Annotated in this window: 52 protein-coding genes, 1 pseudogene and 1 riboswitch (2 of these 54 only partly in view); of the genes and pseudogenes, 20 read left to right on the forward strand and 33 right to left on the reverse strand. The window is 42.4% G+C overall.

What is annotated here, in order from left to right; translation table 11 throughout:
• The 4 genes from NSQ76_RS19320 to NSQ76_RS19335 form a co-directional block, all read right to left on the reverse strand.
• Window positions 1-334, reverse strand: partial view of an ECF transporter S component gene (locus tag NSQ76_RS19320; RefSeq protein WP_224426976.1) — the 5' portion only. Its footprint begins 266 nt before the window's first position; the window shows 334 of its 600 coding nt (coding positions 1-334); the start codon lies at window positions 332-334; its stop codon lies beyond the left edge, outside the window.
• Entirely contained in the window at window positions 331-1,017 is a 687-nt protein-coding gene (gene tenA / locus NSQ76_RS19325) for a thiaminase II (protein ID WP_341055581.1), read from the reverse strand. The genes NSQ76_RS19320 and tenA overlap by 4 nt, the downstream gene beginning before the upstream one ends.
• A gap of 87 nt (window positions 1,018-1,104) precedes the next feature.
• A riboswitch (TPP riboswitch) is annotated at window positions 1,105-1,208 on the reverse strand.
• A 56-nt stretch (window positions 1,209-1,264) separates the two neighbouring features.
• A complete protein-coding gene (locus NSQ76_RS19330; protein ID WP_025093766.1) occupies window positions 1,265-2,392 on the reverse strand; it encodes a hypothetical protein in 1,128 nt (375 codons plus the stop codon).
• Window positions 2,393-2,532: 140 nt separating this feature from the next.
• Window positions 2,533-3,189: a type 1 glutamine amidotransferase domain-containing protein gene (locus tag NSQ76_RS19335; protein WP_111926985.1), complete on the reverse strand. Its 657-nt coding sequence runs from the start codon at window positions 3,187-3,189 to the stop codon at window positions 2,533-2,535.
• 255 nt (window positions 3,190-3,444) lie between these two features.
• Between NSQ76_RS19335 and NSQ76_RS19340 the strand changes: the two genes are divergently transcribed.
• A complete protein-coding gene (locus NSQ76_RS19340; RefSeq protein WP_003214630.1) occupies window positions 3,445-3,609 on the forward strand; it encodes a hypothetical protein in 165 nt (54 codons plus the stop codon).
• Window positions 3,610-3,643: 34 nt separating this feature from the next.
• On the opposite strand, the gene NSQ76_RS19345 is transcribed toward NSQ76_RS19340, so the two are convergent.
• From NSQ76_RS19345 to NSQ76_RS19395, 11 genes and pseudogenes are all read right to left on the reverse strand, one after another.
• On the reverse strand, window positions 3,644-4,015 hold the full coding sequence (locus tag NSQ76_RS19345; RefSeq protein ID WP_034624120.1) for a DUF1304 domain-containing protein: 372 nt from the start codon (window positions 4,013-4,015) through the stop codon (window positions 3,644-3,646).
• 5 nt (window positions 4,016-4,020) lie between these two features.
• Window positions 4,021-4,275: an ORF6C domain-containing protein gene (locus tag NSQ76_RS19350; RefSeq protein ID WP_024427548.1), complete on the reverse strand. Its 255-nt coding sequence runs from the start codon at window positions 4,273-4,275 to the stop codon at window positions 4,021-4,023.
• Between the two features lie 206 nt (window positions 4,276-4,481).
• Entirely contained in the window at window positions 4,482-6,863 is a 2,382-nt protein-coding gene (locus NSQ76_RS19355; protein WP_034624119.1) for an immune inhibitor A domain-containing protein, read from the reverse strand.
• A 189-nt stretch (window positions 6,864-7,052) separates the two neighbouring features.
• A complete protein-coding gene (locus NSQ76_RS19360; protein WP_034624118.1) occupies window positions 7,053-7,346 on the reverse strand; it encodes a putative quinol monooxygenase in 294 nt (97 codons plus the stop codon).
• Between the two features lie 25 nt (window positions 7,347-7,371).
• Window positions 7,372-8,010 (reverse strand): nitroreductase family protein, encoded by a 639-nt coding sequence (locus NSQ76_RS19365; protein WP_024427550.1) that lies wholly within the window; start codon window positions 8,008-8,010, stop codon window positions 7,372-7,374.
• Window positions 8,011-8,023: 13 nt separating this feature from the next.
• A pseudogene (locus NSQ76_RS19370) lies at window positions 8,024-8,508 on the reverse strand (MarR family winged helix-turn-helix transcriptional regulator).
• 151 nt (window positions 8,509-8,659) lie between these two features.
• The gene (locus tag NSQ76_RS19375) at window positions 8,660-9,961 is read right to left on the reverse strand and encodes a pyrimidine-nucleoside phosphorylase (RefSeq protein WP_041087525.1); all 1,302 of its coding nucleotides are present in this window, start codon (window positions 9,959-9,961) and stop codon (window positions 8,660-8,662) included.
• A gap of 25 nt (window positions 9,962-9,986) precedes the next feature.
• Window positions 9,987-11,168: a NupC/NupG family nucleoside CNT transporter gene (locus NSQ76_RS19380; protein ID WP_034624116.1), complete on the reverse strand. Its 1,182-nt coding sequence runs from the start codon at window positions 11,166-11,168 to the stop codon at window positions 9,987-9,989.
• 166 nt (window positions 11,169-11,334) lie between these two features.
• On the reverse strand, window positions 11,335-12,006 hold the full coding sequence (gene deoC / locus NSQ76_RS19385; RefSeq protein ID WP_341055600.1) for a deoxyribose-phosphate aldolase: 672 nt from the start codon (window positions 12,004-12,006) through the stop codon (window positions 11,335-11,337).
• An 84-nt stretch (window positions 12,007-12,090) separates the two neighbouring features.
• On the reverse strand, window positions 12,091-13,035 hold the full coding sequence (locus tag NSQ76_RS19390) for a sugar-binding transcriptional regulator (protein ID WP_034624115.1): 945 nt from the start codon (window positions 13,033-13,035) through the stop codon (window positions 12,091-12,093).
• A 60-nt stretch (window positions 13,036-13,095) separates the two neighbouring features.
• On the reverse strand, window positions 13,096-13,971 hold the full coding sequence (locus NSQ76_RS19395) for an aldose 1-epimerase family protein (RefSeq protein WP_034624114.1): 876 nt from the start codon (window positions 13,969-13,971) through the stop codon (window positions 13,096-13,098).
• Between the two features lie 225 nt (window positions 13,972-14,196).
• Between NSQ76_RS19395 and NSQ76_RS19400 the strand changes: the two genes are divergently transcribed.
• Complete coding sequence (locus NSQ76_RS19400; protein WP_135031532.1) at window positions 14,197-16,020, forward strand: acyltransferase family protein; 1,824 nt, start codon at window positions 14,197-14,199, stop codon at window positions 16,018-16,020.
• 152 nt (window positions 16,021-16,172) lie between these two features.
• Here the strand turns inward: NSQ76_RS19400 and NSQ76_RS19405 are convergent, their stop codons facing one another.
• Window positions 16,173-17,270, reverse strand: a complete 1,098-nt coding sequence (locus tag NSQ76_RS19405) for a saccharopine dehydrogenase family protein (protein ID WP_024427556.1) — start codon at window positions 17,268-17,270, stop codon at window positions 16,173-16,175.
• Window positions 17,267-17,974 (reverse strand): class I SAM-dependent methyltransferase, encoded by a 708-nt coding sequence (locus NSQ76_RS19410; protein ID WP_034624112.1) that lies wholly within the window; start codon window positions 17,972-17,974, stop codon window positions 17,267-17,269. The genes NSQ76_RS19405 and NSQ76_RS19410 overlap by 4 nt, the downstream gene beginning before the upstream one ends.
• Before the next feature lie 129 nt (window positions 17,975-18,103).
• Here NSQ76_RS19410 and NSQ76_RS19415 point away from each other — a divergent pair, with 129 nt between their 5' ends.
• The gene (locus NSQ76_RS19415; RefSeq protein ID WP_034624111.1) at window positions 18,104-19,111 is read left to right on the forward strand and encodes a helix-turn-helix transcriptional regulator; all 1,008 of its coding nucleotides are present in this window, start codon (window positions 18,104-18,106) and stop codon (window positions 19,109-19,111) included.
• A gap of 35 nt (window positions 19,112-19,146) precedes the next feature.
• Here NSQ76_RS19415 and yidA read toward each other — a convergent pair whose 3' ends face one another.
• Window positions 19,147-19,959 carry a sugar-phosphatase gene (gene yidA / locus NSQ76_RS19420; RefSeq protein WP_103131807.1) on the reverse strand — a complete coding sequence of 271 codons (813 nt, stop codon included), beginning with the start codon at window positions 19,957-19,959 and terminating at the stop codon, window positions 19,147-19,149.
• A gap of 300 nt (window positions 19,960-20,259) precedes the next feature.
• Between yidA and NSQ76_RS19425 the strand changes: the two genes are divergently transcribed.
• Window positions 20,260-20,619 (forward strand): MerR family transcriptional regulator, encoded by a 360-nt coding sequence (locus NSQ76_RS19425; protein ID WP_024423948.1) that lies wholly within the window; start codon window positions 20,260-20,262, stop codon window positions 20,617-20,619.
• A 129-nt stretch (window positions 20,620-20,748) separates the two neighbouring features.
• Complete coding sequence (locus tag NSQ76_RS19430; protein WP_025093756.1) at window positions 20,749-21,732, forward strand: Gfo/Idh/MocA family protein; 984 nt, start codon at window positions 20,749-20,751, stop codon at window positions 21,730-21,732.
• Between the two features lie 40 nt (window positions 21,733-21,772).
• Here the strand turns inward: NSQ76_RS19430 and NSQ76_RS19435 are convergent, their stop codons facing one another.
• On the reverse strand, window positions 21,773-23,287 hold the full coding sequence (locus tag NSQ76_RS19435; RefSeq protein WP_025093755.1) for a methyl-accepting chemotaxis protein: 1,515 nt from the start codon (window positions 23,285-23,287) through the stop codon (window positions 21,773-21,775).
• A 314-nt stretch (window positions 23,288-23,601) separates the two neighbouring features.
• Here NSQ76_RS19435 and NSQ76_RS19440 point away from each other — a divergent pair, with 314 nt between their 5' ends.
• Complete coding sequence (locus NSQ76_RS19440) at window positions 23,602-24,939, forward strand: amino acid permease (RefSeq protein ID WP_025093754.1); 1,338 nt, start codon at window positions 23,602-23,604, stop codon at window positions 24,937-24,939.
• Between the two features lie 31 nt (window positions 24,940-24,970).
• Here the strand turns inward: NSQ76_RS19440 and NSQ76_RS19445 are convergent, their stop codons facing one another.
• From NSQ76_RS19445 to NSQ76_RS19470, 6 genes are all read right to left on the reverse strand, one after another.
• A complete protein-coding gene (locus tag NSQ76_RS19445; protein WP_375153292.1) occupies window positions 24,971-26,059 on the reverse strand; it encodes a hypothetical protein in 1,089 nt (362 codons plus the stop codon).
• A 110-nt stretch (window positions 26,060-26,169) separates the two neighbouring features.
• Window positions 26,170-27,498: a GntP family permease gene (locus tag NSQ76_RS19450; protein WP_024427563.1), complete on the reverse strand. Its 1,329-nt coding sequence runs from the start codon at window positions 27,496-27,498 to the stop codon at window positions 26,170-26,172.
• A gap of 24 nt (window positions 27,499-27,522) precedes the next feature.
• Window positions 27,523-29,067: a gluconokinase gene (gntK, locus tag NSQ76_RS19455; protein ID WP_056765317.1), complete on the reverse strand. Its 1,545-nt coding sequence runs from the start codon at window positions 29,065-29,067 to the stop codon at window positions 27,523-27,525.
• A 185-nt stretch (window positions 29,068-29,252) separates the two neighbouring features.
• Complete coding sequence (locus NSQ76_RS19460) at window positions 29,253-30,110, reverse strand: MurR/RpiR family transcriptional regulator (RefSeq protein WP_024423955.1); 858 nt, start codon at window positions 30,108-30,110, stop codon at window positions 29,253-29,255.
• 94 nt (window positions 30,111-30,204) lie between these two features.
• The gene (locus NSQ76_RS19465; RefSeq protein WP_341055618.1) at window positions 30,205-31,140 is read right to left on the reverse strand and encodes a nucleoside hydrolase; all 936 of its coding nucleotides are present in this window, start codon (window positions 31,138-31,140) and stop codon (window positions 30,205-30,207) included.
• Window positions 31,141-31,230: 90 nt separating this feature from the next.
• Window positions 31,231-31,731, reverse strand: coding sequence for a DUF1433 domain-containing protein (locus tag NSQ76_RS19470; RefSeq protein WP_135031548.1), 501 nt, complete (start codon window positions 31,729-31,731; stop codon window positions 31,231-31,233).
• Window positions 31,732-31,858: 127 nt separating this feature from the next.
• On the opposite strand from NSQ76_RS19470, the gene NSQ76_RS19475 reads away from it, so the two are divergent.
• The 3 genes from NSQ76_RS19475 to NSQ76_RS19485 all read left to right on the forward strand — a co-directional run bounded on the left by NSQ76_RS19475 (window position 31,859) and on the right by NSQ76_RS19485 (window position 35,525).
• Window positions 31,859-33,343 carry a lipase family protein gene (locus tag NSQ76_RS19475; RefSeq protein WP_135031550.1) on the forward strand — a complete coding sequence of 495 codons (1,485 nt, stop codon included), beginning with the start codon at window positions 31,859-31,861 and terminating at the stop codon, window positions 33,341-33,343.
• A 12-nt stretch (window positions 33,344-33,355) separates the two neighbouring features.
• Window positions 33,356-33,766, forward strand: a complete 411-nt coding sequence (locus NSQ76_RS19480; RefSeq protein ID WP_025093748.1) for a hypothetical protein — start codon at window positions 33,356-33,358, stop codon at window positions 33,764-33,766.
• Between the two features lie 82 nt (window positions 33,767-33,848).
• Entirely contained in the window at window positions 33,849-35,525 is a 1,677-nt protein-coding gene (locus NSQ76_RS19485; protein ID WP_024423958.1) for a hypothetical protein, read from the forward strand.
• Between the two features lie 15 nt (window positions 35,526-35,540).
• On the opposite strand, the gene NSQ76_RS19490 is transcribed toward NSQ76_RS19485, so the two are convergent.
• The gene (locus tag NSQ76_RS19490) at window positions 35,541-36,440 is read right to left on the reverse strand and encodes a LysR family transcriptional regulator (RefSeq protein WP_034281399.1); all 900 of its coding nucleotides are present in this window, start codon (window positions 36,438-36,440) and stop codon (window positions 35,541-35,543) included.
• A 172-nt stretch (window positions 36,441-36,612) separates the two neighbouring features.
• Here NSQ76_RS19490 and NSQ76_RS19495 point away from each other — a divergent pair, with 172 nt between their 5' ends.
• The 7 genes from NSQ76_RS19495 to NSQ76_RS19525 all read left to right on the forward strand — a co-directional run bounded on the left by NSQ76_RS19495 (window position 36,613) and on the right by NSQ76_RS19525 (window position 46,196).
• Complete coding sequence (locus NSQ76_RS19495; protein WP_024423959.1) at window positions 36,613-37,608, forward strand: LacI family DNA-binding transcriptional regulator; 996 nt, start codon at window positions 36,613-36,615, stop codon at window positions 37,606-37,608.
• Window positions 37,609-37,780: 172 nt separating this feature from the next.
• Window positions 37,781-39,046: an extracellular solute-binding protein gene (locus NSQ76_RS19500; protein ID WP_135031554.1), complete on the forward strand. Its 1,266-nt coding sequence runs from the start codon at window positions 37,781-37,783 to the stop codon at window positions 39,044-39,046.
• A gap of 167 nt (window positions 39,047-39,213) precedes the next feature.
• Window positions 39,214-40,431: a carbohydrate ABC transporter permease gene (locus NSQ76_RS19505; RefSeq protein WP_282102253.1), complete on the forward strand. Its 1,218-nt coding sequence runs from the start codon at window positions 39,214-39,216 to the stop codon at window positions 40,429-40,431.
• A 1-nt stretch (window position 40,432) separates the two neighbouring features.
• Window positions 40,433-41,275, forward strand: coding sequence for a sugar ABC transporter permease (locus NSQ76_RS19510; protein WP_024423962.1), 843 nt, complete (start codon window positions 40,433-40,435; stop codon window positions 41,273-41,275).
• A gap of 11 nt (window positions 41,276-41,286) precedes the next feature.
• On the forward strand, window positions 41,287-42,495 hold the full coding sequence (locus tag NSQ76_RS19515; RefSeq protein ID WP_335343490.1) for a glycoside hydrolase family 53 protein: 1,209 nt from the start codon (window positions 41,287-41,289) through the stop codon (window positions 42,493-42,495).
• 23 nt (window positions 42,496-42,518) lie between these two features.
• A complete protein-coding gene (locus tag NSQ76_RS19520; RefSeq protein WP_341055632.1) occupies window positions 42,519-44,588 on the forward strand; it encodes a beta-galactosidase in 2,070 nt (689 codons plus the stop codon).
• A gap of 279 nt (window positions 44,589-44,867) precedes the next feature.
• Complete coding sequence (locus NSQ76_RS19525) at window positions 44,868-46,196, forward strand: CitMHS family transporter (protein ID WP_024427570.1); 1,329 nt, start codon at window positions 44,868-44,870, stop codon at window positions 46,194-46,196.
• Window positions 46,197-46,237: 41 nt separating this feature from the next.
• Here the strand turns inward: NSQ76_RS19525 and NSQ76_RS19530 are convergent, their stop codons facing one another.
• From NSQ76_RS19530 to NSQ76_RS19560, 7 genes are all read right to left on the reverse strand, one after another.
• A complete protein-coding gene (locus NSQ76_RS19530; RefSeq protein WP_024427571.1) occupies window positions 46,238-46,666 on the reverse strand; it encodes a DUF4064 domain-containing protein in 429 nt (142 codons plus the stop codon).
• 24 nt (window positions 46,667-46,690) lie between these two features.
• Complete coding sequence (locus NSQ76_RS19535; RefSeq protein WP_025093741.1) at window positions 46,691-47,641, reverse strand: ABC transporter permease; 951 nt, start codon at window positions 47,639-47,641, stop codon at window positions 46,691-46,693.
• A complete protein-coding gene (locus NSQ76_RS19540; protein WP_025093740.1) occupies window positions 47,638-48,567 on the reverse strand; it encodes an ABC transporter ATP-binding protein in 930 nt (309 codons plus the stop codon). The genes NSQ76_RS19535 and NSQ76_RS19540 overlap by 4 nt, the downstream gene beginning before the upstream one ends.
• A gap of 319 nt (window positions 48,568-48,886) precedes the next feature.
• The gene (locus NSQ76_RS19545) at window positions 48,887-49,225 is read right to left on the reverse strand and encodes a zinc ribbon domain-containing protein YjdM (RefSeq protein ID WP_327822746.1); all 339 of its coding nucleotides are present in this window, start codon (window positions 49,223-49,225) and stop codon (window positions 48,887-48,889) included.
• A 93-nt stretch (window positions 49,226-49,318) separates the two neighbouring features.
• Complete coding sequence (locus tag NSQ76_RS19550) at window positions 49,319-50,458, reverse strand: glycerate kinase (RefSeq protein ID WP_024427575.1); 1,140 nt, start codon at window positions 50,456-50,458, stop codon at window positions 49,319-49,321.
• Between the two features lie 29 nt (window positions 50,459-50,487).
• Window positions 50,488-51,759 carry a GntP family permease gene (locus NSQ76_RS19555; RefSeq protein ID WP_025093737.1) on the reverse strand — a complete coding sequence of 424 codons (1,272 nt, stop codon included), beginning with the start codon at window positions 51,757-51,759 and terminating at the stop codon, window positions 50,488-50,490.
• 118 nt (window positions 51,760-51,877) lie between these two features.
• The gene (locus NSQ76_RS19560; protein WP_327822747.1) at window positions 51,878-52,990 is read right to left on the reverse strand and encodes a CdaR family transcriptional regulator; all 1,113 of its coding nucleotides are present in this window, start codon (window positions 52,988-52,990) and stop codon (window positions 51,878-51,880) included.
• Between the two features lie 161 nt (window positions 52,991-53,151).
• Here NSQ76_RS19560 and NSQ76_RS19565 point away from each other — a divergent pair, with 161 nt between their 5' ends.
• The 4 genes from NSQ76_RS19565 to NSQ76_RS19580 form a co-directional block, all read left to right on the forward strand.
• Window positions 53,152-53,802, forward strand: coding sequence for a TetR/AcrR family transcriptional regulator (locus NSQ76_RS19565; protein WP_044334868.1), 651 nt, complete (start codon window positions 53,152-53,154; stop codon window positions 53,800-53,802).
• 69 nt (window positions 53,803-53,871) lie between these two features.
• Window positions 53,872-55,125, forward strand: a complete 1,254-nt coding sequence (locus tag NSQ76_RS19570) for an MFS transporter (RefSeq protein ID WP_341055642.1) — start codon at window positions 53,872-53,874, stop codon at window positions 55,123-55,125.
• The gene (locus NSQ76_RS19575) at window positions 55,122-57,449 is read left to right on the forward strand and encodes an ABC transporter permease (protein WP_341055643.1); all 2,328 of its coding nucleotides are present in this window, start codon (window positions 55,122-55,124) and stop codon (window positions 57,447-57,449) included. The genes NSQ76_RS19570 and NSQ76_RS19575 overlap by 4 nt, the downstream gene beginning before the upstream one ends.
• Window positions 57,450-57,462: 13 nt before the next feature.
• Window positions 57,463-57,671, forward strand: the 5' portion of a protein-coding gene (locus NSQ76_RS19580) for an ABC transporter ATP-binding protein (RefSeq protein ID WP_149126113.1). Its footprint extends 553 nt past the window's final position; the window shows 209 of its 762 coding nt (coding positions 1-209); the start codon lies at window positions 57,463-57,465; the stop codon falls past the right edge of the window.

The raw sequence follows: 57,671 nt of genomic DNA on the forward strand, positions 1-57,671 counted from the left end.
TTCGATATCGTTTATAACCAAAAAGAGCGAAGGCGATTTCTGCCCCAAGCCCTTGGCATACACCAATTAACAGAGCTGAAAGTCCGAAGTGGCTGCCTGTCAATAATTCCACAGCAGCGGCGGCTGTTTCTGCAATCAGGGCAGCCCCCGGCTTTTGAATGATATATGCAACGATTGGACTGGCAATGACCCATATTCCAAACATGATGTTGCCTCCTGCTGGGCCAACAAGTGCTGTAATCGGTAAGTATAGCGTGGACCATCCTAAATAGATCACACCACACGCAACGGATAAAATCACCGCAAGGACGACTTCTTTCATCTTCCATGTCATGATGAATGCACCTCCAGTTGAACTGGCCACTCTTCAACAGTAAAGGCCATTTCCCAAAACTTGTACTCGAGCTGGCAGCTTAAGATAAAGTGCTGTTTCATTTTTTCCTTTTCCTTCTCACTTGCTGCTTCCGCCAACTGATCGAGCCGCTTGCAAAGCTCACCTGTAACAGAATCAGTTAATCCTCCATAAAACGTGATCCACTCATAAAACGGATGTGACGGGTCTGGCTGCACATCTGTAAGCATTCGTTTCCCTATTTCCCAATATGTCCAAGGACATGGAAGCAGGACAGAGATGATTTCACCAAGCGTGCCTTCTTGCGCAACTTGCAGCATGTGATGAATATAGTGGTGAGCACTCGGAGCCAAAGAAGCACCTTGGAGCTCATCATATGCGACTCCTGCCACTCGGCAAAGGTTTTGATGAGGGTGCGTCTCACTATCTAGTACAAACGCAATCTGCTGATGAAAAAACGTAATATCCTCTCTGTCTGTACATCTGCTGAGCGCTGCTGCATAAATTTTAATGAATGCTTGTAAGTATTCTGCATCTTGTTTGACGTAATGAATGATTTGTTCCTTTTTCAGCTTTCCTGCTGCCAAGCCTCTGACGAACGGATGCTGATAAATGGCTTCAAATAACGGTTCTGCTTCTTTCCTTAATTGCGTAGAAAATGTCATAAAAAAAGCCTCCTCTTCTTCAGTTGAATAAATGAAAAAGCCACCCCAAATGGAGCGGCCTTCTTATCGATTCAATCATGAATAAGACAAGGTCCAGCTCCACTTCCCTCCGCTAGTACGAACTAGATCAGGTTCAAAGGGTCCAAGATTTTCTCTTGTCTCAGTCATACATGACTCCCCTAGTGGACTTTTGTCATTTAATTATCTTTACTCTACACATGTGGCGATTTGATGTCAACCGCCTTTCTTAATTCAACGTTCTGATTGTTGGCAGCTTCTCGATCCCTGCAGCATAGTAGAAATTCAGCACACTGAAGAAATCAATCGGCTTTCCTGTTTTTAAATCTACAGCTAAAATATGATCACCGTAATTTGTCATATCATCAATATCTAAGCGTCTTGGTGTTGTCTTCCCGAGTGTATCAACAAAGCTACTATGGTAGTACTGCCCGCTAGCAAACGATGATTCATGATACATAAATAAAGTCTCCACATCTAAGTAGACGAGAATGGCCTCAGAGGAACTTGCATATGGAGCGGAGTACGACACTGGTGCCGAAATACTTTTCACTTTCACACTGTCAACAGAATGAGTTCTCTGTTCATATTTTCCATCATATGAGAAGTAAAACACACGCTCCCATTTATAATCGGCGGTCTTTGTTTGCTTATTGTATACTTTTGTACCATTTGCGAAAACATCACCGTTTGCATACTCAGCTACAAAATATTGCAAGGTGGACGAAAGGGATACAGCCCCCGTGAAATTGGGCGGGTTTTTTGCATTCACTTGTATCGTGTAAGAGTCTCCAAATTCTCCGCCGCTTGTAATACCGAATGCATAATCACCTGCTGGTAAATTGGTCAATCCAAGCAGGCTGCCTGCCGGTTGAATTAAATCTGTCGGGTAGGCTTGTCCTGTTTCATAATCAACAACAAATAATTGAACAAAATAATCAGGGTTTGAAGAGGTAATCCGGCTGATGAGTGCCTGAGGTGAAGATGTGCTTAAAAACCATAAATCAACTGGGTCGTCCTCTGTTAAGACAGCCGATTGATTAATAGCTAGTCCATCAATGGAGCGAACGGCAGACGTGCGCATTTTGCCTTCTTTAGCAGCTTTTCGTTTGATACTGATTCCTTTCTTCTTATTCACTTTAAATGATTTTTTCACTTGCTTCTGTTGAATAGCGGTTCCTTCATCCTGCTTCAAAAACGATTCTTGCACTTGCTGAATCGCTTTTTCTGTCAGTGGTGATATTTTCCCTTCTGATTTCGGTGCTTCTTCTGCTTTTAATGCTGGTGAAAACAAACCTGTTGCGACGAGTAAAACAGACAGTAAAGCAGCGGTGATTTTGACATAAAATGCTCTCACAGGAACATCCCCTTTTTCCTCATTTGGGTTTTTTACCCTGTAATTATTTTACCATTATTCTAATTATTGTTTTGGTCTTTTTTAGGACATTTTTATAACAAAAAAACCAGCCCATGAGTTACGACTGGTTTTTGATCGTTTTATGCAATGGTTTTGACAAACAAGCGTGCTGTTTCTGCACTTGATCCCGGGTTTTGTCCAGTGATGATTTGTCCGTCAACGACAGCAAATGGCGCAAAGGCATCTCCTTTTTCAAACGCTGCCCCCTGCTCACGAAGTTTTGTTTCCAATAAAAATGGAACTTTTGATGTCAGCTGCACGGCTTCCTCTTCTTCGTTTGTGAAGCCTGTGATTTTTTTGCCTTCGATAAATGATTTGCCATTTTGGTCCTTCACATCAACGAATGCTGAAACACCATGACAAACGGCTCCGATCGCACCCTTTTTATCTGAAACTGCTAAGATCGCATCCGCTACCAGTTGATTAGACGCAAAGTCGATCATAGGGCCGTGCCCTCCAGCAAAGAAAATTCCGTCATAATCTGCGGGATTCACATCTGTAAGCGCCTTTGTGTCTTGAAGTAATTCATATACATCTTGATATTGCGCTGGGACACCTTCTGGAATTGAATTTTTGTCAATTGGTACAGTGCCACCTTGAATAGAGACAATTTGTACTTCTAGTTCATTTTCTTTAAAAATATGAAATGGCTCTGCTAACTCTTCTAGCCATAAGCCTGTTGGATGTCCATTCATTTCCGGGCTGCTTGTTGATACTAATAACACTTTCTTACTCATCTTGATCATCCTTTCGATTTATCCTGTGGCTATTTTATATTTTGCACAATTAAATATCAAGCAATATGACTTTAGGCCAGCTCATTATGTTATACCCGATTTTCTAAAAAATATGGTATGACTCCAAATCTAATCAATATGTCACATTCTATTGGTAGGGAATTTCATGTAAAATTGTCATTGAGTGATATAATATGAGGAAAGATTGACAGTTCTCTCGTCACATGAGGGGATTTTTAAAGGAGTGGAAAAGAGATGAAAACCTATTCGATTGTGATGATCATCATCACGCTCTGTATTATATTGGCCGTCTTTTTGATGAACCTAACGGGGGTCATGTACGGAAAAATCATTTTGGCCGTTGCCGTAGCCCTTTGTCTAACATCCATTATTCGTTTGATGGGTCTTCGAAAAAGATAAAAGCCGCCCTCGCTAGGGGCGGCTTTATTTAAGATTAGATCGCCAGCATCAGTGCAATGAGTGCAAGCAGTGCTGGTACTCCTTGTTTGATGATAATTGATTTATTGGATGTTACACCGCCAAATACTGCGGCGATGAGCACACAAAGAATGAAAAACAGCTGAATCATATATCCAACGGTATTCGATCCAAGAATGAGCCCCCAAATGAGTCCTGCAGCTAAAAACCCGTTATAAAGCCCCTGATTGGCAAACATTACTTTGACATTTGGATCTTTTTGCAAGTGTTCTGGCAGTTTAAAAGACCGCTTCGCCATCTTTGATTCCATAAAAAACATTTCTAATAACATGATGACAATGTGTTCTAATGCGACAATTCCTACTAAAATGATTGCTAAAATATTCAATTTAGTTAATTCCTTTCTGATAGACGTTCACGAATCTCTATTTTGTCCGTGTATAAATCAAAGTCTTGTATCAATTCTAGCGCTTCTGTAAAGCGACTTTGTGGAATGTCTTTCATTTTTCTCACGCCGAATTCCTTTTTAATAAAAGCCATGATGGTATTGATATGAAGCTTACCGTGGCCAGCATACTCCAAATGGCTGCAAAAAGTCTGCATCGTCCCTCGAATCACCTTTAATTGCTTGGCAGTGACACAACTCATTGGTAACGCTCATCCTTTCCTTTGTTTTAACAGCTAAAAAGAATCATGGTTGAAAGAAAAACCTTCCAGTGTCTATTATATAATGGTTTCATTCGGATATCAAAATAAAAAAGAACATACATTCGATTTAAAAAACAATCGTGCCCTCACAATCCTTTTCTCACATATCAAAAAGCCGGATTCAATGGTAGAATCCGGCTTTCTATTTAGTTACTTTTCGAAATTAACACCTTTCCAACAGAACGATCCTTACTTTGTCCAACGACTTTAAAGGATAACCCATATGTCGGTACATCGCGTCCTGCATCTGGGTTGTTTGGATTCACATAGTTCTTTTTATCACTAAATGTACGAGCCGGGCGAATGTAGCGATCTTGCAAAGTTAAGCCCGTTGTTGCTGTATAATCTATATTCAGCTTCGTACTTGGATTCAAAGAGAATGCTGCATCATGTACTTGGAACCCTGTTGCGGCAATGGAACCGTCACTCCATTTTAATACTTGCTGATCTGCATCTACTACGCCAAGGAAGCCGTTCCCCGGATGTTTTCCTACCCAGTTATCACTGTATGATTGATCGACATACCAAACGACCAACCCGTTATTATAGCTCATCAGACTTGCCCCGCGTTTAATATGCTTTAAGCCTTTATCGACATCAGCATAGGAGCGCCACTCTAGTAAATAGTATTGTGCTGCATATTGTTTTCCATTAGATTTTGAGAATCCATTAAAGGTAAAAGTAGACGTGTCCTCGGCATCATCTGACCATACTTTCGTTCCATCTGCCGTGATGTTCAGGTCATCTACGAATAAGCCTGGAAGTGAATAGCCTGCATCAGTTGTGTAACGGAATTGCAGGTCGATTTTCTTCCCTGCATAAGCAGACAGGTCAAAGGCTGCATCTACCCAGCCGTCTGATTTTCCGTCGATGCCATTGCCTTCGTTTGCACCTGCTTCATTTCGATCATTCGTGATGTTACCCGCGATGGTCTCCCATTGATCAGTCCCTGTTTCACGCACTTCGACATACGCATAATCATAATCTTCTTCAATATCGTACCATGCTTTAAATGTCAGCTCTGCTTTGCTTCCTTTTGACAAATCAATACCTGTTGTCGTCATGGTTGCATTCAAATTGTCACCCGTTCCGCTGAAGTACGAATATTTCCCTTGAGCAGGTGTCGTGACGACAATCTCTTTATCTGGTAAATCGACTCGAACGGCATCATGGTTCGTTCCTTTTGTTGCTGCTTCATCAATTAATACTGTTTTGCTTTTCTTTAATGTTTTACCATCGATGGTTTGTCCAGAAAGCCAGTTGCCTCCATGCAAATTTTGAAGCATTTCTTTCGCATATGGGCTAAAGCCTGTTGGTTCCGTACCAGGAACTTTACCTGCCCAGCTTCCGCTTGACATGATCGACCAGTAAGAAACGGGCTCTCCTCTGCCTGTGTACTGTGTATCGTACTCGTCAGGAAGACCAAGATCATGTCCGAATTCATGTGTGAACACACCTGCTGCGCCATCTTCAGGCTCGATGGTGTAATCCAACGCGCCTAATTTCCCGCCTTGACCAACTTCAGATTCGGTATCCGGAATTTCAAATACATCACCAAGTGACCAGCGGTGTGACCAAATCGCATCAGCGCCAAGTTGTCCGCCGCCTGCTTCTTCACCTACGCCGGCGTGAACGACCATCAGATGGTCAATGATGCCGTCTGGCTCGTTATAAACACCGTCGCCATCAATATCATAGCGGTCCCATTGATCATACTCGCTTAGATCAATATTCGGATCTTTTGCTGCTGCTTCGAGTGCTTCTTTCACCAATTCGCGCGGTCTGCCGTCACTGCCTGAATCGTCAGGTACGTTCCCGCCGTAATAAGCTGCTTCATGCTTCGCTGTATACCATCCTGCAACTGTTCCACTAACTGTGTAACTGCCGCCGGACTGCTTTTCATAATATTGCTTCATGGATACTTTCCGTTTCCCATCAGGACCGATGTAGCCATTTTTTCCGAAAAGCATATCTTGATAGTGCTGTTGATCGTACTTGTCATAGTACATATCAGTCTCTTCTTTTTTAATACTATTATGCTTATAATCTTTAAAATCTACTAATAAAACCAATACTTTATCATTGCGGACGTCACCTTTATACTTTTCCTTTTTGACCGGTTTTACTTGATTGCTTTCTTTTCCTTTATGCTTCTTTAATTTTTTCTTTTTGGCAAGTTTGTTATGTACCTCTTGTTTGTATTCTTTCAGGAATTCAGGCTCTTCTGTTAAGGTGCTGGCACTTTGTTTCATTGCTGATTCTTCTTTTTTCTTTAGATAGTTCTTTAATGCTTTTTGGGTTTCTGCCTCATTGGCATTCTTTTTGATCTTTCCTTGTTTTTTCAAGGCTTTGACAAGACGGTCTTCATTCACGACACTTGAGTCAAATGGAATACCTGAATAATGACCGCCATCAGAGGATGTTGATTTTTCTGTGGTGTGGGCAGATAGAGGGGTGCTGAAAGCTGTCAATGTGCCTAAACTTAGGACAGCGGTTAGTGCAATTTTCGTCCATTTCCCTTTTTTCATATTGGTTCCTCCCTATTTTGGTAATAAATAATATCTAATTCTAGCATATTCCAATATAGTTAAGTCGAAAAACATTTTATTTTCAGAAATTTTGTGGAAAATGCACAATACGTGAATGAAATGGGTGGAACCATATGTCGAAAATAAAAGAACCCTAGGCGTTAACCGCCTAGGGTGTTTGTTGTTTTTCTATGAAAGCTGCTGGCCTTGAAAGGCAACCACGTCAAGTGGAGCGGCTAAGAATTCTTTTGCCTTCGCTACGAAAGCCTGGAAATGAGCACTTGCATTATGGCTCTGAACCGCAGCGTCATCTTTCCACACTTCTACCATTAAAAAGGTATTTTCCTTTTCTGTATCCTTGAACAGCTTGTAGGAAACATTGCCTTCTTCAGCCTGTGAAGCTTTCATTAACTCATTAATTTCTTCTAAAAATACGTTTTCTTTTTCTGGACGAATGGTCATCCCTGCATGAATAATAATCATTTGATCGTCTCCTTTTGAAAAGATATTATTTCCACTCAGCAATACGATCAACCGGTAAACGGTAAGATGCATAGCCTTCGTCTGCTGCTTTCCCAATTGATAGCAGCATGACTGGTACATAACGTTCTTTATCCCATCCAAATGTTTCAGCGATGACTTCTTTATCATATCCGCCAATTGGATTTGTATCATAACCGTGTGCACGTGCAGCAAGCATAAGCTGCATAGACACAATCCCACCGTCAATTAAGATGGTTTCGCGGTTCACTTGCTCTGGAAGAACCTCAAAGTGTGCAGTTAATGCAGCAATTTGTCTTTCTTTCACTTCTTGCGGCATGTAGCCATGCTCTACTGCTTTTGAATAAATTTCTTCTAAGTATTCATTGCTTTTCATATCTGCAAATACTGCAATGACAGCTGCTGATGTTGACACTTGAGTTTGGTTGAATTTTGCAAGTGGTGCAAGCTTTTCTTTTCCTTCTGGGCTGTCAATAACCATGAAGCGCCAAGGCTGTGCATTTACTGATGATGGTGCAGTTGTTGCTTCTTCTAAAATCTCTGTCATTTCTTCTTTGCTGATTTTCACAGATGGATCATAGTTACGAATAGAGCGGCGCCCTTTCATAATTTCCATAAAATCGTTTGTTTTTAATGTTGTAGCCATGTGTAACACTCCTTTAGGTTGTTTGAATCTTTTCGATGTTTTGTTGTATACGGATGAGCACATCAGTGAGAAGCCTTCGTTCTTCTTCACTTACGTTTTCAAGCATTTCTGAGATAAATCGTTCTTTTTCTATTTTAGAAGCTTCGATTCTCGTTCTGCCTTCTTCTGTTAAGCGGACAAGTGTGACTCGATTATCTTCTGGTTTTCTTCTGCGTGTGACCATTCCTTTTGTTTCTAGCTGTTTTAAATGACGCGTCACAGCTGCACTATCAATATTTACTTTTTTCTGCAAATCTGATTGGCTGATTTCATCGGCTTGGAATAACAGCGATAGCAACTCAAGTCTTGATTGGCTGATGCCCGTGCATGCTTCGAACTTCACGCCCATCATACGGTTCACGCACTGCAAACGATATAATACCTCTGCCTCTTCAGAGCAAAATGCAGTCAATGCCATCCCCTCTTTCCTATTCAGAAATCAATTACTTGATATATCAATCATTGACTCGTCAATTAATATACACCCATTGTTTGATGATTGCAAGAGGTTTGTTTCATAAAGTGAATTTTTTTATTTCAATAGAAAAAGACGAGCCTAAAATGACCATAAAAAAAGACAAAAGCGACGAATCACTTTTGTCCTTTTTCTTTATTCAGTAATGACTGTGTGGATCAATGTTGGTGCATCGGCATGATCAGCAATGCGGATGTTGTCATAAATTTTCTCCATGACATTTGCAACATCTTCACGATTCGCATGCAGAGTCACAAGTGAATCTCCTTTTTCAACACGATCGCCCACTTTTTTGTTCAGCATGATGCCGACAGATAGGTCAATATCGTCCTCTTTTGTTGCGCGTCCTGCTCCAAGGATCATCGCTGCAACACCGATTTCGTCCGCGACGATTTCAGCTACGACACCTGATTCTTTTGCAGGTACTTCGATTTTGTAAGGTGCTTGCGGCAGTTTTTCAGGCTGATCCACAATTGAGCTGTCTCCACCTTGGTTTTCTAAGAATTCCTTGAATTTCTCAAGTGCTTTGCCGTTTTTCATCACTTCAATCAGCTTTTCTCTTGCTTCATCAAGTGTGTCTGCTTTTTTCGCAAGAACGACCATTTGACTTCCTAATGTGAGCACAAGCTCGTTTAAATCTTCAGGACCTTCGCCTCGGAGTGTGTCAATCGCTTCTTTCACTTCAAGGGAATTTCCAATCGCTAATCCTAGCGGCTGAGACATGTCAGAGATGACCGCCATCGTTTGTCTGCCAACGTTGTTTCCGATGCGAACCATTGCTTTTGCAAGCTTTTCTGAGTCTTCTGGTGTTTTCATGAAAGCACCTGCGCCTGTTTTCACATCAAGTACAATCGCATCTGCACCAGCAGCAATTTTCTTACTCATAATGGAGCTTGCAATAAGCGGAATTGAGTTAACAGTTCCTGTTACATCACGAAGAGCATACAGCTTTTTATCAGCTGGTGTCAGGTTGCCTGATTGGCCAATAACGGCTACTTTATGACGGTTCACGAGCTCGATGAATTCGTCTTTTGTAATTTCTACGTGGAAGCCTTTGACCGCTTCAAGCTTGTCCACTGTACCGCCTGTATGCCCAAGACCGCGCCCTGACATTTTCGCAACAGGTACATCTAGTGCCGCAACAAGAGGAGCGAGTACAAGCGTTGTTGTATCGCCTACACCGCCTGTTGAGTGCTTGTCTACTTTAATACCGTCAATGGCAGACAGGTCAATTGTATCTCCTGAGTTCGCCATAGCGAGTGTTAAGTCTGCACGTTCTTGATCCGTCATATCTTGGAAGAAAATCGCCATAGCCAAGGCACTTGCTTGGTAGTCAGGAATTGTTCCGTCCGTATAACCTTTGACAAAGAAAGAAATTTCCTCTGAAGATAATTCTTTTCCGTCACGTTTTTTCGCAATGATATCTACCATTCTCATTGTTTTCACCATTCCTTTTTTTAAATTAGTAAATCAAACCGACAACGCCTGCTGTTAAGAAGCTGACAAGAGTTGCACCGAATAACAGCTTTAATCCAAAGCGTGCGACTACGTTCCCTTGCTTTTCGTTTAAGCCTTTGACTGCTCCAGCAATGATGCCGATAGAAGAGAAGTTCGCAAATGATACAAGGAATACAGAAATAATCGCTTCTGTACGAGCAGTGAATTGGAAAGCATCACCGGATAGAATTTGCATTGCCACAAATTCGTTAGATACCATTTTGGTTGCCATAATGCTTCCTGCTTGTACTGCTTCGCTCCAAGGAACACCAACAATGAACGCAAATGGAGCAAAGACATATCCAAGTACATCTTGGAAAGAAACACCGATGGCAGCTGTAAAGATACCGTTAATCATCGCAATTAATGCAACGAATCCAATCAACATTGCAGCAACAACAATCGCTACTTTGAAACCATCCATAATGTATTCGCCAAGCATTTCGAAGAAGGATTGTCTTTCTTCCTCGACGACTTCAAGCATGTCTTCGTCCTTAGACACTTCATATGGATTGATGATCGATGCGATAATAAATCCACCAAATAGGTTCAGCACAAGTGCTGTAACCACGTACTCTGGTTTAATCATTTGCATGTATGCACCGACAATCGACATCGATACCGTCGACATTGCAGATGCACATAATGTATAAAGACGCTGCTGAGGTAATAATCCAAGCTGTTTCTTAATAGAAATAAAGACCTCTGATTGACCTAAAATCGCAGACGCTACTGCATTGTAAGATTCTAGTTTCCCCATACCGTTTACTTTACTAAGCAAATATCCGATTCCGCGTACGATAAGCGGAAGAATACGCCAATGTTGTAGGATACCGATTAACGCCGAGATAAAGACGATCGGCAGTAAGACGTTGATGAAAAAAGTTGACGCTTTATCATTCATTAACCCGCCAAATACAAAGTTGATTCCTTCGCCGGCATAGCCTAGAAGCATTTGGAATCCTTTTGCAAAGCCTCCGACTAGGAAGTTTCCAACACCTGTATTGAGCAGAATATAACCTAAAATAAATTGCAGTACAATCATGACAATTACTGGACGGAATTTCACTCGTTTTTTCCCATTACTAGCCAGCCATGCAATGGCGAGAATCACTAGCAAGCCGATGATACCAATCACGTATTTCATGTTTTTCCTCCTTGAATGAATTCGTTTACATTAATGCGCTTGTATGGAACAAACCCTATTTCGCAAACAAAACGCGGAAGAAATTCCCAGAAGTGAGTTCCTTCCGCATATGACTTTTTCATCATTTATGAGTCATGAATGTTATCCTACCATAGGATCGTATGAATTAATAGTCTTTCGAAGGAGCTGATTGATCCCCTTTGATAATGGAAACGCCTGCACTTGCGCCAATACGGGTAGCACCTGCAGCTGTCATTGCCTCAACGTCTTCGTTTGTTCTCACGCCGCCTGATGCTTTCACACCGATGTCAGGTCCTACTGTTTTACGCATTAATGCAATGTCCTCAGCCGTTGCACCGCCTGTACTAAATCCAGTCGATGTTTTCACAAAATCTGCGCCCGCTTTCACTGAAAGCTCACAAGCTTTGACTTTTTCTTCATCAGTAAGTAAACATGTTTCAATAATGACTTTCACTAATGCTTTGCCTTTTGCTGCGTCTACAACTGCACGAATATCTTGTTCAACCACATCATATTCGCCGTCTTTCAATGCCGCAACATTGATGACCATGTCCACTTCTGTTGCACCGTTTTCAATGGCATCCTTTGTTTCGAATGCTTTCACTGCTGTTGTGTTTGCGCCTAACGGGAAACCGATGACTGTACATACATCAACACCTGTTCCGGCTAGTTCTTTCGACGCTAGAGATACCCAAGTTGGGTTTACGCAAACAGATGCAAATTGATGAGTCTTTGCTTCTTCAAGTAACTGCATAATTGCAGCTCTAGTTGTATCTGGTTTTAGTGCTGTATGATCAATGAGCTTTGCTATCGTCATGCTTCACACTTCCTTTTAATTATGATACTTTCATCATATATGACAGATGAACAATTGTAAACATGGTTATGAAATTTTGTTCATCTATTTTGTGACATTTAAAAGAGCCCTCGCTGTGTGCTGATCGATGATCAATACATTGGCATATTTCCCTCTTAGTGCACCGTGTATAGAAGCCACCTTTCGATGACCGCCAGCGACAAGAATGGATCGTTCTTTTGTCCTTAAATCATCTAGCTCTACGCCAATTGTGCGATTGTTAATGGCTTCACTGCAAATGCGTCCATCTTGATCATAAAAACGCGAGCAAATGTCTCCAACACTGGATTCCTTGAGGAGCGCTTTTTCTTCTTCACGGAAATAACCTAGTCTAAACAAAAGTGCTTCATCTCTTACCGTTCCAACAGTAAACACAGCGATATTCGCCTGCTTGCCCATTTCAATAATTCGCTGAATATGTCTGTCCTGCTCAACCATCTCCTTGACGGCAGCACTATCAAATACAACAGGAAGCGGCAAATAGCGCGGTGCTGTTTGAAAGGCCTCAGCAAACAGCTGGATGGTTTCCGCCGAATATGTATTCACATGAGAGTGGCTGATTCCGCCCTTGAGCTGGACAACCTCTACACCTTTTACCTGTTTAGGTTGCATCTTTTGTGCAATTTGATACATAGTCGTTCCCCAGCTCACGCCAACAATATCGCCGTCTTTCACTGTCTCTTGCAAGTAATCTGCACCAAATCGGCTCAAATAATCGGTGATGGTTGGATAGTCGTCCTTTGGCGAAAACACCACATGTGCTTCGAGAAGGTCATATTTTTCCTTGAGCAATGAAGAAAGCTCGTTTAAATCCTCAAACGGATCCATCACCGTAATCTGGACGTATCCCTTCTCTTTCGCATATTGAAGCAGCCGAGATACGGTCGGTCTCGACAAGTTGAGCTGTTTGGCAATTTCCTGCTGGCTGTAATCAGACAAATAGTAAAGCCTTGCCGCTTCAATACTCAGCTGTTGTTTCTCTCGATCCATTCATACGCCCCCTTTTTTAATCTATCATAACAAATTGTTCACCTCATCATGCACAAATGTTCATTTAAAGAAAATTGTATAAGCGGCATGAAATGTCTCATTCTTTTCTAATGTTTGAATGCCAAACTTCTCTTTGTACTGTCCATTCGTCCCTTCCCTATCGGCGATGCCATACCACGGCTCAATACAAACAAAAGGAGCCATCGTTCCTTTTTCTTGATCATAAGGCGACCAAATGCCAACGAACGGAAAACCAGTGAGATCGACCTCAACTCCGTGACCTGCCCCTGAAGTCAATGACACTCGATTGATATGGCTAAAGATCATCGCATCATGCTGAAAAAGCTCTGGGCGAAGCTGGATCGGTTCAAGCTGAATGCCTTTTTCTTTCTCCCTGACAAGTGAATTCCGCAGTTCATATTGCACAGGGAGATGTTCAGTGGAAGGTGTCAATGTGAGTGAATAATCTGCTGTTTGCTCTCCTTCAACAAGCGGAATACGAAATGCTGGGTGTCCTCCAATGGAGAAATACATCGTATCCTCTCCGTCATGATCAATTTCCCAGGAAATCTTCAGTCCATTTTCCAATAGTTCATAACGAATTCGCGCTGTAAATTCATACGGGTATTGCTTCACGTGCCGGCCTCTTGATTCATATTGAAAGGTCACCGTATGCTTCGTTTCTTCATATAAATCAAAATTGACATCACGTAAAAACCCATGCTGCGTGAGCTCAAAGGTTTGATCGTCAATCTTGTATTGATCATTCATTAATCGCCCAACAATCGGAAACAAGACAGGCGACACCCTGCCCCAATAAGCTGGATCACCAGACCACATATAGTGACGTCCGCTTTCCTTGTCAAGCACCTCCCTGACTTCCGCTCCTTTTTCATGAATCTGAACCAATAACTGATCATTTTCAATCGTTTTCATTCAATACATCCCCTTTCCTTCTTCTTTTATTATGACAGGGATTTTGGTTTTGAGTATCAAATTCGACATCTCTTACTCACCAATTAAAAAAATTTTAAAAAAGACAGAAATTCGCCAACAAAATGTAATGCTGATTCGTCTAATCTTATATAAAATAAAAGAATCGTTGCTCTTTTGAATGAACAACAAAAAGAAGCGTTTGACATTGATGGGGGATTCATTTTCATGAACAGCAAGGAAAATCGTTTTCGTTATATTTTAGGATTAGATGGACTAAGAGCCGTTGCTGTATTGGCAGTCATTGCTTATCACTTACATATCGGACCCGCAAGCGGCGGGTTTCTTGGCGTTGATTTATTTTTTGTCATTTCTGGTTACTTGATTACAACGATCTTGTTACATAAGCAGGATTTAGGCTATCAAGAGCTTTTGCCATTTTGGATGGGACGGATCAGGAGGCTTCTTCCAGCCGCTTACATCATGATTTTTATAACCGTCAGCTGGTGCGCGATTGCTGGATCAAACGCATTATTGTCCATTCGTGGCGATGCCATATCGTCCTTTTTTTATGTCAGTAACTGGTGGTACATTTTTCATCAGCTTTCATATTTTGATAGCTTCAATGCCCTATCTCCACTGAAAAATTTATGGTCTCTGGCGATAGAAGAGCAATTTTATATCATTTGGCCGGTACTGTTAATTGCAGGGTTGAAATGGGTAAAAAACAGATCGCATCTGCCTATGATCACCTTTGGACTTGCTCTTGTCTCTGCCTTATGGATGGCGATTCTTTATTCACCAGATACCGATCCAAGCAGGGTTTATTATGGAACAGATACTCGTGCATTTGCGCTCCTGATTGGATGCAGCCTGGCATTTGTGTGGCCTATGCAAAGACTATCCAGCAAAAAATTGCTTCCTGTTGGCAGACGTATTTTACATATTGCCGGGTTCGGTTCGTTTGCGATTTTCCTTCTTTGTGTTTATTCAGTGGACGATTTCGATGCCTTTCTCTATCAGGGCGGCATGCTTTTATTCTGTCTGAATGCGGCCATCTTAATTGCGTGCGTCTGCCATCCTGCAAGTCTTATAGGGAAATGGCTGTCCTTTCAGCCGCTCGTCTGGCTAGGTAAGCGGTCTTATGGTATTTATTTGTGGCATTATCCCATTATCGTACTGACCACACCGGTCATTGAAATTGGACAGCCTTCCATAGCGCGTGTCACATTGCAGCTCATCGCCATTTTACTAGTTGCTGAGGCTTCCTATCGCTTCATCGAACAACCGATCCGCCAGCATGGCTTCAGACAATATTTTTCCTCTTGGTCTATTTGGAAAAAAGGAATCAAACAGTGGTCTACATCTAATAAGGTGTTCCTTGGAATCACCGCAGCTCTTTTGATCTTATTTATCATTGGCATGTCTAACTCGTCCACTTCCTCCCCATATGTGAAGGAAGTGACGCAAATTAAGACAGCACCGAAAAAAACAGCCGAACCATCGGAATCAAAAGCGAAGAAAAAGAAAGAAAAGCACGAGAAAAAAGCAGCTGATCAAAAACAATTTCACCAAGTTCTTGCCATTGGTGATTCTGTCATGCTAGACATTGCGCCGAATCTTGAAAAAGCATATAAACAAATCACCATCGATGGGAAAGTTGGCAGACAGATGAACGAAGCCATCAGCATCGCCCCTCAATACAAATCATTTAATCAATCTGATGCTGCTGTTATCATTGAACTTGGCACAAATGGTTATTTTACTGAGGACACGCTGAAAGCATTCATTCAAAACTTTTCAAAGGCACATATTTTCCTAGTGAATACGAGGGTTCCAAGGTCATGGGAAAATGATGTGAATGCGGTCATTCAGCGAGTGGCTGATCAAGATCAAAACGTCACCTTAGTCGATTGGCATTCAGCCGCTACTGGACAGCCATCCTATTTTCAGTCCGATGGTGTCCACCTTTCAAAAAAAGGTTCTGACACATTGACACAGCTCATCACAGCAAGCATTAAGAAAAAAGGAGATGTGTCGACGTCATCATAAAAAGACTAGCAGAATGCTAGTCTTTTTTTCAGCGTGATAGAAAACCTTTGCAGTCGAGGAAGGGCGAGTACCGGCGCGGAGCGAATTTGACATTCGTGAGCACCGGCACGCAGACCTGACACCGAATGCGAGGGTTTGTCTGCACGCTGCTTTTATGCCGTCAAAAGGCTGGCCCTTATCGCTAATGTCTGCTCTTCCTTTGTTTTTTGATCCACCAAAGCAAAAAGCCCGTTCTCATATGCTAGTGAAAATAATTGTTCAATATGAAAAACTCCTGACTGAAACCGCCTGTTCAATAAATGCAGGGCCGCAGCACAGGCGACTTGAGCTGTTGCTTGAGACTCGTCGTGTCCTTTTATACCAAGCGCTGCATGATGAACCTTTTTCCCATCCGTCCCTGCCGCTTCCACTTTGACTGCATATTGATCTGTACCCGCTTGAGAAGATTGAATCATTGAAATGGCTCTGTCCTTCATCTTCGGCAGTGTAAGAAACGACGTCAGTCCAAGGCTCCTTGTGAAGGCCAATGCACCCGTCGCGAGACGTGAATCAAAACAAAGCCTTGTCGTCACAGATGGCACATGAAGTGTGGAAGGCAATGTCTGTTGATCAGAGAAGGGGAATCGATAGGCATACCGCTTTCCAAGCTGTTCACCAAAGTTGACCTGTCTGCCTCCAGTAAAGCTTTTCACTCTTTTCCGCTGATCATGCTCAGTAAGTTCATATTCAGTATGGACATGATCAATCGTCCATTCAATCGCGGCTTTTCCATGCTGATCCCCCAACCCAAGCATAATCCCAATATCTATTTGATCCACTGATGAAAGCATAGATGCCGTTTTTGCAGCTAATAAATTTGTAAGACCGGGCGCGAGACCTACACTGAGCAAAGCCGTTGCACTGATTTGCTGCTGATCCAGCTGTGCCATTTGCTCCATATACGCCCCCTTTGCAGAAATATCGATATAATCAATGCCTGCCCGCAGAACGGTTTCAGCAAATGACGTGTCATCTTGGTCGAGACACATGATCACCAGCTTTGTTTCATCCATCCAGTCCGAATGTAATGGCTGACTAACATCTAGTTTGTAAGGACGGACTCTTCTTTTTGTCTGCTGTGAAAATTGTTCGGCCTTCTCATAGCTCCTGCCCGCCGCAACAATTTGCCCTGGATACACTTCACTTAACTGAAGACATATTTGCTGTCCGACATGTCCATAGCCGCCAATTACCATCACCTGTGATCTCATCTCTCATCCGCCTCTCTACGACCTCGCTTGCAAACAAGCCCTTTGATCATTCCTGCCTGAAAATAAGGTCTGATGTCTCGAAACCCCGCCTCAATTAAATGTCCTCTCATCTCCTCCTCAGGCACAGGATATGTTGCACGTCCCAGCCTGTCATTAAAGGACGAAAACACTTCTTTTCCTAGACCTTGCCGCTTCATGAAAAGAGACAGCATATGAAGCTCCTGCTGAAATGCGCTGGAATTCATCTCTCCTTGTATAAATGCGAGTACAAACGGGGCCCCTGGTTGAAGCCTTCGGGCAATCTCCTGTAAAAATGGCAGCCGATTTTCTACAAAATGAATCACGAGCAGGCTCACTGCGGCATCGTAAACAGCTTCAGCAGACACCTTGTTTAATGCGGTCTCATACCAGGTGACACGCGCCTCCATATGGAGCTGTGAAACCCGCTGTTTCGCCATATTCAGCATAGATGCAGACGGATCGACTCCTGTGATGAGCCAGTCTTCTTTTCTCTGAAGCATGTTGATGATCTCTTCGCCCCCACCCGCTCCGACAGTTAGAATACGAGAGGCCGCTCCCTTTATTTCAGTTTCTAATACATCTACTGATAACTCATGCAAAAGGTGATAGCCGGGTACTTTATGTGAAATCGTTGCTGCGTATGATTCAGCAACAGGGTCGTGCCAATGCTGGTTTCCTTTCATATGATTCTCCTCCAGTTCCTTTCCGCTTTCCATCGTTTCCTGTACACTAACGATATGACATCTTTATTGTAAAAAGAGGCACCAGAAAAAACGATCCCTAAAAGTGGGGGTTTTTGAGGAGGAGATCATGTGGTCAATCCAGCCACTCATTTTCAGCAGATAAGGCAGCAAATTCGGGACGAGCTAGCTGCTGTCATTGATTTTGATGCCGTCTGTATCACAACCATCGATCCAGCCACTCTCCTCTCGACAGGTTCCTACACTGATGAACCGATTGAAGAAATTCATGACCAGCTCTTTCAAAATGAATTTTTAAAAAGGGACGTGCATCAGCATGAGTTTCTAGCCAAAGGCCCTATTCATGCTGCGAGTCTCATCCAAAGCGGTGCATATTTGAACAGCGAGCGCTATCAGCATATTTTGTTACCTAACGGTTGGTCTGATGAATTGCGGGCAGCCCTTGTGATTAAAGGAGAATGCTGGGGTATCGCCAGCCTTTATCGTCAAAAGGGCAAGGAACCTTTTCAGAAACGAGATATACAAGCAGTCATCGATCTAACACCGGCACTGGCAGCCAAGCTGAGAGATGAGCTTTTCAAAAAAAGAGACACTGAAGATGATGATGCGGCGGAGCAGCAAGGATTTCTCATTCTTTCAACTCATTACAAGCTTCTTTATGGAAATGAGACAGGGCTCCATTGGCTTCGTACATTTCAAGCCTTTGAGCAAATCCATGACCAAGCCGTCATGCCCCGCCCGTTCAGAGCATTAGGTGCTAAACTTTTATACGGCGGCACCGATCAAACAGCAGCAAGCATCACAAGAATGCCTACGGGGGTCTTTCTTTCCCTTCAAGCCTTTCGATTGGCGCAAGCTGACAGGCAGGAGGAGGCTGTCATGATTCACGTCAAACGAGCCCAAACAAATGATATTCTTCCTTATGCAGCAAAAACGTACAGGCTGACAGAAAGAGAGATGAACGTCCTCGACTGCTTATTAAAGGGCCAGTCGACAAAGGAAATTGCGAGTACTTTATATATTTCACCCCATACCGTTCATGATCATGTGAAAGCAATGCTGCAAAAGACGAATTTAAGCAGCAGACGTATGCTTGTTTACTTTTTCTCCAATATATAAAAAAGCGGCTACCGCACTGGCAGACCGCTCTTTTCTTATTTTCCTAAAACCAGCTCATGCAGGACATGTGCTACTCCGGCTTCATTATTAGATTTTGTTACAACATCTGCTACGGCTTTGACATCATCAATGGCATTTCCCATAGCGACACCGCAGCCTGCAAACTCTACCATTGATATGTCGTTCCCGTTGTCACCAATGGCCATGACTTCTTCACGAGGAATTCCCAGCTCCTTCGCTAGAAGCTTCACAGCATTTCCCTTACTCACATCAGGATGCAGGATTTCAAGGAAGAAATCTGTACTTTTCACCATCATATACTTTTCCTTCACTTCAGACGGGATGGCTTGTATCGTTTTTTCCAAACGTTCTGGCTGATCAATATACATCATTTTCGGAAGTCTCATCGATGAATCTGCCTCTTCAACAGGCATATATTTCAGCGGCAGTTTTGTTAAGTAGGATTCAAGCACTGTGTATTCACTAATATCGCGATTCGGTGTGTATAAATTAGCTGAATCGAAATAATGCATCGGCGTGTCCAGCTGACGGCTCAATTCATATAACGAAGTTAAGTCATCATAGGATAATGTCAGCTCTGACACCACTTCATTTGTATGGCTGTTTTGAACAAGCGCACCATTATAGGCGATCACATAATCTCCCTCTTGATCAAGCTGAAGATCAGCTAAATAGCGATTTACTCCGCCAATTGGCCGGCCTGTACATAAAACAATTTTAATCCCTTCTGCCTTAGCCTGTTGAATGGCTTCAAACACTTCATCCGGCACCATATGTTGATCATTTAATAACGTACCATCCATATCAATTGCGACTAATTTATACATTCACTGGTCCCCTTTTCTCAGCAAAAACGTGCTGTCACTATTTTAAGCCATCATTAGATGATGACAGGTTATTTCATTACTATTTACCTATTTTAGCCTATCGTTTTTTCTTCACGCTGTCTACTTGTTCTTATCTGTAACAAATATCACATGAGTCTACTCTATTATAACGCATTCTATTCATCGTGCTGATCACCCAATTGAAACAAGTAATACAGAACAATTGTCCACCACTATAGAATGTTTTGAAACGAGCAAATCTAATTGTATGATGAATAGCAAAGAAAGGAGGTGCAGGGAATGATTACGTTTACGAGAGGTAAATTGTCAAAAATGTCTGGAGTACATATTGAAACCATTCGTTTTTACGAAAATGAAGGGGTGCTCCCAGAGCCCAAAAGAGCGCATAACGGCTATCGTCTATATGATAAAAAATATGTACTCATGCTGTCATTTATCACCGAAGCGAGAAAGCTAGATTTCTCACTTAAAGAAATTCGTGAAATTATCAAATCACTTTTCGAAAAAAAGTCAAAAACAGAAGCTGAACAGCTGCTCGAGCAAAAAGTCGAAGATATCCAGCACTCTATTCAAGAGTTAAAAAAAAGGAAGGCAGCTATTCAATTGTTAACAAAGCAAACATTAGCAAATATCAGCTGATTGTAAGGGCTGCCAAAGGTGTGCTGGTGTTGATCACTGGCACACCTTCGCTCAGGTATCTCAGTACACGTTCAATGAAAACATCGGTTATACTAGAGTCAGCTTAAACGAGTGGAAGGGGTTTTGAGAATGAACATCGCAACCATCGGAACAGGTATCATTGTGGAAGGCTTCCTGCAAGCGATTGAACAGCTCGACGGTGCTTCTTGTCACGCTGTCTATTCAAGAAAGGAAGCAACGGCAAAGAAGCTCGCAGACAAATTTGGGGTGCAGACAACTTATACGGATCTAACTGCTATGCTAGAAGATCCTCACGTAGAAGCCGTTTACATCGCATCACCGAATCGTTTACATAGCGAGCATGCAACCGCTGCATTGAAACACGGAAAACATGTGATATGCGAAAAGCCTTTCACCTCTAATGTGAAAGAGCTGGAAGCCTTAATCACTCTCGCAAAGGAAAAGCAGCTTCTCCTATTTGAAGCCATTACGACCGTTCATATGCCAAACTATCATTTGATCAAAAAGCACCTTCATCAATTAGGTAAAATCAAACTGGTTCAATGCAACTATAGTCAATATTCAAGCAAATATAATCAGCTGCTAGCCGGCGAAACGCCAAATGTCTTTAACCCTGAGTTCTCTGGGGGAGCGCTGATGGATATTAATATCTATAATGTCCATTTCATCATGAACCTCTTTGGATCACCAGAGCAAGTCCGATATCAGGCAAACCGCCATCCAAACGGTATAGACACATCTGGTGTTTTGACGTTCACTTACAATGATTTTATTGCGACAAGTGTCGGCAGTAAGGATACAAGCAGCATGAACTTTGCATTGATTCAAGGAGAAAAAGGCTTCATTCATGTGAAAAATGGGGCGAATGGCTGCGAGGAAGTGCTGCTGCATGTTGATGACAGGGTCATCTCACTCAATGCACAAACGAATCCAAATCGTCTGTTTTATGAAGCAGAAGCTTTCCAGCAGATCATTGAAACAAAAAATCATGAACAGTGCTATGCATGGCTTGATGAAAGTCTCTCCGTGATGAAAGTTCTTGATGCCGCAAGAAAAGATGCAGGTATTGTTTTCCCAGCAGATCAAATTTAATGAAAAAAACCGCCTTCTATGAGAGGGCGGTTTTTGACGATTAAATACTCTTTGAATACGCCACAAGACGCTGAGACATGTGATTCACTTCATCGACTGCAGCATTCACCTGCTCTGTTAAAGCAGCCTGAGTTTGCGTAAGAGCTGTCATATTCGAGATATTTTCAAGAATTTCATCAATTTGTGTTTTCATATCTGTTAAACTAGATTCGATATTTTCCGTTGCATTGGCACTATGCAGCGCAAGTTTTCGTACTTCATCTGCAACGACAGAGAATCCGCGGCCCTGTTCACCAGCTCTAGCTGCTTCAATCGCAGCATTTAGACCAAGCAGGTTCGTTTGGTTCGCCACTTCTTTGATTAAGTCAGAAATATTTTTCGTCTCATCTGCACTATTTTTTGCTAAGTGGGCGGCAGACGTTGACTGCTCTTGAGCAACAGCAAGCTCCTGTGCTTGATTGGTCACAGAGCTAATGCCCGATACCATCTCGCTAATAGAACTTGAAAGCTGTTCTACTTGTGACGCCATTTCATTCGCTGTTTTCTCTTTGTTTTTTTCTAACGTGATATCACGAATGGTTCCTGCCACTCGAAGAGGCACACCTTTTTCATCACGAATGGTTTCACCACCTGCATGATACCAGCGGTACTCACCATTTTTACTTTGTAATCTGTAATCAATGTCGAATGGTGTGCGGCCAGAGTGATCATTTAAATGATCTGCAAAAGCTTGCAGAGCCATTTCTTGATCCTCAGGATGCAGACGGTCGCTCCAGCTGCTCAGAACATTCGGGAAATCTTTTTCGTCTGTAAAACCAAGCGTTTTTCTGAACTGCGGAGACCACCAGAATTCGTTATTTGGATTGACTGGATCGCCTGCCTCTACCACCATGTCCCAAGGAGCTTCGACAAGCGCACGGTTGATTAAGTCATATCTTGTGACAAATGCTTGCAGCTCTTCTTCTTTCAATTTCTGATCATGTATATCAAAAAGAGCTCCCGCCACACGAAGAGGGACACCATTTCGGTCACGAACGGTCGTTCCAGTTGCTTTGAACCAACGATAATCCCCGTTTTTTAACTTTAAGCGATATTCGATATCATACGGCGTACGCCCTGAATGATCCAATAAATGCGAAGAGAATGCATTTAGAGTATATTCTTGTTCATCCGGATGAATTCGAGACGCCCAGCTGTCTAATAGATTCGGAAAATCATGCTCATTTTGAAAGCCGAGCATTTTGCGGAATTCATCCGTCCATGTGAATTCATTCTTTGGATTGACCGGGTCTCCAGCGATGACGACCATATCCCATAAGCCAACTTGAATGGCTTTTGTCACTAAATCCATCCGCATTTGAATATTTTCATTGGCATCCTGCATCTTTTGCAAAGCTTCATTCATTTGTGCCACTGCTTCTATCGTTTGGCTAGAAGAAAATGCAGCAGTATCTAATCTTGCTGAAAAGTCTCCCTTTTCAATTCGTTCTATTAATTGGCTGCTTTCACTCAGAAGGACTTCAGCCGATGAATCATTTGCTTTTCTCTTAAACATCTTTCATAACTCCTTTCAACTCTAACATTCTTGAAATATTTTACAGTTATAAACAATTCTTTATTAGGACTTTAGTAATACAAATGATATATCGACAAAAACTGAAAATTGTTTATGTCATAAATAAGGCAAATGTTCATTTATTTGAAGTTTCATTTTTAGGGTATGGATAAAATAAGTTAATTATGGATATAAATATATGTTTTGATAGAATCAACCTCTATTTTTGTCTGAAAAATCTCTTTTTTTATATTGACACTGACGTCTTGAAAAAAGAAAATGGAACATAAGCATTTTTAAAAAAGGAGAACGTCATGAGCGCGAATCAGGAGCAACAAGAATTAAAAAAGCTTTTATCACCGCGTCACATTCGCATGATTGCGATGGGCGGGGTCATTGGTACAGGAATCTTTAAAGGAAGTGCCGATACAATTGGTTTAGCAGGCCCTGGGGTCATTTTTTCCTATGTATTTGCCGGATTGCTGCTCCTCATTGTAATGGCAGCATTAGCCGAAATGGCCATTGTCTATCCGGGAAATAATCTTCGCGACCTTATACAAATTGCGCTTGGTCAACGTTTTTCATTTGTCGTCGGCTGGGTTTACTGTTTTATGTGGCTCACTGTATGTGTCATTGAGATTATTGCAGCTGGAAGTCTGCTTCAATACTGGCTGCCGAACGTGCCGTTATGGTCACTATGTTTACTTTGCTCACTCTTAGTCATCGGAATTAACTTAAATAATGTAAAATACTTTGGTGAAATTGAGTTTTGGTTCGCTGGAATGAAGATTTTCGTTATTATTGTCTTTATTATTCTCGGTGCAGCATTATTATTTGGGATCATTCCAAACGAACAAAGCACACCAGCGCTTACCAACTATCAAAACTTCGTTCCGAACGGATGGGGTGCGATCTTTGCATCACTTTTAGTGGTTATTTTCTCTTATGGAGGCTCTGAATTGATCGGGCTGACCATTACTGAAACAAAGGATGCGGAGAAGGTTCTGCCTGGAGTAGTCAAAAGTATGATGTGGCGGATTATCTTATTTTACACATTGCCGATTTTGATCATCTGCGGCCTTATTCCTTGGAATCAAATTGACCCAAATAACAGTCCTTTTGTCCAAGTCTTTTCTGCTGCTGGTATGCAAGGCGCCTCTCACTTCATTAATTTCGTCTTGATTACAGCCGTTCTATCTGCGGCGAATTCCGGTATTTATGGAACGACGAGAATGATTCATTCTCTTTCTAAATCAGACGGCGGTCCGAAAAAACTGGCACGGGTCAACAAAAGAGGCGTACCCATTTTAAGTTTATGGGTTACCGTTCTATTTCTTCTCATCGGAACATTTTTTGCTTACTTATATCCAGACCAAATTTTCAGCTACATGCTGGCTATTCCTGGTTTTGCTGTTTCACTCATTTGGATCAGCATTTGTCTGGCACATCTGAAGCTGCGTCCAAAATATCCACAGGAGCCGTATTTCAAGGTGTGGCTGTTTCCGTATCTAACTTTATTTGCAGGTCTTGTACTCAGTTTGAGCTTTGTTTTGTTCCTATTCAGACAAGAAAACCTGCCTAGCTCCATTATCAGCATTGGTTTCTTATTCGCTGCCATCATCGCTTCATTCTTAATGAAAAAGAAGGCTTAAACGCCAAAACCCGCCGAATTGGCGGGTTTTTTTATGAGCTGCTATCTTCTGTTACCTCAAAATCAATCGACGCTTTTGGAATGCCATTGATGATAATCGTTAAAGTATGGGTTCCCTCATAGTGCTTTCTCGTCGTCATATTTTGAAAGGACTGAGACCTGATAAATTCTCTATGTAACACTGAACTTGTTTCAAACTCTGTGATTTTAAATACCTTTTGATTGCGGGTACCCCGAGCTTTGACATAGTCTATGGCATACTCTACACGCAGCTTTAGTGGCTTAGCCGCCTGAAGTGTAAATTGAAAGGTCATTTTCTCTCCAATACGAATAGGGTCTTGCACTACCTTCAAATCTGTTACTTGAACAGATGGATCATCCCCATAGCCAAACAAAGCCATGATATCTGGATCGCCTTTTTTTAGTAAGGTACGAGATGCATGTTTGATGATCCAGTTCGTATGTTCATTCGTTCCATACCAGCTTTTAGCCGTCTTCTTCATCAGATCAGGCCGAATCGCTGAAATGTCATTTAAGTGGTTCGCTACACTTTTTTGCACATAGCGCGCTGGGTCCGACTTCAGGTTTTCTAAAATAAGCAGCGTAACCGAAGGATCCTTTTTAAGTGCAGGAACAGTTAATCCCCATGGCAAACGTGGTCTGCATCCTTCACTAGCCAGCCGCCGAATATGCTCATTTTGATTCTGTGACCATACAAGCATTTGCGCCAGCATTTTGTCTTGATCCTGAATCAGAAAAGGCCGAACGGCAAATTCAGAAGTGGAAAAAGGCGTAAAGAATTCGAGCGCCTTGATCGAGATATCCCAATGTGCTAGGCCATATGTTTCGACGTAGTCTGGAAATACAAGCGCACTAAGTCCTGAAAAATGAGGGGCTGTCTGACGCAGCACCTCAATTGCCTGCTCATAATCCTTAGGCAGACAAGCATGCATCGATTCAGTGACTCTTCTCATTCTGCCTTTTAACTCAAGCTGCTGCCAATCCTTTTGAAACACAAGCCGCTGGAATTCTCCAGCATCAAACCCAGTCGACGCTTGTGCAAGTTTCTCCGCTAATTCTTCAATAAATAATTCATGATAAACATGTTTTAATGGTTCGATCGTGTCCGCCTCCCGCTTCTCAATATCTTTATTTTACCCCAATCTGAAAGAGGTGGTATTGCCAAAAGCAAAAACAGCCCAATTCCGAAGAATCAGGCTGTTGCATTTCACTAAATAAACATATTAATGATCATAATAAATGCAATGGCACAAACGGAAATGATCGTCTCCATAGCCGTCCATGTCAAAAACGTTTCTTTAATGGTCATCCCAAAATACTCTTTGATCAGCCAAAAACCTGAGTCATTGACGTGAGACAAAATCAATGAACCCGCCCCTGTAGCTAACACTAGAAGCTCTCTGCTCACATCCGGCATAGATGCAGCAATCGGCGCGACAATACCAGCTGCGGTCATCATGGAGACCGTAGCAGATCCTGTTGCCACACGAATAACCGCAGCAATCAGCCAGCTAAGCAAAATTGGCGAGATCGGCGAGTGTTTTGCTAAATCTGCAATATAATCACCAACACCCGAATCGATGAGCACATTATTGAAAGCCCCGCCTGCTCCAATGACAAGCAGAATAGAAGCAATCGGTCCTAAGCACTCATTACTAAAGGAAAGCACCCGGTCACGGCTCATCCCTTGCACAAAGCCAAGACTGAAGAAAGAATACACCGTTGCAATCAGCAGTGCTGTAATTGGATCTCCAATGTACTTAAATACCTGATACCAAATATTGTCCTCTGGTAAAATAATATCCGCCAGTGTGGCAAGAAGCATTAGAATCACTGGCACCAAAATCGTAAACATCGTATTTGCAAAGCCGGGAAGTTTTCGATCTTCATTGCGTTCAGTAAATTGCTTTCTCAGCAGCTCTGGAACTGGTTTATGAATCCGCTTTCCAATCCACTTTCCATACAGCGGCCCAGCAATAATAGCTGTTGGCAAACCGACAATAATGGAAAAGAAAATGGTTTTCCCCACGTTGGCATGATAGATGCCGACAGCTGCCATGGCAGCTGGATGAGGCGGCACAAGACCGTGAACGACAGACAAGCCAGCAATGAGCGAAATCCCAATTGTCACGAGCGAGATGCCCGTTTCAATCGCAATCGTAAACAATAAAGGAATGAGAAGAACAAATCCGACCTGGAAAAAGACAGGTATTCCCACAATAAAGGCAACAAACATCATCGCCCAATGCACATTTTTCGTCCCAAACCGGCCGATTAATGTGTGAGCGATCCGCTCAGCTCCACCTGATTCAGCCATCATTTTCCCAAGCATGGTTCCAAGCGCTAGAACGATGGCTAGCAATGATAACGTATTGCCTAACCCCGTTTTGATGGATTGAATGATTTCCTGCAGGTCCATCCCTGTGGCAAAGCCGACTAACATAGAGGTAATAATTAAACTCACAAACGGATTCAACTTAGCAACTGTTATGAGGATGAGTAAAAGGACAATTGCGGCAATCACGATGAATAAAAGCATGCTCTCCCACCTTTTCCCTGATGTTTAATGATTTTGTTTTAATTGAAGCGCACTAATGACATCAAATTCATCCTTGAGTTTGTCATAGAGTCGCTCATATAAGTAAAACAGTTCTATGTATGTTTCATTGTTCTCCATATTTGGTTCATGACGGGCAGAGATTCGAATCCAATCTTGAACCTCTTCTATCTCTTCCATATAACCTAAACTATGAAGTGCGAGCACAGCCGCCCCAAGTGCTGATGCTTCGTAGCTTTCTGGGACAAGTACTTCCCTGCCCATCGTATCCGCTAAAATTTGCCGCCACAACGGAGATCGCGCAAATCCACCCGACGCCCTGACATCCTTTGCTGAACCGGTTAAATCCCTTAAGGCAACACCGATTGAGAACACACTCATAATGACGCCTTCTAACACAGCTCTTATAAAATGCTCCCGCTTATGCTGAAGACCGATCCCAAAGAAAGTGCCTCTCGCATTTGGATTCCAATAAGGTGCACGCTCACCTGTTAAAAATGGCAGAAACAGCAGTCCCTCTGAGCCGGCTGGAACTTTTTTCGCAATATCAATCATCAGGTCGTAAGGGTCCACTCCAAGACGCTTTGCTACCTCTACCTCCGAGGATCCAAATTCATCCTTCAGCCATCTCAGCATGATCCCGCCATTATTCGTCGGTCCTCCAACCACCCAATGCTTATCAGTCAACGCATAGCAGAACGTTCTTGACTGTTCATCTGTTATTGGTTTGTCCACGACCGTACGGACTGCACCGCTTGTCCCAATCGTGACAGCCACCTCACCTTTTCCAATCGCTCCCACACCTAAGTTCGCTAGAACCCCATCATTCGCACCAACAACAAATGGTGTATCTTCCGCAATGCCCATTCGCAGGGCGATCTCTGGCTGAAGCCCTCTCAGCTGATACGTCGTGGGAACAAGTTCAGACAATTGATCAGCCTCAATTCCAGCAATACGCAGCGCCTGCTCATCCCATTGAAGCGTTTCCAAACGGAACAGTCCCGTTGCTGAAGCGATTGAATAATCGACGACATACTGACCGAAGAAATGATAAAGAATATATTCTTTGATGGAAATGAATTTCGCTGCCTTCTTGAAGACATCAGGTGCCATTTCCTTGATCCACCGTATTTTTGAAAGCGGTGACATTGGATGGATCGGTGTACCGGTTCTTTTATACACTTGGAAGCCGTCCATGTCTGAAGTGATTCGCTTCGCTTGTTCTGCACTTCTGTTATCTGCCCAAATGATACTGTTCGTTAGCGCCTTGCCATGCTTATCCATCACAATCAAGGAATGCATCGCTGTACTAATCCCGACGCCTATGAGATGTTTTGCATCAAATGCTGCTTTCGTCAATGCACCTCTTACACTTGCAATGACGGCTTCTAATATATGTTCAGGGTCCTGTTCAACCCATGCTGGCTGGGGCTGAATGAGATCATAAGGAACCGAATGCTTTGCTATCACTTTCCCCTGTGGTCCAAACAGAACCGCCTTTGTACTTGTTGTTCCAATATCCAAACCAATTACCGCCTGGTTTCCCTTCATCTGTATCACGCCCAATCATTGATTTGAAATCATATTTTATTGTTTTGATAAACCTGTTAAATCCCATTATAGGAATAATTTTTTCGACATTCAACGACTAAAAAGAAAATTATTTTCACTTAAAAGCTCAAAATCGTTACCACAACGGCATTTTTCACTAATAGAAAAATTTATTTTTGAAACCATTACACCCTTTTTTGTGAAATGGTTTCTCTCATTTGTTTTAAATTCGTTAAAGTTTCCTGCTGTCTTAAGTGAGCAAGTGCAAAGTATAGTACGTCAATGACAGTGAGCTGAGCAAGTCTTGCAGACATCGCTTCTGTTCGAAAAGCCGTTTCTTGCGTCGAAGTATACAAGGTGACATCGGCAAGCTGGCTCAATGGAGAGCGCTGATAACTTGTAATACCGATGGTTTTCGCTCCTTTTTCCTTTGCTGTTTTCATTGCATCGAGTAAATCTTTATTACGGCCAGAATGAGATATACCAATCACTGTACTGTGCTGGTCGAGAAGACCGGCAGACATCGCTTGAAAATGGGAATCGGTGTGAACAATACAGTTAATGCCTGTCCTCATAAATTTATGAAAAGCGTCTGTTGCAATGAGGCCAGACCCGCCACTCCCATAAAACTCTAAGCGCTTTGCTTCATGAATGATTTGTATGGCTTTTTCTACATCCTCTGGATTCAGTAATTGAAAGCTATCCTTTAATGCAGATATATTCGCCTGAAAAACCTTTTGCATAAAAACGGCCGTATCATCATCAAGACTCATTTCTTCATCTACATAATCAGGCTTTGTTTGATCTATTTCCTGGGCAATTGCAATCTTCAAATCTTGAAAGCCCTCAAATCCAAGCCTTTTACAAAGACGAAAAATCGTTGCCTCTGAACTCGCTGTTTTTTTGGCAAGCTCAACAATTGATAAATGAATAATGTCGCCAGGTTCACTCGTAATATGTTCTGCAATTCCTTTCAGCTTTGGCGGCAATCCTCTGCTTGCTGCGCGTATTTTTTCAATACTACTTAAACTGACAGAAGCCAATTGACTTCACTCCTTCCTTATTCATGTGAGCGCATACATTTCCTCATGTTCCCATCTTATAAAAAAGAAGCCTGTTTGCACAGACTTCTTTTTTTTATGAATTCATCGTTTTGATCAATAAATCGAAAAAAGCTTCATCATCTACATCCACACACACTTGGACATTACGCTCTTTCTCCCACTGATGCTGAAAATCACAGATCATTTGACCGTCACAAAACTCACTCTTCGTCTCCACTTCTACATGAAAAGCCTGTGTGCTTACAAGCTCCTTGTTAATGGCAAGACTTACAGCAAGCGGATCATGCATGGCACACGCCCACACACCATTGCGCTCAAAATAGCGCTGTCGGTAAATGCTTGTACTCTCTCTGATATAAGCTGCCAACGTTTCATTTTGAATGGCATCGATTCTCTCATCCGTTAACAAGACCTGTCTGGTGACATCTAACCCCACTTGAGTCAATGAAGGGAATTCAGCATCCAGCACCAATTTCGCTGCTTCTGGGTCTGCATATGTATTGAATTCCGCAACTGGTGAGACGTTCCCCTGCCCCTTCACGACACCACCCATAAAAATGACCTCTTTCACATGATGAATCAGCTCAGGGCATTTTTTTACCGCAAGGGCTAAATTCGTTAAAGGCCCTGTCAACACAAGCGTGACCTGATTCGAATACTGCAGCACTTGTTCAATGATAAAATCAGGCGCAAAACCAGCATCTGCTGTTTTCTTTGGCCGGGCATCCTTTAAAGCCCCGCCTATTCCATCCTCTCCGTGTACCCGATGTTCATAGTGAGGCGTTCTTAAAAGAGGAGTTGCTGAACCTTTGATGACAGGAATGTTATCTGCCTCAACCAGCTCAAGCACTTTACACGTATTCAATGTAGCCGCATCGACAGACACATTCCCGCATACCGTCGTAATCCCCAAAATATCAAACTGCTTACTTTTCACTGCCAGCAAAATCCCAATCGCATCATCGATTCCAGTATCTACATCTAAGATCAATTTCTTTGTATTTGCCATGGGTGAAATCTCCCCCTTAAAAGTGTTGTTAGGTGAATGATTGCATATGCCTGTTTCAACTATTTGGGGAATATTAGCAGGTTGATCTTATTACTCTTTTTCTCCAATGTCTTTCAGATACTGTTCCCGTTCTTTTTCTGAAAGACTATTTAGAAAATCTTCTTTTACTTGAGGATCAAAGTCATCCCAATTCTCAAAGCGGTCTGATAAATCCGGATCATAACTCATTGAACCTATTTTTTTAGCTCTATATTGTAAAGAAGCTGAAAATCCGTACTTTTCCGGTTCATTATTTACATACCCATCTATGATAATATCTCCCATAGGGTTGATGGTCACATCTTTTTCAAACGTTATGGTTTTAATAAAGTGATGAATGTCTCTTTTATGTAAATGCTCTTCAATCTTAGGTTTCATCTCCTCTGCAAGCTCTTCTGCTTTTTCTTGGTCGCTTTTTTCTCTTTCTTCCACTATATTTCTTCCTCCCGCATCGTTTGATTCTCTTTTCTTATCAAATTGTAAAATAAGTAAAATCACTGAGATGGCTATGACGAGAACTAGAACACATATGATTTTAATTGTATTTTTCATTTATACAACATCCACCTTTTAATGATATAACACAGTTTTTTTGTATAACAAGCGATGTATTTACAATAGCTATTTATACCACTCTATAATATAATTGTTAAAGATAAATATAACAGGAGTGTTAATATTGACCAATAAGTCAGATATATTTAAGCTTACTGACGAAGACTATAAGGAAATATCATCGAAATCCTATGCTATAAAAAACTTTAAGGATTTTAAAGAGATTGAAATTAGTAATGGTAGAAATATGTATGTCGTTGACTATAAAGAAACAAAAAAAGGTCTAAATGCACTAACCCTTGTCTCGAGAGAAGATTATCGTATTTCAAACAAAGGCAAAGACCTCACCAAAATCAAAAACGCCGTCATCGCATACCGTGGTTCTGAACCGATTGGTGCAGGCCAATATAAAGATACCATTAAAAAACATGGAAAAAAAGAGTCAGATGATCTTCTTTCTACCATTTTGACGAAGCTGCCTCCTTTTAGTAGATCGAAGGGTTCACAGGAAGTGACGACTAAGCTGACAACAGGCACAACCGCCTATACAAATGAAATTGTTCAAGATTGGGTGGTTTCGGATACAAAGTATCTGATTAAAAATATTCCATTTGAGCATGGTGCAGAGAATCAAATGGTTCAAGCGGATCGATATGCGAAAGAAATACATAAGAAAATGCCGAATGCCAAAATGTATGTGACAGGTCATTCACTCGGCGGGTCAAATGCTTCCTATGTTCTTGTCAAAAACGACTTTATTCAAGGCGGGGTCACATTTGAGAATCCAAATATTTATCCAAATCTATCAGATGGTCTACAAGCTAAAGCATTAAAAGGCGATTACCGCAGCAGATTAACAGAATATATCAATCTCAATGACGGGCTTTCTCTTTTAAATCGCCATACGACAGAAATCGGCCGAGTGAAAGTGATGTATGATGCCGCTCTCCCCGAAGGTGTCGATTACTCCGAGGACTCCTCAAAAGCCGTCCAATTCATGAAAGACCTCCTCAATCGGGCAATGAGTGTGAATCCTTCACTGGATGCGAATTTATTCCTTGAAGCAATCGCTGGCAGCCATGGCTTAGATCGTTATACCTTTTCAGCAGACGGCTCCGTTCAAACCATTGATGATATGTTGAGAAAAAACCCTTCACTTACCACGGCCATGTTACATCAGTTGAGCCAATCAAATGTTGATCCTCATAGTGTGGTGGCGATTTTAATTAAATCCCACGTTCTCATGAACACAGGGCGTAAATTCTCGACATATGCCGATCACCATATGCAGCAAATCATTCGCAAAATCGAGAAACTCGATGACAAAGTCGATCAATCTGTGGAACGGGTACGCTCAAGGTATAAACAAATTGTTGGCTTTGGTTCATATGATCAGCTGACGGCTTCAGATGTGGATACTGTGATTCGCCACTTAAAAACAGAGGGTCTTGAGAATGAGTTCTATTCGGTCAAAAAGTATGATACAGCGATTGATAACGCTATGAATTTAAAAAGATGGCTGGACTCAATATCAGATGATATGAGCGAGCTAGGAAAACAATACCACGATGCAGATACAGCCCTGGCGAAGAACATGGGTATTTCTTAAGGAGAACGACAAATGGAATTTTCAAAGAAACAACCAACAGATGCAGATCGTTTTTTGCAAAGAATGACAGATACGCATACATCAAGCTCCATCTTCTCAAAAGCAAACTTTGACACGGAAGACATGACACCAGCAGAGCTGGCAGCTTTGAAAGCAAAGATCAAAGAAGAACAGAAAACAGCACTTATCAGAGCTATCCGGCATCAGCTTCAAAATGAATTTGCAGAAGATCGCCAAGAAGCGGAAAAAATTTTAGATCTAATTGACGACCTTCTGGTCAAAGTGTATAAACAGCAACAGCGCATCCATACACACATGTCAGGTGAAGCCATAGACGCCTTAATAGAAAAAATTGAACAAAGACTCAAATTTTACGAACTGAAAGAAGATGTTCAATCTGCCATCAACTCGATTGGCATTTAGATGAGCCTTCCATCCGATGAATCTTTTCCCCGCCTCACTCGTATATACTAAAAGAGTGATTGATTTGAAAGGAGATCTGTTTGTGGGATATATTTTGTTATTTTCGGTTGTGATCGGTCTTGTCTTGACCCTTTTGCTCACACCGCTCAGGTTGATCGTTAGAAAGAAAGGAACAGAACAGCAGGTGCCGCTCATGTGGATTGCAGGCCTTGCTTTGCTGTTCATGATCGGTATTTTTGTTTTCTATTACATTACCAATTTAGACCGTAACCCTTCATCTCTATGGCTGATTGGACTTGTTGTGACAGCAGCAGGCGCCTTTTTGTCAGTTGGATTGGAGCGTAAAATCAAAGGCGTGCTGTTTCTTATTCTATTGCTGCTCGGTGTTTACATGGCGACAGCTTTTCTATTCAATGCGAATGAGAAATTCGATGTCTCCAAAATGGAGCAAAAAGTAGAAATCAAAGCATTTGATGAAAAAGAAACACCTGCGAGTGTGCCGCCTCAATTTGCCCGGAACAAAATGAAGAAATCGTTCGGACAGGTGCCAAACACAAGCTACTATGAGCTTGGCAGCTTGCAAATTCAGAAGGTCAACGGTGAGTATGTATACATCGCTCCAGTGGAGTTCTCGGACTTCTTTAAATGGATTCGTGCAGGCAGCACGCCGGGTTACTTTACATTAAGTGCGACCGACTCATCTGCTAATCCAAAGTTCGTGAAAACAGAGATGGTCTATACGCCTTCCTCCTATTTCAACAAAGAAATTGAGCGGCATATCCGTCTCCAGTACCCAGATTTGATTTTCTACGGCGGTACACAGCTGGAAATCAATGATGACGGCAAGCCTTATTACATTCAAACGTATGGCGATTTCATCTCTGCCCGAAACGGCTTTAAAGCTTCCGGTGTGGTCGTTGTTGATGCCAAAACAGGTGCGACGAAGAAATATGCTCTAGATCAAGTACCTGCCTTTATCGACGGTGCTGTTTCACCAGAGGCGGTCAGTCTGCAAAACAGCTATTTCGGAAACTATATTCACGGGTTCTGGAACAGTATGTTTGGAAAGTCAGATGTCAAGCTGCCTTCCGATGAAGGAACGGAAGCCAATGTGAGCCCTGTATTTGATTCAAAAGGAGATATGTATTACTTCACAGATTTCACAAGTCCGAAAGAGGGCGTTGATTCCATGCTCGGATATGCCCTGACCAATGCCCGGACAGGAAAAGCGACTTATTATACTGGAAATCTTGAAGAATCCTACATGGATTCTCAGGGCGCTCTGCAAATTATTGAGAAACGATTCATCGAGAAGAAATGGAAAGGCCGCATGCCAATTCTCTATAATTTCTATGGGGAAGCCAGCTGGCTCACACCGGTTCTCGATTCAAATGGATTCCTGCAAAACTACTTTATCGTTTCTGCAGCCAATCCAGAAATCGCTGCGTATGCTTCTACACCAAACGAAGCACTGAGAGCCTATAAGACAGCTCTTCAAAAAGGCGGCGGTACCGTTAACAGTTCCTCTAAGCAGGAAAAGAAAGAAGCAGCAGGGAAGGTCAAACGAGTCTACAAAGAAAAGACTGGTGATTATACAACCGTCACCTTCCTGCTAGACGATGGAAAAAGCTACACCATGTCATCTGAAAAAGAACCTCTCGTCATTTATTTAAAAGAAGGCGATCAGGTCACGATGAAATATACAGATACAGGTGAGATTTTCCTTCCAGTCGATGAAATCAAAATTAAAGGGTTATAAAAAAAGACGTTTCTCCTACTGAGGAGAAGCGTCCTTTTTCTCTTTCCTTAACAATTCAACGAGCAATTCCTTATTTTTATTTCCCCCGGTCATCGGTGACTCGACATAGGAGAACTTTCGTTTGAAATCCATGCCTCTCACAGAAATAACAGCCAATTCACCGCCAATGCTGCCTCGCTGGAGGACATATTTAGATAAAACAGAAAGACCCATTCCATGGATCACCGCTTCTTTAATCGCTTGATTGCTGCTAAAGGTTACAAAGGTTCGCGCTTTCAGTCCATTTGATTTCAGGACATGCTGTAAATATTCTCCTGTCCCTGATCCCTCTTCTCTCGTGATCCATGTTTCGTTCTGTAATTGATCAATGGTGACATCTTTTTTCTTGGCAAAAGGATGATCTAATGGCGCCACAATATAAAGTTCGTCCTCTAGAAAAGTTTCTACAGAAAGCTCTTTGTCATTGGTCTGTCCCTCGATCAAACCGATGTCGACATGGAATAAACGGACATGTCTGGCGATCGCCTCTGTATTATCAATGACCACCTCAATATCAACATGCGGATAGAGCTGATGAAACTCCGCCAATATTTGCGGCAGCACATACTCACCAATGGTGAAGCTCGCCCCGATGGTCAGCTTTCCTCTTGCCAGGTGGTGATGCTCATAAATGTCCTGCTTCGCCTGTTCATAGAGACGAATGATTTGTTTTGATCGATGGTACAGCATATCCCCAGTTGGTGTAACGGTTAATTGCTTTGGTGAACGATTCAGCAGAACGGTCTGAAATTCCTGCTCCAAGTTCTTAATATGAAGACTGACACTTGGCTGAGAAATCCGCAGTTTTTGGGCTGCTTTTGTAAAGTTCTTCTCCTCCACCACTGTCACAAATGTCTTCAGTGCATCGTAATACATCGGTCCCTCTCCTATCAGAAATCTTAATCCAACACCTTACCTATATATATCTTACTAATTCCTTTCCAGCACGTAAAGAACCGCCTAAACGAAAACAATTTAATAAAAATATTTACTAATTTTTTTAAAGACTCTATACTAAGAGGAGATATTTTCTATAGGAGGTGCTGATTTGGCAGCTAAAATAAAGGACATTGCAGAAAAAGCAGGCTTATCCATTGCAACGGTATCTCGCGTACTGAACCAAGATCCCAACCTATCTGTCACCGATCAAACACGCGAAAAAGTATATGCCGCCGCAGAAGCTTTGTCCTACCAAAAGAAGACATTCAAACATTCATTAAAAAAAATTGCCTTTCTCTATTGGATGACCGAAAAGGAAGAGCTTGAAGATATTTATTTTAAATCCATTCGACTCGGCATTGAGGAACTTACCAATACTCGGAGTTTAAATGTCACCGCTTACAATCCGTCTGATGGGCTACATTCCATTGATTCTGCTACAGAAGGAATCATCGCCATCGGCCGCTTTAAAACGTCAGAGCTTGACCAATTATATGCGATCACTCCGCATATTGTCTTTATTGATACGACGCCAGATGAAGACCGTTTTGATTCTGTAAAGCCGAACCTAAAACGAATTGTTGAAAAGATCATCGATTCTTTTATCGAAAAAGAGCACACATCTATTGGATTCATTGGCGGCACAGACCTTGATCTGAATACGAATGTGCACATTCCAGATATTCGTGAAACGACTTTCCGTGAATACATGCTGGCCCGCCATATGCTTGATGAGCGATTGGTCTATATCGGCCACCATTTCTCAGTAGATGAAGGATATTCGCTGATGATGAAGGCGATCGACGAGCTTGGTGATGATCTGCCCACCGCTTTTTGTGTCGCTAGTGACCCTCTTGCCATCGGCTGCTTACAAGCGTTAAATGAGCGAGGATTTTCTCTTCCGAACCGTGTCAGCGTCTTTAGTATCAACGATATTCATGTGTCTCAATATGTATCGCCGCCGCTCACCACGTATCACATCCATACGTCTTTACTTTGTGAGACGGCGATCGATTTACTTTTAGAAAGACTTGTGGACGGCAGAACATTGCCTAAGACTGTTCTGATTGCCTCAGAGCCTGTCTTTCGGAAAAGCACCATATAATCAACTGGAAGTCCCTCCTAATGTGGAGGGCTTCTTTTCTCTCTATGCGAGTAAAAAATTTTACTTAATAAATTTAATAAAATATGTTTACTTTTTTTACTTAAGTTGATATTCTCACATTAAGAAAGCGTTTTCTTATCATCTGTGAAAAAAGAACGAGAGGGGATTACCAATGAAAAAGGGAAAATGGGCGACATTATCAGCAGTCGTTGGTACTGCTGTGCTTCTGCTTTCAGCATGCGGGCCAGGAGATGACAATTCAAGCGGGACACAGCCAGCATCTACAGGTACAAAGACCTTGCTAGTATGGGAGGATGTCAAAAAATCTGATGGGATTCATGACGCTGTAAAAGAATTTGAAAAACAAAACGATGTGAAAATCAAAGTGGTCGAAAAAGCGTATGCCGACCAAATCGAAGCTCTCCGCCTTGATGGAGCAGCCGGGACAGGCCCAGACGTCATCACGATGCCTCACGATCAAATTGGATCAGCCGTTACTGAGGGGCTATTACAGGAAATCAAGCCTGATCAAAAAGTGATCGATTCCTTTACAGACGAATCCATTCAATCACAAACGATAGACGGCAAGCTGTATGGCCTTCCTAAATCCGTTGAAACGACAGTGCTTTTCTATAACAAAGACCTTGTCAAAAAGGCACCAACTACACTAGATGGCTGGTATGACCTTTCGAAAAAGCTGACAAAAGACGGGAAATACGGTTTTGTAGCGAAATGGGATGAAATTTACTATGCACAAAGTGTGTTAGGCGGATCAGGAGGCTATATTTTCAAACAGAAAAGCGATGGCTCCTATGATGTGAACGATATTGGCCTGAACAACGATGGCGCTGTTGAAGGCGGAAAATACATTCAAACATTCTTTAGCGAAGGACTTTTCCCGAAAGGCATCATTGGTGAACAAGGAATCAATGTCCTCAACTCCTTATTCACAGAGAAAAAGGCGGCAGCTGTCATTTCTGGTCCATGGTCATTTGGTCCATATAAAGAAGCTGGAATTGACTATGGCGTAACAGAGCTGCCAACACTCCCTAACGGAAAGCATATGAGCTCATTCTTAGGTGTAAAGAGCTACAACGTCTCCTCTTATTCTAAAAATAAAGACCTAGCTGAGAAATTTGTTGAGTTTATCACGAATGAAAAAAATTCGAAGAAGCGATTCGAAGTAACAGAGGAAATTCCACCAGTGAAAAAGCTGATGAAGGATCCAATCATCACAGGAAACGCAAATGCGGCTGCTGTTTCAAAACAAACGAAATATGCCACGCTGACACCGAATACCCCTGAAATGGCAGAAGTGTGGAAGCCGATTGACAGCGCGTTAGGTCTCATTGCAACAGGCCGGACAGATGTGAAAAAGGCATTTGATGATGCGGTCAATCAAATCGACTCTCAAATTAAAGCAAATCACTCTAAGTAATCATCAAACACGGGTAGCCTTTAAGTCTATCAAGCTGCCCGTATTTGATCTAATTTCATATGAAGTAGGTGTTAGACGTGACGGGTAACCTTGAACTAGACCGCACACACATAGTGGAATCAAAGACACACCGGAGACGGGCGCTAATGTTCTCCTTAATACCCGGGATGGGGCAGATGTACAACAAACAGTACGGCAAAGGGGCACTTTTTTTCCTGTTCGGCGTCTCTTTTTTCATCGTATTTTATGATTTATTCAATATTGGCTTTTGGGGGCTGTTCACACTTGGTACGATGCTGCCTCGTGACAACTCTGTTTTTCTTTTAGCAAAAGGGATTATTGCGCTGTTAACAGCTTGTTTTGGTATCGGCTTTTACGTACTCATGATGCGTGATGCTTTTATGAACGGAAAGAAACGTGATCAAGGGATTCCGCTTCATTCCATCCGAGCTCAATATCATCAGCTGATCGACCAAGGCTTTCCTTACTTAATGAGCACTCCTGCTTTCTTTTTACTTCTATTCTCTGTTGTCTTTCCTATAATGTTCAGCTTTGCGCTTGCCTTTACGAACTACGATTTATACCACTCGCCTCCTGCCAATCTGATCGATTGGGTAGGGATCAAGAACTTTCAAAATATCTTTTCAATTGATATTTGGAGAGACACTTTCATTGATGTACTTGGCTGGACCGTCGTATGGACGTTGGCTGCTTCGACCCTTCAATGTGCTGTCGGCATCTTTCTAGCGGTTCTGCTCAATCAGAAGGATTTAAAAGGAAAACGTTTTTTTAGAACCATTTTGATTCTCCCTTGGGCTGTTCCGGGTTTTGTGACCATTTTGGTGTTTGCCGGACTGTTCAACGATACATTTGGAGCCATTAACAACACACTTTTTGCATCGATTGGAATTGATCCAAAACCATGGCTGACAGATCCATTTTGGAGCAAAATTGCCCTCATTGCGATGCAGACTTGGCTTGGATTTCCTTTTGTTTTCATTATGACAACCGGTGTTTTGCAAGCAATTCCAGAGGATCTATACGAAGCTGCGACCATTGATGGGGCAAACTTCTTTCAGAAATTCCGGTCCATCACGTTACCGCTTGTCCTTTATTCCATTGCGCCTATATTAATCACGCAATATACGTTTAACTTTAACAACTTTAATATCATCTACTTATTTAATGGCGGAGGACCGCCTGTCGCTGGCTCAACTGCTGGGGGAACGGACATCTTGGTTTCTTGGATTTACAAACTCACGATGCAGTCTTCTCAATATGCACTTGCTGCCGCTGTCACGATCTTACTTTCAATCTTTGTCATCGCCATTGCACTCTGGCAGTTTAAGAGAACGAATTCATTCAAAGAGGAGGACATGATGTGATATGGGATCAAAACAAAACAAGCTCATTCGCCTGAGCATCACTTATTTTATCCTTTTCATTGCCTCCATTTGTATTCTATATCCACTGCTTTGGACGATCGGTGCTTCCTTTAACCCTGGGAACAGCCTCATGAGTACAAGCATGTTTCCGAAGAATCCAACGTTCAGCCACTTCACCGAGCTGTTCTTCGGTCAGGGGGCACTTTATGCAAAATGGTATTGGAACTCAATGAAGATCAGTATTGCCACCATGGTTTTAACGCTCGTTCTTGTCAGTTTTACAGGCTATGCCTTTTCCAGATTCCGCTTCAAAGGACGGAAAAATGGGCTGATGCTCTTTTTGCTGCTGCAAATGATTCCTCAATTTTCAGCGCTGATAGCGATTTTTGTTCTTGCTCAAATGCTTGGACTCATTAACAGCCACCTTGCCCTGATTTTGATTTATGCAGGTGGACAAATTCCGATGAATACGTATTTAATGAAAGGCTATCTTGATGCGATTCCAAAGGATCTCGATGAATCAGCCAGAATGGACGGCGCAGGGCATTTCCGGATTTTCATCCAAATTATTATGCCGCTCGCTAAGCCCATCTTAGCTGTTGTCGCAATCAACTCATTTACAGGTCCGCTGGGTGATTTCATCATTTCCAGTGTCATTGTCCGCTCACCCGAAATGTATACGCTCCCAATCGGTCTGTACAATCTTGTGTCAGACAAAATGGGTGCAAGCTACACGACCTTTGCAGCCGGGGCTTTACTCATTGCGATTCCAGTCGCTTTATTGTTCCTTGTTTTACAAAAACAATTTGTGTCCGGTCTCACACAAGGCGGGACAAAAGGATAAGGGGAGATTTGATGAAGAAATGGTTGCTTGTCACTGTTGTCGTTTTCTTTCTGATGGGATTAGGTATTCTGCCTGAAGCAAGGGCCGATACGATTTCTGTGAAACCGATCAATGGACTGCAAGGTGATTTCATCAAGGGAGCCGATATCTCGATGCTTGCAGAAGTGGAGAGAAGCGGCGGCAGATACTACAACCAGAACGGACAGCAGGTTGATCCGCTTAAGCTATTAAAAGATAAAGGCGTCAACTATGTGCGTATCAGACTGTGGAACCATCCATATGACAATCAAGGCCGTGCTTATAACGGCGGCACTAATGATCTCAATACAGCCATCGCTTTATCGAAACGTGCAAAAGCACAAAACATGAAAGTGCTGCTTGATTTTCACTACAGTGATTTCTGGACTGACCCCGGTAAACAATTCAAGCCGAAAGCGTGGGCATCCCTCTCACAAAGCGATTTAGAAAAAGCGGTCGGCACTTACACAGGCGATGTGCTCAAAGCGATGAGAGCGCAAAATGCCTTGCCGAATATGGTTCAGGTCGGGAATGAGTTGAACTCAGGCATGCTATGGCCAAACGGAAAAAGCTGGGGTGAAGGCGGTGGTGAATTTGACCGGCTCGCTGCTTTGCTAAAGGCTGGCACAAATGCCGTCCGCTCTGTCGATTCAAACATTAAAATCATGCTTCACCTTGCACATGGCGGAGACAATGGTGCATCCCGCTGGTGGTTTGATGAAATCACAAAACGAGGCGTCTCCTTCGATACGATCGGTTTATCTTATTACCCGTATTGGGACGGCGGCTTTAGCGGGCTTACGTCCAATATGAATGATATTAGTGCCCGCTATAACAAAGACGTCATCGTGGTAGAAACTGCTTACGGCTTTACGACAGCAAACGGTGACAACCTAGATAACTCATTTAACCAAGACTCTGTCAATACAGCCGGTTATCCAGCCTCACCTCAAGGCCAGGCATCTTTTATACGAGATCTATCCGAAAAAATTTCACAAGTAAACAACAACCGCGGAAAGGGGTTCTTTTATTGGGAGCCGCTTTGGATTCCAGCGAAAGGTGCTCCGTGGTCTAGTCAATACGGGCTCGCTTATATCCAAACAACCGGGACTGTCGGAAATGCGTGGGAAAATCAAGCAATGTTTGATTTCAACGGAAAAGCACTGCCTTCTCTTGATGTATTTAAACAAATGACACCGTAACTAAAAGGATAGGACGTGACAAAATGGGAAAGCGTTATCCACTCGTTCACCCAAATGTGAAAGGCTTTTTGCATGGTGGCGATTACAATCCAGATCAATGGCTCCATATGCCAGAGATCATAGACGAAGATTTTCGATTAATGAAGCTTGCACACTGTCAAACATTCTCCATCAACATTTTCGCATGGAGTAAGCTAGAGCCAGCAGAGGGTCAGTATGACTTTGCATGGCTGGATGACATCATGGACCGCTTGGCAGCACAGGGGGCACACGCCATTCTCGCAACGCCAAGCGGAGCAAGACCTGCTTGGCTGTCACAAACATATCCAGAAGTATTGCGCGTCGAAGCGAATCGTCAGCGTAACTTACATGGACTGCGCCATAATCATTGCTTCACCTCTCCGGTTTATCGAGAAAAAACGAATACACTCAACCGGCTGCTTGCGGAACGCTACAAGGATCATCCAGCACTGATCATGTGGCACATTTCGAATGAGTACGGCGGCGAGTGTCATTGCGACCTGTGCCAGGAAGCATTTCGAGACTATTTGAAGGACAAATACAACCACGATCTTGAGGCTTTGAATCAAGCATGGTGGACGGGATTTTGGAGCCACACGTATAGTGATTGGTCACAAATCGAGTCACCCGCACCACACGGGGAGCACATGATTCACGGCATGAACCTGGATTGGAAGCGCTTTGTCACAGCACAAACGATCAATTTTTATCAAAATGAAATTAAGCCGCTGCGGGAATTGACGCCTCATATCCCAGTAACCACGAACTTTATGGGCGACTATCCGCATATGCGTCCATTTCTTGGGCTGGATTATCATCAATTTGCAAAAGAGGTCGATGTGATCTCATGGGATAGCTATCCTGCTTGGCACAGCGGCAGAGAAACAACGGCCGAATTAGCATCGAACGTTGCCTTTGTACATGATTTGTACCGTTCCTTAAAGGACGGACAGCCGTTTCTCGTCATGGAGAGTACGCCGAGCCTTGTGAACTGGCATGAAGTGAACAAGGTCAAACATAAAGGCATGGCACACCTTTCTGCCATGCAGGCAATTGCCCACGGATCAGACTCCGTGCTTTATTTCCAGTGGCGGCAAGGCCGAGGCGCCTCTGAGAAATTCCACGGTGCCGTTGTCGATCATTCTGGTCATGAACATACGCGCGTGTTTCAAGAGGTAGCTGATCTAGGGAAACAACTGGAGCAGCTGCACCCAATTGCGGGCACATCCGTTCAGCCAGAGGTCGCCATCATTTATGATTGGGAAAATCACTGGGCCATTGATGATGCGCAAGGCTTAAATAATACAAACAAACGCTATGTAGAGGCTTGTCAAACTCACTATCGAAGCTTTTGGAAAAAAGGTATCTCTGTTGACATAGTCGGGATGGAAAAGGATTTCTCATCCTATCGTGTGCTCATTGGGCCAATGCTCTACATGATCAAACCAGGCGTTGCAGAAAAAATTGAAGCCTTTGTCAAAGCGGGCGGCATTTTTATCGCGACTTACTGGAGCGGCATAGTCGACGAAAATGATCTCTGTTTCCTCGGCGGTTTTCCTGGCCCTCTCCGCCATGTACTTGGCATTTGGGCAGAGGAAATCAACACATTGATGCCTGATGAACATGTGTTAATGACCACAGGGAATGGACGCACCTATCATGTCGGACAATATTGCGAATCTATACATCCTGAAACGGCCTCTGTACTAGGGCATTTTGAAAATGGGTGCTACGAAGGACAGCCAGCCCTGACTGTCCGTTCATTAGAAAAAGGGAAAGCATACTATATGGCCTCAGAAAATGAGCAGTCTTTTTATGATGAGTTTTACGAAGACCTTATCGCAGGTATTGGCATACAGCCCGTCCTATCCACTGCAATTCCAGAAGGAGTCAGTGTACAAAAACGAACAGACGGGTCGCAGGACTATGTGTTTTTGATGAATTTTACAGAAGAGCAGCAGAACATGTCACTAGATTCAGAGGCAAGCTATGAGAATATGCTGACTGGACAGCAAGTGCCTGAGCAGCTTCAACTCGATCCTTACGAGTATGTCATCTTGAAAAATCGTTGAATGAAGCGTCCATTTATTGGGCGCTTTTTAATTTAATAAGTCTAAATACCCATATTAATTATTGTGAACTTTAATCGTTATTTTTATCTAAATTTTTTTACAATATTTGATGCCGCGCCATGACTGGTCTCTCCATCCTTTTTTACCATTGTATAGGTATGAAAGCGGTTGCTTAATACTCATAAATTTGATACCCTTTTTTTTCAATGCACCTGTGGGAATGCATTGGATGAAAAGTATAGACAAATGTAAACGTTTTATTTGTAGGGGGAGGGGCTTATGTTAACGTTTGTTGGATTGATGATTATTTTAACGATTGTTGTGCTGCTGATTTGGGGGAAAGCAAGTCCAATTGTCGCCATGGTCATGGTGCCATTAATAGGGGCGCTCATTGCGGGATTTGGGATCAATGACATTCAAACCTTCTTCGAGGAAGGGATTATCAAAGTATTGCCGGTGGCGACCATGTTTATCTTCGCCATTTTATTTTTTGGTATTTTGCAAGATACAGGGTTCTTTGAACCTGTAATTAAGACTTTAATCAAGCTGACAAAAGGAAATGTTGTCACAGTTGCAATGGGAACTGCTTTGATTGGGGTTATCGCACACTTAGACGGAGCAGGGGCTACGACCTTTTTATTAACTGTACCTGCACTGCTTCCGCTTTATAAAAAATTACATATGAGTCCTTATTTACTGCTGTTATTAATCGGGACGAGTGCTGGATTAACCAATATGATTCCATGGGCTGGACCGACTGGACGGGCAGCAAGTGTACTGAATATGGACCCCTCTGAACTCTGGGTGCCGCTCATTCCAATTCAGCTCATTGGCGTTGTACTCGTGTTAGGAATGGCATTCATTTTAGGAAAGAGGGAAGAAAAGCGAATTCGGGTGAAAATTGCTGCAAATGAAATAGCCGCGGTTCAACTAGAAGGTGCAGATTGGGATCGTGCCATTCAGTCTATTAGTGAAACGGGAGACGCCTCTTTAAAGCGTTACCATCTCATTTGGGTGAACCTTGTTCTGTTTTTGTGTGTTGTGGTGCTTCTCGTGTTGAACGTGATGCCTGCTAGTTTTATGTTTATGATTGGCCTGTCTCTCGCACTATTAATTAACTTTCCGAATGTGAATCTGCAAATGGAAAGGATCAAGGCACACGCACCTAGTGCGCTGATGATGGCAGCTGTGATTTTTTCCGCAGGGTCATTTTTAGGAATTCTTGAAGGCACAGGGATGCTGAAAGCCATTGCTGTTGACAGTATTCACATTTTACCAGCCTTCTTGCTGCCATTTTTACATATCATTGTTGGGATGCTTGGAGTGCCGCTTGATATGCTGACAAGTACAGACGCCTATTATTACGCTCTTCTGCCAATTGTTGAATCCATTACATCTGAAGTTGGCGTACCAGGCACTTCTGCGGCATATGCGATGATGATTGGGAACATCATCGGAACCTTTGTCAGCCCGCTTGCTCCCGCTGTTTGGCTCGCTGTAGGTCTTGCAGGGGTTGATATGGGGAAACACATCCGCTACTCCTTCTTTTGGATGTGGGGATTCAGTATTATCCTTCTGTTCGTGGCGATGCTGATTGGCATCATTTAAAAAGAAAGACATGCGCGGATATGCGCATGTCTTTTCTTTCATTATGAAGGATATTCACTTGTGTGAATGTCTGAATTCGGCTTTCTAATAAGAGACATTAATCCAATGATAAACAATAGAACCATTGGAGCGAATGCAAGGCCAACTGTTCCAATTAAAAGAGTCACAGCAGAAACCAAGAAAAGAATACCTGAAAGCACGGCACGACGGTCGGTTTTCAAGAAAATCACACCTACAATCGACAGCACAGCCGCAATTGCGGAAACGACCATGAACTGAGTACCAAACGCATGAACCGAAGCCTGAAGCGTTTCAATCGGCAATGTTTCCCCTTCCTCTTTTAACACTTCATTGATTTCATCATAAAATGATGGACCCACAGAAAGGATTAATGCCCCAAACCCGACACCAATGGCATTGAGGACAATACTAATAATCCCCATAATTTTTTCACCTTTACGTTTAATCATGTGTAAACCTCCTAAAAAGTTAAATTAACCTGTTTTTACTTCTCGTTTTTGGAAGACGATTAAGGCAATAGCTAAGAAAATAGCCCAATAGATGACTAGGACGGTTAGTGAGAATCCTAGAGACATACCATCGATAATAGTAACCTGTTCCATAAAGTATTGGGATGGATCGTTTGCAAATAACAAATATTTTGCCCAATCAAAGAAGAGCATTAAAATACTTGTAATCGTTCCACCTACAATATAAGCTAACACACTAATGGCAATGGAGATAGCTTCACTTCTAAATACTGTAGAAATGGCGAACGAAAGGGTTCCCAAAACGACAAACATTGCACAATGAGCAAGATAATAATAGACCATATTTGCAAACTGCGAACGTTCAATCACTTCACCATTTTGATACACCAAATTCACATAATCAGTGTTAAGTCCAAAGAAAATAGCACCCAATATGAATGACAAGATAAATAGCACCACAACAAGTAAAAGAGCATACAGCTGCACCGTAATATATTTAGATATTAGGATCTTTAGCCTTGATGGTGGACGAATCAATAATAATTTAATTGTACCATGCTTGTATTCAGCCGATACAATGGTGGAAGCAATAATGATCACAAACACACCGACTAGCTGAAGTAAATTGGCGTTTGTTTTCACATAGTCCCATACACTGTCGCTAAACTGATCAGCTGGCGGCAAGTTATGCTTGATTCGATAATCATTAATAGTGATCTCTTTTTCAAGCTCTCTTTTAAAGAAACCATTCTCTGTCTCTTTGAGCTCCTTCTTGTTTTCCTTATTCATCATTTCTAGCTGGGTTTTCCAATCACCTGAAGCTTGATCTCCGTCATTTGTTTTCACTGCAAAGATCAACGTGGCAACCATACCTAAAACAAGAAGCCCAACCATAATCCAAGTACCAACACGATAACTGATTTTCATCCACTCGTTTTGAATGAGGCGAATCATACGTCTGCCTCCTTTTTACCTGTTAAGCTTAAAAACTTATCTTCTAAGGTTTGTTTTTCAATTTTGATCTCGTACAAATGAATAGACGCGCTGCTCAAATGACGGATTAATTCTGGCATTTTTTGTTCTGGCATAGAGAAAAATAAGTACTGCTCCTCTTCTCTTACAGTGACGCCTTCCTCAAATGCATCAATGAGCTTCTGTGCTTCTTCAAGCTCCCCGGCTGCTACCTTCATTCGATAATTAACCAAATCATCCTGCTTCGTCTCAGCACGCTGATCCTCAATCGCAATCAGCTTTCCGGTTTGGATAATTGCAAAGCGATCACACATCAATTCCATCTCTGACATGAGGTGACTTGAAACAATTACAGCCAGCCCTTCTTCCTTCGCAAGCCTTCTCAAGTAATCTCGTATCATTCGAATCCCCTCAGGATCAAGTCCATTGGTCGGCTCATCTAAGATTAGCAGTTTCGGTCTATGTATGAGTGCCTGCGCAATGCCCAATCGCTGTTTCATTCCTAATGAAAATGTACGCACACGTTTATGCTTCACATGCTGCAAGCTGACTAGCTCTAACAGCTCATCAATTCGCGCTTCATCCACTTTCCCATTCATTCTGGCAAAGTGAACAAGATTTTGTCTTGCCGTTAAATGATTATACATTTCTGGATTTTCAATAATCGCACCGACATGTTGGATGGCATGCTGATAGGATGTTTGAATACTATGGCCATTAATCAGAATGTCACCAGATGTAATGGGAGAAAGACCGACCATCATACGAATGGTTGTTGTTTTCCCTGCACCATTAGGTCCTAAGAAGCCAAAGACTTCGCCCGCTTGGACAGAAAAGCTCAAGTCTTGAACAATCTTTTTCCCGCTAATATGTCTAGATACATTATGCAGTTCTAAAACGTTCGTCACGTTACCTCTCCTTCTTTGTCTAAGTATCATCTATCATTCTATTTCCTGATAAACACCATGATCCGTCAAAAATAGAAGAACACTTCCATATGGTACAGCAATGCCCAAAAGTTGTGAAGGGGATTAGCCAAAATTTAGCGAATCATCTGCCTTTTTTAAGGTAGAGTTAAGAAAACTGCGGATTTTTATGTGAAAAGAGGCTTGATTTTTTAAAAAATGAACCTTTTTCAACAGGTATATATGTATGGAATTTTGTTTGAGATTATTCCTTTCACCTATAAATAAAGAAAAGAGGCCTCTTACAGCCTCTTTTCATACATTATATCTTCTTCACAAACTCTGATTTTAATTTCATTGCGCCGAAGCTAGGAATTTTACAATCAATGTTATGGTCGCCTTCAACTAAACGAATGCCTTTGACCTTCGTTCCTATTTTCAAAACGGATGAAGAACCTTTTACTTTTAGGTCTTTAATGATAGAGACCGTGTCCCCATCACTTAACAGATTCCCATTCGCATCTTTGACCACAAGCTGTTCCTCTGCCGCTTGTTCTTGTTCAAGTGACCATTCATGCGCACACTCAGGACAAACCAGCAGGCTGCCGTCCTCGTAAGTATAAGGTGAGCTGCACGAAGGACAATTCGGTAGATTAGACATTTTTGTTTCCTCCAACTTTCTACATCATTTATAACAATTTTACCACATTTCGATAGAAAGGAATGTGATAGAAAAGGAAATATTTTTCATCGTTTACTTTTTTATTCCAATTTCTAACACAGCCGCGATATTCCGGGCTGTTCTTTCTACATGAAGAGCCGCATCTCGTATCGCCTCAGACAGAGAGGTAATACCTGGAACGATACTAAACAGTGCATCAATTCCATGATCGTGTACGACTCCACTGTCGTTTGCAAGAGAGCCTGCAATACCAATCACAGGCAGATTATACTGCTTTGCTGCTTTGGCTACGCCGATTGGGGTTTTTCCATAAATGGTCTGCCGGTCAATTCGGCCTTCTCCCGTAATGACAAGGTCTGCCTCCTTGATGACGTCATCAAAATGAACAGCCTTCAGCACAATATCGATTCCTCTTTGCAAATCAGCTTTTAAAAAGCCTAATAAACTCGCACCAAGTCCTCCTGCCGCTCCTGCCCCTGCTGCATCTCCAAAGGAGACATTGAACTGCTTTTCAGCTACTTGTGCAAAATGAGCCAGATTCTTGTCTAACACTTGAACCATTTCTTCATCTGCTCCCTTTTGAGGACCGAAAACAGCAGACGCTCCTCTCTCACCCGTTAAAGGATTATCCACATCACAAGCCGCCTCCAGACGGACGGATTGCAGTCTTGGATCGAGTCCAGATAAATTAATTGAAGCTAATTGATGAAGTGCCCCGCCGCCTGACGTCAGGGAATGTCCTGTTTTATCAAGGAAATCTGCACCTAATCCTTGCATCATCCCAACACCGCCATCATTTGTTGCACTTCCGCCAAGGCCAATGATCACGTGCTTCGCTCCTTTATCCAGCGCTGCAAGTATTAATTCACCAGTTCCTCTTGATGTCGTCCATAATGGATTACGTTTTTCTCGCGGTACAAGATGTAAACCAGAGGCTGCAGCCATCTCTATGACAGCAGTCTGACCGTCTCCTAACATGCCAAAAAAGGCATTCACTGGCTCACCAAGCGGGCCCGTGACCACTTGATGAACAATGTGTCCGTCAGTCGCATCAACCAACGATTGAACGGTCCCCTCTCCTCCATCTGCCATTGGCAGTTTGATATACTCTGCGTTTGGCAAAATAGAACGAAATCCTCGTTCAATGGCACATGCTGTCTCATAAGCAGATAAACTTTCTTTAAATGAATCTGGTGCGATCACAATTTTCATCCTAAAGCCCCTCTTTTCTTATCATGTCCTCAGCCAAACAGCTGGAAAACGCCAAAAATAATGGTCGATACAACGGTTAACGTCAAACCGATTAACGATTCAAAAGGCATGAGCTTCAAACGCTCTTTAATATCCATTTGAACACTTCCTGCTGTTGCATGGAAAAAGCTCCCGTGCGGCATATGGTCAAGCACTGTTGCGCCAGCATGAATCATGGCTGCTCCTGAAAGAGCAGATACACCAAGCCCAATCAGTGTTCCGCTAAACACACCGCTCGCTACCGCCGTTCCTGCTGTTGTCGAAGCGGTCGCGGCTGACATAAATATCCCGGAAGTAGGCGCAAGTAAATATGGAGGTAAACCCGATGCATCCAGTGCCTGAATAAACACATCTTTTAAGGAAGAATTCGATACGATTCCTGCTAATGTACCTGTCCCTAATAACATGATCGCTACACCTGACATTTTATGGAGACCCGACATCGCATAATCATTGAGAAATTTCCCTTTTTTCATGAAAAGAGCACCTACAATCCCTCCAATCGGTAAAGCGATCATTGGGTCTATATTGATTTGAAAAAGCGGCCTTAAAGCCAACAATAAAATGGTAACCAGCGGACCAGCCAGTGCTTGAAAAAAAGAAGGTATTTGAACTTTACTTTGCCCAGTTTCTTCTTCAAGAACGGGCGTCCCTTTGTTTGCAAGCTTTTTAGCTAATACATATGTAACAGCCAACCCGAACACAGCTGGAATGATTCCAGCAGCCATCATTGAAGTCAGAGGTACACCAAAAGCGTCTGAAGCGGCAATGGCATTCGGATTCGGTGACATGATATTCCCTGCCTTCCCGCCTCCAATCATAGCAAGGAGAATTCCGGTTTTTGAGAGCTTTGCGCGTTTGGCAATGGCAAGTGCGATGGGCGCTACTGTGATAACCGCAACATCTACAAAAACGCCCACTGTTGTTAAAATCATCGTTGCAAGAGCGAGTGCTAATAGTGCCCTCGCCTCACCAAGCCTTCTCACGATGGCCTCAGCGATAGATAACGCTGCACCTGATTCAATGAGAACACCAGCCAGTACACCTGCAGCCATAATTCTAAGGACAGCCGGAATCATGTCCTTAGCACCTTCCATCATAACGTTGACGGTCTGAACAATGTCTACACCGCCAACCAATCCGCCTATGAATGCACCTGCCAGCATGCCATAAGCAGGTGATACTTTTTTTAGAATGAGAACAATCGCGATCACAAGCGCCGCCATGGCTCCCAAAGTACTTACCGTCACATCTCCACCCATTCTCAATCCCCCTAAAAATATCTTCCTCCAATTGTAAGCGTTTACCCTAAGGGATTGTGTTGTGAATCTGGATGAACTTTTTTAACTGACCACTCTTCCGAATTGTGCATTTGCACAATCAATATAGTTGAGTCATTAGCTGCGCCATATAAAGCTCGATTAACTGTTTTACATGACGAGGGTCTTTTCCGGTCAATCCTTGAATTTTGTCTAAACGATAACGCAATGTATTCCGATGAATAAATAAACGATCAACAATTCTTTGCAAATCACTGCCCTCTTCAATGTAAACCCTTAATGTATGGGCTAGCTCTGCTTCTTGTGTCAAAGGCTTGTAAAAGTCAGTCCATCGACTGTTCTTTTCAGCAATTCCCACCTTCATGAATAAGCTTTCCAGCTGATACGATTCAAAGAAATACATACTTTCTTCCGGATCAAGAGCCTTCCCTAACCTCAGGGCTTCTCTCGCATGCTGAAAAGAAATTGGCAGCTGGCTGATGTCTTCAGCGACAGTCCCTATCCCCACTAACACTTGGCTTCCTACTGCTCTTTGCATTGTTTTTTGCAGATGACCTGCCGCCTGCTTTACTCGATGTTCAGGTATGGGCTGACTTAAAAGAATCAATTCATGACAAAAGGTCATGCCAAGTAAATCATCCGCATTCTTATCATATTGAATCGCATGCATCAATTTATGAACAGCATCCTCTGAGGATGGAACTGGCTGAAAAACAATAGCCATTCGGCGCTTGTCTAAATCCATCCCCAGCCAAGCAGCTCGATTTTTCAGCTGATGATCCCCAACATCAGAATATGAAATCAACTGATTGACAATTTCACTCTCTATTCGATGACGCCATTGAACCCGCTCAAGCAGAAAAGATTGCTCTAACACCAGTTCAGCTGCCATCTTCACCAGCTCGGCATGATGCCGAATGTCCTCTGGTTCACCAGTAATTCCAATCACACCAACTACTTGTTCATGGAAGCAGATAGGCAAGTTAATCCCAGGTTTCACCCCTTCTAAGCGCAAAGAGGTCTCCTGGTCAATTTCCACACTGTTCCCGCTTGTCAGCACAAGCCGTGCACCATCATGTTTATGGCCAATCCTGTTTCGTTCACCAGAACCAATAATGACACCATCTGCATTCATCACATTGATGTTTTTATGTAAAATATGCATCGTACGTTCAACCATTTCTTGAGCCAATTCACTGGTCAAAAATTGCATTTGTCATCTCCCCTGAAGGTTTTTTTCATTCAATGTATCATAGTGTCTTTGAACAATAAATGCAAAGTGTTTTAAAACCAGCCATTGACAAAGACACCCTGAAAAGTGTTTAATCAAATCAAGAACCGACCGACAGTCTAGTTAAAAGAAAGGATGGCTTTATGAGAACCGTTAAACATCCTGAGGAACGTAAAAATGACATATTAAACGCAGCCGAAGCGCTTTTTTCAACCAAAGGCTATCAGAAAACAACGATTATTGACATATTAAAAGCCGTTGGCATCGCAAAAGGCACCTTTTACTACTACTTTGCATCCAAAGAAGAAGTAATGGATGCCATTATTGACAGGATCATCAAAGAAGATATCATCGTGGCAAAGCGTATTGCAGCTGAGCCAGACCTTCCAGTCGTTGACAAACTATTTCGTATCATCATGGCGCAATCACCTCAGCAAGGAAGCCATAAACAGGGCATGATCGATCAGTTCCATCAGCCTTCTAATGCAGAAATGCATCAAAAAAGCTTAATCAAAGCCATTAAAGAACTATCACCCGTGTTGGCAGATGTCATTCAGCAAGGTGTAGAGGAAGGGACATTCAAAACGAAGTATCCGCAAGAGACGGTTGAATTTCTCCTTGCTTCTGCACAGGTCATATTTGATGAAGGCCTTTTTCAATGGACAGCCGAAGAAAGTATACAACGCGCTTTAGCTTTTATAGATATACTCGAATCCTCATTGCATGCAGAAAAGGGGAGTTTTTCATTCCTGCTGAAGCGATTATCTGGAGAGCTGGATGAAAATAATCAGTGATTGGTCACTTCAATACCAATCCTGCATACATTATAGACTGACGGTCGGTCTAAAAGGAGAGTGATATTCATGTCTTTGTTATCCAAAAGAGGGTCATCCCGCTTTATCTACCTCGTTCTCGGACAGATTATTTCCGTTTTCGGATCTTCTCTCATTCGGTTTGTTCTATCTTTACACGTACTGGATATGACGCATCGAGTTGATTTATATGCCTTACTTTTCGCTTTATCCAATATCCCGCTCCTTCTCTCACCGTTAGCTGGTGCAATCGCTGACCGATTTAACAGAAGGAATTTAATGATTTTATTTGATGTCCTCACCGGCATGATGATTCTTGCCTTTTATTTTTGGTTATTTTCGGGAAATGATTCACTCTATATGATCGGAGCTGTCATGATACTGCTTGGCGTGATGAGTACGTTCTATGCTCCCGCTGTCATGTCCAGCATTCCACAGCTAGTGAAACAAGAGCAATTAGAACAAGCAAACGGCATTGTCAATGGCGTTCAGGCACTTTCAGGTGTTCTCGCACCTATTATCGGAGGAGTTCTATACGGAATGATTGGAAGCCAATCCATCATCGGTGCGAGTGCCATCGTATTTTTTCTATCAGCCTGCATGCTTTTACGGCTAAACATTTCCTTCTCCCCTAGTCCGCTGACAGAGTCCATGAGCAAGGTACTCATAAAAGATATGAAACAAGGATTTTCTTATATTGGCAGCCAGCCATTTTTAAAAAAAGCCATGCTGCTTGCCGCAATGTTAAATTTCATCCTTACACCATTTTTTATTGTTGGGGGTCCAATCATTTTAAGGGTCACAATGAAGAGCAGTGACATCATGTATGGAATAGGCATGGGCTTGATTGAGTTCGCTGTCATTGCAGGGGCTCTGCTAGTTGGACTTGTAGCGAAGCATTGGCGCATTCCTACTTTATATCGCTGGCTTCTTGTCATCGCAGTCATCTTGCTGCCTGTGGCGCTTTCAACATCCAAAACAGCTCTTCAATTTGGTACTTATCCAGCTTATTTTCTCTTTTTAGCAGGATGTCTTCCAATTGCTATGCTGCTAACTATGATCTCAATCGTTGTGATTTCACATGTTCAAAAGAAAACACCAAATCATCAATTAGGAAAAGTAATGGCCAATCTGACAATGGTTTCTCAATGTGCTGCTCCGCTTGGCCAAATGATGTATGGATTTTTGTTCAATACGTTTTCAGCCACCATGTATGTGACGGTGCTCATCGTCAGTACTTTCATGTTTGCACTAGCCTGCTTAACAAAAAATATGCTTCAGCATGAAGGAGAAGCAGCCTCATGAGATTAGCGTTTATAAAGAAAGACTTAACCCGACACCGTCTCATTTCAATCGGCTTAACCATTTGCATCATGATGACTTCATTTCTCGCAGCAAGTGCAGCTCAAATGATCGTACAGCTGAATGGTTCCATTTCTAACCTGCTCCATTCTGCCAAAGCGCCAGACTTTGTCCAAATGCATGACGGCGACCTAAATGAAAAAGACATTGAAGTATTTTCAAGCAAGCAATCCATGGTAAAAGCCCATCAAATCGTCCCAATGATACCAATTGAACATGCAAACATCAGGTTCGGACATGAGCCTGCCAAAGCAGGTGTGATGGATCATTTATTTGTGAAGCAAAATCACAACTTTGATTTTCTTCTAGATGAACAAAACGAAAAGCTTACTGTCAATAAAGGTGAAGTGGCTGTCCCAATTTATTTTCAACAAAAGTATCGGCTTAACATAGGTGAAACATTACTGATTGAGAAAGGAGCTAATCAATTCATCTTTCGCATCAAAGCGTTCTTGCGAGATGCACAAATGAACCCCAGTCTTGTCAGTTCAAAAAGATTTCTTCTTCATAACGAGGATTGGGATGCAATAAATCAAGTGTTTCAACAAAAAGAGTACTTAATCGAATTTTTACTACATGATGCCTCGCAGACAGATGCTTTTCAAGCAATCTATCAATCATCACAGCTGCCACAACAAGGTCCATCTGTCACACTACCTTTACTGCGTATGCTGAATGCATTGACAGATGGAATGGTCATTGCCATTCTCCTGCTTGTTTGCCTGCTGCTCATCAGTATAGCCCTTCTCTCTCTCCATCTTGCTATGACGGCTTCTATAGAAGAGGATGAACGTGAAATTGGCATACTGAAGGTGCTTGGGATCCCTTTAACAAGAATCAAGCAATTATACGTTGGTAAGTATGCCGCGCTTGCTTGTGCAGGGTGTATAGCAGGATATGTGTTAACGCTTATATTTGGTGATATGTTTACAACCAATATTCACCGTTACATGGGGAATCAGCCTTCTTTTGCTCATTGGTTAATCCCGCTTTTTGTTTCTATTGCGACGGCAATGATCGTCATCTCTTTCAGCTATGCTGTCCTAAGAAAGTTTGGTCAAATATCAGCTGCTCAAGCACTTCAAGGCGTTGTCAATTCACCGAATCATAAGAAAAAAATACCTATGCACCTCAAGAAAAGCAGGTTCATACCAATCAATATTTGGCTTGGTTTAAAAGATCTGATATCACGAAAGAAGTTGTACACAACGATTTCTTGTATTATTGCACTCTGTACATTTTTAATGCTCATGCCTATTCAGCTATGGCATACCTTACAATCACCGGATTTCATCACATACCTTGGCTCTGGTAAAAGTGACCTTCGAATGGATATACGCCAAGGAAATCATCTAGCGAAAAATACAAACGAAATAGAATCAATGATTCGTCAAGATCAGAGCATACAAACAGCAGCCATCTATAAAACTACTTCTCTTCAGGTGAAATCAAAGGAGCACACATTAGAAACGCTCTACTTAGAAACAGGTGAGCTCTCAGCATTTCCCCTCAACTATTTAAAAGGGCGGCAGCCTTTAAAGAATGAAGAAATTGCCTTATCCGTATTAAATGCAGATTCACTTCAGAAAAAGATAGGAGAAAGAATCACTCTCGTAAATAATAGGCATGAAATCCAAAGAACGGTGACAGGTATTTATCAGGACGTGACCAATGGGGGCAAAACAGCAAAAGCAATATCACAGCCATTTCCTCAAACAGCTCTTTGGCAAACCATTCAAATCCAACTAAAGCCAGGAGTAAATATTGCAGAGAAAAAGACAATATTTGAAAAAAAGGTATCTCCTGCAAAAGTGACAGATATGAAAGAATACGTTCATCAAACGATCGGCAGCACAGCAGCTATTGTAAAAGTCATTGCATTTTTTGCTGCATTAGCTGCCTTTGGAACAGCCAGCTTAATGCTATTCATGTTTCTGCACATGTTAAAGGCGAAAGATTCGAGCCGAAACCATATGCTAAGAACAATTGGATTTTCTATAAGAGATATAACAGCACAATATATAACGAGTTTTATCGTTGTTCTGTGTTTTGGCGCCTTTATTGGAACAATCGCGGTGAGTACCATTGGCCCTGCTTTGATGAGTATAGGTGGAGCAACATTAGGGGCGTCGAGCCTCCAGTGGCTGTCACCGCAATGGGTGTCAGTTGTGTACCCCGTTACACTATTTATTGTCAATTTAGCTTTGACCACCTGGTTATTGAAGGCGTTTTTTTCTAGTCAAACGACAAGGCATACACTTTTATAAGGAGATGTTTCACATGGAACACATGATTGAAACGAAGCGATTGTCATTGCATATCGATTCAATAAAAGGACAGAAACAAACGATTCTTAAGAATATTTATTTAACAATAAAGCGTGGGGAATTCGTGACCATTATGGGACCTTCTGGATGTGGGAAAACATCCTTACTTTATCAGCTTAGCGGCATAGAAAAAGCTTCAACAGGAGAGATCAAATATAAAGG

The organism is Bacillus sp. FSL M8-0256 (assembly GCF_038005765.1).
GTDB lineage: Bacteria > Bacillota > Bacilli > Bacillales > Bacillaceae > Bacillus > Bacillus safensis.

Excerpts from the sequence above, each read along its gene's own strand:
- tenA (WP_341055581.1), bottom strand. The coding sequence starts at position 1,017 with ATGACATTTTCTACGCAATTAAGGAAAGAAGCAGAACCGTTATTTGAA.
- NSQ76_RS19335 (WP_111926985.1), bottom strand. The coding sequence starts at position 3,189 with ATGAGTAAGAAAGTGTTATTAGTATCAACAAGCAGCCCGGAAATGAAT.
- NSQ76_RS19340 (WP_003214630.1), top strand. The coding sequence starts at position 3,445 with ATGAAAACCTATTCGATTGTGATGATCATCATCACGCTCTGTATTATA.
- NSQ76_RS19350 (WP_024427548.1), bottom strand. The coding sequence starts at position 4,275 with ATGAGTTGTGTCACTGCCAAGCAATTAAAGGTGATTCGAGGGACGATG.
- NSQ76_RS19355 (WP_034624119.1), bottom strand. The coding sequence starts at position 6,863 with ATGAAAAAAGGGAAATGGACGAAAATTGCACTAACCGCTGTCCTAAGT.
- NSQ76_RS19360 (WP_034624118.1), bottom strand. The coding sequence starts at position 7,346 with ATGATTATTATTCATGCAGGGATGACCATTCGTCCAGAAAAAGAAAAC.
- NSQ76_RS19365 (WP_024427550.1), bottom strand. The coding sequence starts at position 8,010 with ATGGCTACAACATTAAAAACAAACGATTTTATGGAAATTATGAAAGGG.
- NSQ76_RS19375 (WP_041087525.1), bottom strand. The coding sequence starts at position 9,961 with ATGAGAATGGTAGATATCATTGCGAAAAAACGTGACGGAAAAGAATTA.
- NSQ76_RS19380 (WP_034624116.1), bottom strand. The coding sequence starts at position 11,168 with ATGAAATACGTGATTGGTATCATCGGCTTGCTAGTGATTCTCGCCATT.
- deoC (WP_341055600.1), bottom strand. The coding sequence starts at position 12,006 with ATGACGATAGCAAAGCTCATTGATCATACAGCACTAAAACCAGATACA.
- NSQ76_RS19390 (WP_034624115.1), bottom strand. The coding sequence starts at position 13,035 with ATGGATCGAGAGAAACAACAGCTGAGTATTGAAGCGGCAAGGCTTTAC.
- NSQ76_RS19395 (WP_034624114.1), bottom strand. The coding sequence starts at position 13,971 with ATGAAAACGATTGAAAATGATCAGTTATTGGTTCAGATTCATGAAAAA.
- NSQ76_RS19400 (WP_135031532.1), top strand. The coding sequence starts at position 14,197 with ATGAACAGCAAGGAAAATCGTTTTCGTTATATTTTAGGATTAGATGGA.
- NSQ76_RS19405 (WP_024427556.1), bottom strand. The coding sequence starts at position 17,270 with ATGAGATCACAGGTGATGGTAATTGGCGGCTATGGACATGTCGGACAG.
- NSQ76_RS19410 (WP_034624112.1), bottom strand. The coding sequence starts at position 17,974 with ATGAAAGGAAACCAGCATTGGCACGACCCTGTTGCTGAATCATACGCA.
- yidA (WP_103131807.1), bottom strand. The coding sequence starts at position 19,959 with ATGTATAAATTAGTCGCAATTGATATGGATGGTACGTTATTAAATGAT.
- NSQ76_RS19425 (WP_024423948.1), top strand. The coding sequence starts at position 20,260 with ATGATTACGTTTACGAGAGGTAAATTGTCAAAAATGTCTGGAGTACAT.
- NSQ76_RS19430 (WP_025093756.1), top strand. The coding sequence starts at position 20,749 with ATGAACATCGCAACCATCGGAACAGGTATCATTGTGGAAGGCTTCCTG.
- NSQ76_RS19435 (WP_025093755.1), bottom strand. The coding sequence starts at position 23,287 with ATGTTTAAGAGAAAAGCAAATGATTCATCGGCTGAAGTCCTTCTGAGT.
- NSQ76_RS19440 (WP_025093754.1), top strand. The coding sequence starts at position 23,602 with ATGAGCGCGAATCAGGAGCAACAAGAATTAAAAAAGCTTTTATCACCG.
- NSQ76_RS19450 (WP_024427563.1), bottom strand. The coding sequence starts at position 27,498 with ATGCTTTTATTCATCGTGATTGCCGCAATTGTCCTTTTACTCATCCTC.
- gntK (WP_056765317.1), bottom strand. The coding sequence starts at position 29,067 with ATGAAGGGAAACCAGGCGGTAATTGGTTTGGATATTGGAACAACAAGT.
- NSQ76_RS19465 (WP_341055618.1), bottom strand. The coding sequence starts at position 31,140 with ATGGCAAATACAAAGAAATTGATCTTAGATGTAGATACTGGAATCGAT.
- NSQ76_RS19470 (WP_135031548.1), bottom strand. The coding sequence starts at position 31,731 with ATGAAAAATACAATTAAAATCATATGTGTTCTAGTTCTCGTCATAGCC.
- NSQ76_RS19480 (WP_025093748.1), top strand. The coding sequence starts at position 33,356 with ATGGAATTTTCAAAGAAACAACCAACAGATGCAGATCGTTTTTTGCAA.
- NSQ76_RS19490 (WP_034281399.1), bottom strand. The coding sequence starts at position 36,440 with ATGTATTACGATGCACTGAAGACATTTGTGACAGTGGTGGAGGAGAAG.
- NSQ76_RS19500 (WP_135031554.1), top strand. The coding sequence starts at position 37,781 with ATGAAAAAGGGAAAATGGGCGACATTATCAGCAGTCGTTGGTACTGCT.
- NSQ76_RS19505 (WP_282102253.1), top strand. The coding sequence starts at position 39,214 with ATGGGGCAGATGTACAACAAACAGTACGGCAAAGGGGCACTTTTTTTC.
- NSQ76_RS19510 (WP_024423962.1), top strand. The coding sequence starts at position 40,433 with ATGGGATCAAAACAAAACAAGCTCATTCGCCTGAGCATCACTTATTTT.
- NSQ76_RS19515 (WP_335343490.1), top strand. The coding sequence starts at position 41,287 with ATGAAGAAATGGTTGCTTGTCACTGTTGTCGTTTTCTTTCTGATGGGA.
- NSQ76_RS19520 (WP_341055632.1), top strand. The coding sequence starts at position 42,519 with ATGGGAAAGCGTTATCCACTCGTTCACCCAAATGTGAAAGGCTTTTTG.
- NSQ76_RS19525 (WP_024427570.1), top strand. The coding sequence starts at position 44,868 with ATGTTAACGTTTGTTGGATTGATGATTATTTTAACGATTGTTGTGCTG.
- NSQ76_RS19530 (WP_024427571.1), bottom strand. The coding sequence starts at position 46,666 with ATGATTAAACGTAAAGGTGAAAAAATTATGGGGATTATTAGTATTGTC.
- NSQ76_RS19535 (WP_025093741.1), bottom strand. The coding sequence starts at position 47,641 with ATGATTCGCCTCATTCAAAACGAGTGGATGAAAATCAGTTATCGTGTT.
- NSQ76_RS19545 (WP_327822746.1), bottom strand. The coding sequence starts at position 49,225 with ATGTCTAATCTACCGAATTGTCCTTCGTGCAGCTCACCTTATACTTAC.
- NSQ76_RS19550 (WP_024427575.1), bottom strand. The coding sequence starts at position 50,458 with ATGAAAATTGTGATCGCACCAGATTCATTTAAAGAAAGTTTATCTGCT.
- NSQ76_RS19555 (WP_025093737.1), bottom strand. The coding sequence starts at position 51,759 with ATGGGTGGAGATGTGACGGTAAGTACTTTGGGAGCCATGGCGGCGCTT.
- NSQ76_RS19560 (WP_327822747.1), bottom strand. The coding sequence starts at position 52,990 with ATGCAATTTTTGACCAGTGAATTGGCTCAAGAAATGGTTGAACGTACG.
- NSQ76_RS19565 (WP_044334868.1), top strand. The coding sequence starts at position 53,152 with ATGAGAACCGTTAAACATCCTGAGGAACGTAAAAATGACATATTAAAC.
- NSQ76_RS19570 (WP_341055642.1), top strand. The coding sequence starts at position 53,872 with ATGTCTTTGTTATCCAAAAGAGGGTCATCCCGCTTTATCTACCTCGTT.
- NSQ76_RS19575 (WP_341055643.1), top strand. The coding sequence starts at position 55,122 with ATGAGATTAGCGTTTATAAAGAAAGACTTAACCCGACACCGTCTCATT.